The sequence below is a fragment of the Brachybacterium sp. GCM10030252 genome (assembly GCF_042666535.1).
In the GTDB taxonomy this organism is placed as follows: Bacteria; Actinomycetota; Actinomycetes; order Actinomycetales; family Dermabacteraceae; genus Brachybacterium.
The window spans coordinates 57,672-113,933 of sequence record NZ_JBHTDM010000008.1 but is presented as its reverse complement, the minus strand read 5'-3'; the positions used below and the strand labels follow the sequence as shown (position 1 = coordinate 113,933).

Below are 56,262 nucleotides of genomic sequence, written 5' to 3'. Positions count from 1 at the left end.
GACCACCGCGACGAAGTCGCCACGGGCGATGGTGAGATCGACGTTGCGCAGGGTGTCGCGATCGGTGCCGGGATAGCGAAAGGACAGGTCCTTCACGCGGATCACCGCATCGTCACGGTCGGTCGGGGTGGCGGTCTGCACAGGGGGCTCCTGGTCTCGGATCCGGATCAGTTCTCGGTGCCGGTGGGCCCGGGAGCGCCGGTGGGCGCGGGTGTGCCCGAGCGGCGGAACAGCAGCACGGAGACCGCCATCACGACCACGATCGCGGCCACCGAGACCCAGAGGAACCCGTTCCCGAAGCGGTCCAGGAAGTCCGGTTCCCAGGCACCGGCGCTGAGGTCGAACGCCTCGAGGAACGCGAAGCCGAAGGAGGCGATGCTCAGCAGCACCACCGCGCCGACGAACAGCGGGCCGCGCGGGGCGTCCCCGGGGATGGGCTCGCCGGGCACACGGGGCCGCAGTCCCATGAGCGGTTCGATCTTCCCGTACAGGGCGGGCACCAGCCACATGGCGGGGATCGCCCCGAACAGGATGCCGCTGATCACCACGTCGGTGACCAGACCGACGGTCTCGACGGCGATGATCGACTGCGGCAGCCCGGTGACGTACTCGGCGTCCTCGACCCCGATCCAGACCTTGGCCATGTCCACGACGGCGGAGAGCACCTTGTCGATGAGGATGATGCAGACGGCGCTGACGCCGACCTGTGCGCGGCTGCGCGGATTGCGGACGAGCGAGCCGCCGATGTAGATCGCGAGGAACATCTGCACGTATCCCTCGACCTCGGCGAGGCCGGAGAAGTCGCCCATGAGCAGGTCGGTGAACACGATCTCGCCGAGCGGGGCACCGAGCGCGGCCCAGAACGGGGACAGCAGCCCGGCCATCGCGACAGGGATGAACATCATGTTCGAGATCGACAGGTCGATGGGTCCGATCGTGATGTCGGGGATGATCTCGAGCAGGATGTTCGACAGCCCGAACAGGGACATCGACAGGACGAAGATCATGAGCTTCTGCGAAGTGCTCAGGTGGGCCGAGCGGATGCCGTCGACGGCGCCGCGCAGGGTTCCGCGGCGCTGATCCTGGTCGGGTTCCGGCAGCGGTGAGGGCGTCTGGGTGGTCATGAGAACTCCTGTCGATGCGTGCGGGGCGAACGGACGGGGCGGACGGGTCGGGTCGGGTCGGTGGAGCAGGCGCGGGCCGGGGTCAGGGACGGCCCGGGGCGAGTGCGGCGAGCACCTCGATCACCTGGTCCGGCGAGTCGAGGACGTGATCGGCGAGCCCCTCGGCGAGGGCGGCTTCCAGCGTCGCGTCGGAGTCCTTGCCGCCGCGGAGCAGGCAGACGGTGCCGATCCCGGCGTCTCGGCCGCCGCGCCCGTCGTTGAGTGCTTTGTCGCCGACATAGACCACGTCGGCGCGGTCGCTCGGGAGGGCTTCGAGGGCGGCTTCGAAGATCGCCCGGCCGGGCTTGCGCACGCCGATCTCGTCGGAGTAGGCGGCCGGACCGATGTGGGCGGAGATCCCGTAGTCCTCGAGGATCTCGCGGACGCCGCGGCCCGAGATGGTGTTCGAGACGATGCCGACGACGATTCCTCGCTGACGGCACCACTCGATCAGCGTGAGCGCGCCGGGACGCGGTGCCGGATGCGACTTGGCGCGGTGCAGCGCGAGGGACAGCTCGGCGGCCTCCAGGCGCAGGAGGGGGCGCAGCTGTTCGGGGAGGTCCTGCCCGATGAGGTCTGCCCAGAGCTCGGCCGGGTCGATCTCCTCGTGACGGTGTGCTGGATCCGGGGAGCTGTCCCGGCGACGCTTGTGGGCACGGTGGCGCTCCCAACCGGTCTCAAGGGCATCGAGGACGGTCGGCAGCTCGAGGTGGCACCCGGCTCCCCGGGCCAGCTCGACGATGCGTGAGCCGACGCCGGAGAAGCGCTCCGGATTCGGCGTGGAGGAGGTGATGACCCCGCCGTGGTCGAGCAGCAGCGCCGGACGGCGGCGTGGTGCGGGCGGCGGCGGTCCGGCCGGCGCCGGTGCGCCGTCGATCGGGGTGGAGGCGCGGCCCGTGCCCAGTGCGGTGCGCAGCGGGGCGATCAGTCCGCTCGGCTCCTCGACCACGAGGTCGGGGACGTCGAGGACGGGGAAGGGCGGGGTGTCGGTCCTGCGATCCCGCGTGATCATCACGGCGCCGACGCCGGCGCGGCGCCCCGCGGCGACATCGCGATCCAAGGTGTCGCCGACGTACCAGGCCGATCCGGGGTCGATACCGAGGGCCTCCGCGGCTCGCCGGATCATCCCGGGGTGCGGTTTGCGGATACCGACCTCGTCGGAATAGACCTGCACGCCGAAGGCGTCGGACAGGCCGAGCTGATCGAGGATGCGGCGGTGGGCCCGCCCGGAGTGGGCGTTCGAGACGATGCCCAGGCGCACCCCGCCACATCGCGCGGTCTCCAGCAGCGCGGGAATGCCCTCGCGCACGCGGTGATCGGCGACCAGGCCGGCCATCCGCTCCAGCAGCTCGCCGGCCTCGAGCCGCACCGCAGCCCGGATCGGTGCGGGAAGGTCGGCCAGCAGGAAGTCCCCGACGATCTCGGAGCTGGTCAGCTCCCGCGGTTCCAGCCGACGGGAGGCGGCGTCCTTCCACAGCGACAGCGCCCGTCGGCCCGCGCGAAGCGACTGCTCGACGCCTTCGGGATCGAGGTCGCAGCCCAGCGAGCGCGTGCGCTCCACGATCCAGCCGGCCAGCTCGCGAGCCCAGTGCGCCCGATGCGTCGTGGTCACGACCACTCCGCCGAAATCCAGCAGCAGCGCGCTCGGAGCGGCGAGTGCCCGGGCCCCCTCCGCGGGGGCATCGAGTGCTTCGGGGGCAGTGGTCACGGGTCTCCTCGGGAAGCTGGTCCGGTCTCGCAACGGCTGGGCGTCGCACCGGCTCGGGGTCTGGATGGCTCGGGCCCTCAGGGCCTCGGGGTCTCGGGGTCTCAGGGCCTCGGGGTCTCGGGGTCCCGGGGCCTCGGGGGCTCGGGGTCTCGGGGTCACAGAACCTTGGCGTCCCGGTCTTCTGGTGGGGCCTCTCCGACGCTACGGAGCGCTGACGCCGGGGTCATGAACACCAGGTGACGGGACTGCCACAGCTCGGGGACAAGCCCTGAAAGATTTCAGCTCTCCAGGTCGTGACCGGAATCTCGGCTGATAGACCGAGCAGGTGACGTCCTCAGCGCGCCCCACCCTCGCCACCGTCGCCCGCGCCGCCGGGGTGTCCTCCGCCTCCGCGTCGATGGCCCTGAACGATCGGCCCGGCGTCAGCGCGGAGACCCGGCGGCGGGTGCTCGCAGCGGCCCGCAGCCTGCGCTACGGCCGTCGTGGCCGCGGCACGGGCCTGATCGGAGTGCTCCCGACGGATCTCGGGAACCCGTACCACACCGACGTCATCGCCGGGATCGAGGAGCGCACCGACCACGAGGGCCTGGAGGTGGTGATCGCCCACGGTCGACGGGACACCGCTCATCTCGCACGGGGGCTGCGGCGCCTGCTGGACCTCGGGGTCGACGGCGTCATCGTGGTCTCGTCGTGGCTGGACCCTGCCGCCCTGGAGCAGGCGGCGCAGGTGGTTCCGGTCGTGGTGATCGGCCGCATGCAGGACCAGGTGCCCGGGGTCGACCACGTCCTGAATCACGACGAGGCCGGCGCTGCCCTTGCCGTGCACCATCTGGTGCAGTCGGGGCACCGGCGCATCGCGCACGTGACCCTGTCGGCCCGCCCCGGCCCCGCCCTGCGCCGGACCGGCTTCCTGACCGCCATGGAGCGCCATGGCCTGCGCGAGGGCGCCTCGGTGATCGGGCCGGTCCACCCGGATGGCGGCATCGACCTGCTGCTGCGGGCGATTCGCCGCGGCGCGGAGGGGGCAGCTACGGCCGTCTTCGCCGCCAATGACATCGCCGCAGTGCGCGTCCTGCATCGCGCCGCCGATCTGCGGGTCCCGGTGCCGGAGCGCCTGAGCGTGGCAGGCTACGACAGCTCGGCGGTCGCGCTGACCGTCAGACCGCATCTGACCAGCGTGAACCAGCCGCGGGCGGAGATGGGGCGGCTCGCGGCACAGATGATCCGCGAACGGCTCGCAAGGCGGACGACGGCGTCGTTCAGCCGTGTCGAGCCGACCCTGCGGGTGCGGGACTCCACCGGGCCCGCGCCCCGGTGAGGTCCGGGAGCGGGCGCCGATGTGACCTGTGCCCGCACGGTTCGCGCCCACCTGGGCTCTCGGGTACGCTGTCCACTGCTCTTCGTGAGCGCTGGAGGATTCGCCTAGCGGCCTATGGCGCACGCCTGGAACGCGTGTTGGGTTAACGCCCTCGGGGGTTCGAATCCCCCATCCTCCGCCGATAGAAAATGGCTCCTGGCCCAGGTCAGGAGCCATTTCCTTGTCCCGCTCGATGCCAGCGAGCCCGACCCGGCGGCCAGATCCGCGACCTTGTTGGTATGCGCGGGTCATTCCTACTCGGTCACGGATCCCGCTGCTGAGAGGGAGACGCTGCGGGAGACGCTGAGAGGGAGACGCAGAGATCCGCCGGGGACGCAGGGGGCTCTGCAAGCCCCCTAGAAGAGTGCGGGCTGCGGCGCGAGGTCGAGCGCCGACGGTGCCGCGGTCGCCCGCTGCGCCGCACCCGCGGCACGCCGCCGCTGCTCCGGCTGGTCCTCGTCCTCACGGGAGTTCAGACCGTGGCGGCGCAGCAGCGGCTCGATCCGTCGGGCGAGGTTCTTGCGGTACGACGCGGGCGCATACGAGGCGTGCTGGTAGAAGCGCCGATAGCCGGTGGCGAGTTCGGGGTGCTCCCGCTCGATCCACTCCAGGAACCACTCCTTGGCGCCCGGCCGCAGGTGCAGAGCGCCGTAGACCACCCGCGCGGCGCCGGCTTCCGCGATGCGCGCGAGCGCTTCGTCGAGCTGTGCATCGGAGTCGGTCAACCACGGCATGATCGGCATGAGGAACACCGAGACGCTGAAGCCGCGATCCGCCGCGGCCCGCACCGTCGCCAGGCGCGCGGCGGCCGAGGGCGTGCCGGGCTCGATGGCCTTCTGCAGCTCGTCGTCGAAGACGGCGATCGACATGGACAGGTCCACCGGGACCCGTTCGGCCGCCTCCGACAGCAGCGGCAGGTCTCGCCGCAGCAGGGTTCCCTTGGTCAGCACGGACAGGGGCGTGCCGCTGTCGGCGAGCGCGGAGATGATCCCGGGCATGAGTCCGTAGCGCCCCTCGGCCCGCTGGTAGGGGTCGGTGTTGGTGCCGAGCGCGACGTGGCTGCGGTTCCAGGTGCGCTTGCGGAGCTCGGCGCGCAGCACGTCGCCGACGTTGACCTTGACGATCACCTGCTGGTCGAAATCCGCTCCCGCATCGAGGTCGAGATAGCGGTGCGTGCTGCGGGCGAAGCAGTACACGCAGGCATGCGAGCAGCCGCGATAGGGATTGACCGTCCACTCGAAGGGCATCGAGCTCGCCGGCGGCACCCGGTTCAGCGCGGACTTCGCCGTCACCTCGTGGAAGGTGACGCCCTGGAACTCGGGAGTGCGGACGCTGCGCACGAGCCCGGAGAGGCCGACGAGAGCCGGAGCGTCCTCCTGACCGCTGGTCGTCTCGCCGCTGATCTCCTGCCCGCTCCACCGCATACCGAAAGTCGAACACCTGTTCGATGCGGTGTCAAGCGGCCGCGCCGCGACCGACTCCGCGTGAATCGTGACCCCGTCGAGATATCCGCACGGGCAGTTCCGGACGCCGCACGTCAGGGCGCCCGAGGATCGACGTCGCAGCCGGCGGAAGCCCGGGACCCGTCGGCCAGGACGCCGGCATCCCGTCCGCGGCGTCATCGCTTCACATATCCTGCGCACGGCGAGGACGTGACGGGGCAGGGGAGAGAGGCATGACGCACTCGGGACCAGGAGACCGACCCCCTCAGGGCGGATCGCACGGCTGGTATCAGCAGCGGACGTCGGGCCCCGCGGCTGGGGGCGGCCGGCGCGGCGGCCCGCCGTGGGCCGTGAGGGTGGTGGCCATGGGGTGCGTCGCCGCCCTCGCGCTCGTGCTCGGCGGCGGCGTCACCTACGTCGCGCTCAACCGCGGCGGAGAGGATCCCACCGCCGCGTCGACCACGTCGAGCCCGTCGGAGCCGGCGGAGGAGACACCGGAGACCCCCAGCGGCTCCGAGACCGAGGAGCCCGAGTTCACGGTGGTCTCACCGATCGACGTCCCGCCGGGTGACGTGGAGGAGCTCACGACCGTCATGGCCACCAGCCCTCTGACCGAGGGTTCCCTGCCCGACGTCGCCGACTGCGAGCTCCCGGCCACTCCGGTCGACCACGACACCGCCGAGCTCCAGGCGGTTCTCGATGCGGCCGCCGGGTGCCTGAACCAGGTCTGGGCCACCACCAGCTCGGACCGGGGCCTGCCGTGGGAGCCCCTGAGGGTCCAGGTCTAAACCTGGCCGGACATCCCCGCCTCCGAGTGCGAGTCGAGCAGTTTCGAGGAGGACTTCCCCCGCGTCTGCAGCCTCGATGCGACGGTCTACTGGCCGGCCGGCCATGGCCTGGGCGCCTCGCGGGATGACGCCGCGGACGTGCCCTCGGCGTACGTCTGGGACCTCTCGTACCTGATCATGATCTTCGTCGCGTGGAACAGCTCGCTCACCGCCTACTTCCTGGCGCTCTCGGAACAGATCTCCCCCGAGGATCCGCTCAGCTCGGAGGTGTGGCGCCGCTTCAACCTGCAGATGAGATGCCTGGCGGCGGCTTCGACCATGCAGCTGCCCTCGGCGGCGCGGCCGTCCGCCGAGCTGCGGGACCACCTGCTCGACGAGACGAACTGGGGCACCGGCGATCCGCCGCAGACCCTCGAACCCGCCTCTCGGGTGCGGTGGCTGACGGCGGGCTTCGAGTCCGACGGGGAGCTCTCGGCGTGCAACACCTGGAATGCTCCGGCCGAGGACGTCGCCCCGGCACCCTAGACGCCCGCCGGTTCCTGCGACCCTCGGCCGGACGACCCGGGCACTTGTGACCGCATCGGAACCTACGGCCGGAGCCTGCAGCGTCCCGCCCCGATATCCTGCGCCTGCAACGACGCTGTGCAGCCAAGGGGGAGAACGGATGTCGAGCGCAGGAACCGGCGGGAACGGGCAGGGACCGTACTACGGGGGGCACCACGGCGGCCCTCAGCAGGGAGGCGGGTTCCCGCCGCCCCAGCCCCACGCCCAGCAGCCACAGACTCCGTCCTTCGGTGCGGCCCCCGCGCAGCCCGGCATGGGTGGCCCCGCCGGCCCGGGCGGCCCCGGCGGCCCCGGCGGACCCGGCGGACCCGGCGGACCATCGCAGTTCGGCCGGTCCCCCTCCCCCAAACGCCCCTGGGGACTGATCGCCGTGGCCTTCGGCTGCATCGCTGTCCTGGTCCTCGTCCTCGGCGGCGGCGTGGCCTTCTACGCCTTCACCCGGGGAGGCGATGAGGAACGCACCGCCTCCCCGGCCACGACCGACAGTGAGCCGACGAGCGACCCGGCCACCGAGGAGGACACGGCGAGCGACTCCGCGACGCCGAGCGAGGAGACCGAGAGCACCGAGAGCGAGGTGCCGGCGGAGAACGCCCAGTTCGAGGTGATCAGTCCGCTCGACACTCCGCCCGAGGACGCCGAGACCCTCCGGCAGATCCTGATCGAGAACCCTCTGACCGAGGGCTCGCTCCCCGACGTCGGCACGTGCGAGCTGCCCGAGACACCGGTCGAGCACGACGTCGAGCAGCTGCAGTCACTGCTCGACGCCGCCTCAGGGTGCCTGAACCAGGTGTGGTCTCCTGCCAGCTCGGACCGCGGGCTCCCCTGGATCAGTCCCACGATCAAGGTCTTCACCTGGCCCGACGTCCCCTCTGACATGTCCTGCGACCCGGAGGACTTCACGGAGGACACCGCCCGGATGTGCAACCTCGACGGCGTGCTGTACTGGCCGATCGGGGCCGGAACCGGCGCCACCCTGAGCGACGCCGAGCACATCCCGCAGGCATACACGTGGGATCTCGCCTTCCAGTTCACCAATCCGCTGATGTGGAACAGCTCCGTGGGCCTCTACTACGCGGCCCTGAACGAGCAGCTCGCCGACGACCCCGATCAGCAGGCCGAGACGACCCGACGGTTCTTCCTCCAGCGGGAGTGCCTGGGGTCGGCCTCGACGATGCAGCTGCCCTCGAGCGCTCAGCTGGACTCCTCACTCCAAGAGGCGCTCGCCGATCCGGCCACCTGGAACGACGGCGGCGACCCCGATGCCATCGACCCCGAGTCGCGTGCGCACTGGATCCAGGTCGGCTTCGAGTCGGGCGGAGACCTGAGCGTGTGCAACACGTGGGACGCTCCCGCCGAGGACGTCAGCTGAGGAGTGACCGGCGCGTCCCCGTGTCACTCGGCCTGAGCGAACGTCAGCACTTTCTCGCTCAATGCCTCGGCCAGGATGCGGATCGCCTTGGGGCCTACGCCGTGGATCGCCAACAGGTCCGCCTCCGTGCGCCTGCTGACCTTCTCCAGTGAGTCGATTCCTGCCGCCTGCAGCTCGCGCGGCGCGGTCTTGCCCAGCGCGTCCGGCAGGTCGCCCACCGGTCGCACATCCGGTGTCGCCATGGCCCTTCCCCTTCTCCTGGACGTGTGACCGAGCGTCATGCGGCGCATGCCGCAGTGCCAGGGTGTCCGCCCTCCCCCGCACTCGGCCTCGCCCGTACGCTGACGTCATGACCGCCGACGATCGAGGTGCCTCCTCCGGTCCGACCTCCTCGCCCCACCCCGAGGACCCTGCTCTCTACACGGCCCGCACGGACAACATCCACGGCACAACGGGCGAGGTCCGCGTCCATGACGGCCCCACCGCCCACCGGGCCACGCTGCCCACCGGCGGACCGTCGACACCGCACCAGGGGTTCACCCCGGAGCAGTTCCTCGCGATGGCCTGGAGCACGTGCCTCGAGGAGACGCTGCGGGTGGTGCTCGCCGAACGAGAGCTCCCGCACCAGAGCAGCGTGAGCGTCGAGGTCGATCTGCATCGCGATCCGGCCGGCGGCTACCGATTCGCTCCCCGCGCCCTGGTGAGCATCCCGGACATGGCCGCCGACGAGGCCCGCACCATCGCCGACGCCGCGCACGCCCGGTGCCCCGTCTCCAAGCTCCTCACCGGCCAGGGCACGCCGCGCGTGGAGCTGGTGACGGCTGACGGCTGACGGCTGACGGCTGACGGCTGACGGCTGACGGCGAGGGTCGACGCCGCTGACCGGGGCCGCACGGGGGCCGTTCGTCCAGGTCGACCTGCGGAACCTCGCCCCGGCCGACGACGAGGACGGCATCGCGATGTCTACGACGACCCCGCCGCGCCCGGGCTGTCCTCAGCCCAGCGTCGCCGGAGCCTCCCAGTCCGTCCCGCGCACATGCTGGTCGAGGAAGCCGAGGAAGGTCTCGTACCAGACCTCGGCGTTGCCGCGGCCCATGATCCAGTGCCCCTCGTCGGGGAAGTAGAGGAAGCGGTGGCGGGTGCGCCCCTGTGCATCGCGCGGGGTGGCGGAGAACTCGTGCAGGTCGTACCAGAGGGCGTGGCCCTGGGCGATCGGCACCCGGTAGTCCTTGTCGCCGTGGATGACCAGCATCGGCACCACGATCTCGCCGACGCTGTCCTTGGGGTTGTAGCGCCGGTTCTGGTCGCGCATCGGCCGTTCCCAGCTCGCGTTGTCGGTGGTGTGACCCATCGATTCGGTGTCCCAGAGGGAGGCGTGGGTGACGATGCAGCGGAAACGGTCCCCGGTGTGCCCGGCCACCCAGTTGGCCATGTAGCCGCCGTACGAACCACCGGCGAACGCGGTGCGCTCGGCGTCGATGTCCTCGCGCGCCACGGCGCTATCGGTCAGGGCCATGATGTCGGTGAACGGCGCGCCGCCGAGCTCGTGCTGGCCGCGGTCGATCATCGCCTGCCCGTAGCCGGTGGAGATCGCCGGATCGGGCAGCAGCACGGCGTAGCCGGCGTCGACGAAGGGCCCCGGGTTCCAGCGGTAGGTCCAGGCGTTCCACGACCCCCACGGGCCGCCGTGGGCGAACACGACCAGCGGATGCGGGCCCTCCCCCGCCGGCAGGCGCAGCCAGGCCCGCAGATCGGTGCCGTCCTCCGCGGTGGCGGCCAGCCCCGTCAGCGAGCCGGTCTGCTCGATCGGATCGGCGGGATTCGGCAGCTCCTGCACGGTCCCGTCGGCCGGGTCGATGCGCACCGGGTGCGGGGCGACGGAGATCCCGGAGGCCGAGGCGACCACCGCGCCCCCGGCGACCGAGATCGAGGAGAAGGCCAGGTCCTGCTCGGGCCCGCCCGCCAGCCGCCGCGGTGCGGGGTCCTCGAGGCCGCCGATCCACACGGAGCCGCGGCCGTGGTCGTCGCTCGCGGCGACCAGGGTCGCCTCGTCCAGCCATACCGGGTCGACCCAGTGGTCGAGCTCGGGCCACACTGTCGAGGACGTTCCGTCGGCCAGGTCCAGCACCTCCACACTCGAGCTGAGGCTGGTTTCGCGGGTCCAGTTCCGGCCGCGTCCGATCAGGGCACGGGTCCCGTCGGGGCTGAACTCGCCCGGGCTGTACTCGGCCTCGGCCGTCGGCTCGCGCAGCAGCCGCGGTGGCTGGGCGCCGATCAGATCGAGCAGGTACAGGCTTTCGGCGGCCAGCAGATCGTCGCGGGAATCGGCCATGGCCACCAGGGCGCGCGTGCCCTCGCGGTCCACGGTCCAGTCCACGAGACGCCCGGGCGGCATGGTCACGTGGCGGAAGTGCAGCACCTGCGGGCCGACGGGGTCCTTCTCGGCCGCCCCGCCCGTGGGCGCCCCGTCCGCGGCTGCACCGTCCGCCGGTGCACCGTCCTGAGCGCTCGCGGGGCGAGTCGCCTCGGCCCAGGCGACGTCCTCCGGCAGCGCGGCGAGGGCGAGCACCGATCGGGCCGGGCCGAGATCGTGGTCCCAGTACCGGGTGGGGAAGCCGGCGTGGAGCCCAGCGGTCACCTTCGCCTCCTCGCGCTCGGCGGCCAGGCGGGCATGCTCGATCTCGTCGGACGCCTGCGAATGCACCTCGAGCTCGGCGACCAGCCGCGTCCCGGCGATCCTCAGTCCGCCGAAGCCGCCGGGGCGCGCTGCGACCTCGCGGGCCTCACCGCGAGCGGGCAGGGCCCACAGCTGGGCGTCGTCGGCCTCCTTGCCGTCCTCCCCGGTGCGCTTGGCGGTGAAGAAGGTGGTGCCGTCCTCCGCGGCGGCGACGGCGCCGACTGAGGCGGCGCCGCGCGTCAGCGGCACCAGGTGGTCACCCTCGATCTCCACCAGGGCGCTGCGGTACGCCGTGCCTGTGGTATCGAGCCTGGAGACCTTCGCGAGGATCCTGCCTCCGTCGGTCGTCTCCAGTCCGGCCAGCCGGGTCGCGTCCAACAGGGTTCGGGTGCTCGCTCGTGTCATGCCTCACCATCCTGCCAGAGGCGGCCGACGGGTCTTGCCCGCACCGCACAGGTAGTTTATTCTTGAACTATCTACAGGAGGCCGAGCCGGGACCGCCACGCACCGTTCCCTCCCGAGCCACGAGACGCGCTAGGAGCGATCATGCAGTTCGGAATCTTCACCATCGCCGACATCACTCCGGACCCCACCACCGGGAAGGTTCCCACCGAGCACGAGCGCCTGCAGCTCATGGTGGAGGAGGCCAAGCTCGCCGAGCAGGCGGGCCTGGACGTCTTCGCCCTCGGCGAGCACCACAACCCGCCGTTCGTGACCTCCTCCCCCACCACCACGCTGGCCTACATCGGCGCCCAGACCGAAAAGCTCATCCTCTCCACGGCGACCACGCTGATCACCACCAACGATCCGGTCAAGATCGCCGAGGACTACGCGATGCTGCAGCACCTCACGAACGGTCGCGTCGACCTGGTGATGGGCCGCGGCAACACCGGGCCCGTCTACCCGTGGTTCGGGCAGGACATCCGCAAGGGCATCGAGATCGCGATCGAGAACTACGATCTGCTGCGCCGGCTGTGGAGCGAGGACGTCGTGGACTGGGAGGGCCAGTTCCGCACCCCGCTGCAGCAGTTCACCTCCACTCCGCGCCCGCTGGACGGCGTGGCCCCCTTCGTGTGGCACGGCTCGATCCGCTCCCCGCAGATCGCCGAGCAGGCCGCGTACTACGGCGACGGCTTCCTGCACAACAACATCTTCTGGCCCATGAGCCACACCCAGCAGATGGTCCAGCTCTACCGTGAGCGCTACGAGCACTACGGTCACGGGACGGCCCGTCAGGCCTATGTGGGCCTCGGCGGCCAGGCGTTCATGCGCAAGAACTCCCAGGACGCGGTCAACGAGTTCCGCCCCTACTTCGACCACGCCCCCGTCTACGGCGGCGGCCCCTCGATGGAGGAGTTCACCCGCATGACCCCGCTGACGGTCGGCTCCCCCGAGCAGGTCGTCGAGCGGTACCTGACCATGGCCGACCACGTCGGCGACTACCAGCGCCAGATGTTCCTCATGGACCACGCCGGCCTGCCCCGCAAGACGGTCCTGGAGCAGATCGAGCTGCTGGGCACGGAGGTGGTCCCGGTGCTGCGCAAGGAGCTCGAGGCCCGCAAGCCGGCCGACGTCCCCGAGGCCCCCACCCACGCCGCGCAGGTCGCCGCCGCCGAGGCCGAGCGGGGCAGCTTCGATGACACCTACAAGTTCGAGACCGGTGACAACTGGACCGGCCTGCGCGCCGAGGACCAGCGGCCGTTCGACGCCCGCCGAGGCGCCTGACATGCTCTACTCGATGCTTCAGGGAGGATCCACCTCATGACCGGTCCCATTCGTCTCGTCGCCCTGTCCGCAGGGCTGTCCACGCCCAGTTCGACCCGCATGCTGGCCGACCAGCTCTCCCGCGAGGCGGCCTCCGCGCTCGGCCGGGACGGCGCCGAGGTCGACGTGCGCACCGTGGAGCTGCGCGAGTACGCCCACGACATCACCGACGCCATGCTCACCCGTTTCCCCGGTGAGCGGCTGTCCATGGTGATCGAGTCGGTGCGTGCGGCCGACGCGGTGATCGCCGTGACCCCCGTGTTCAACGTCGGCCCCTCGGGGCTGTTCAAGTCCTTCTTCGACGCGATCGACATCAACATCTGGAAGGCGAAGCCGGTGCTGCTGGGAGCGACCGCGGGGACCTCGCGGCACTCCCTGGCGATCGACTACGCGATCCGCCCGATGTTCGGCTACCTCAAGGCCGAAGTGGTGCCGACGGTCGTGTTCGCGGCCTCGGCCGACTTCGGGGCGGACGCCGACGCCCACGGTGACGAGCAGCCGCTGGCGGCGCGGGTGCGGCGGGCCTCTGCCGAGCTGGCCACCATGCTGCGTTCCGGGATCGAGGAGGCGGCCGGCGAGGCGGCCTCGGATCCGGCGGGCGCGACGGGTGCGGCGAGCGCGACGAGTGGGGCGGCCGACGAGACGCAGGGCCCGGCGCTGGACGCGGAGTTCTCCGACTTCGTCCCGATGGACAAGCTGCTCGGCGGGCGCTGAGGAACCCTCAGCGCGGCCACGGGCGGTGCACGCCGCGGGGTTCGTAGCCGAGGGAGCCGGCCGCGCCCAGCAGGTCGGCGAGGTACCAGGAGATGGCCAGCCACATCTCGGTGCCCTGCAGGCCGGGGCAGGCCGTGCCGCGGGCATCGGGGCGCTGGGCGAAGCCGAATCCTTCGCCAGGCCGCCAGGCTGCGACCAGCCGGGGCACCTGTCCTGCCGCCCACGCCGTGATCTCCTCGCCGCGGTGGGCGGTCTGCTGGCGGGCCAGCCACAGCGGATGGGCGATGTCCAGCACGTCGCAGGCCGTGGAGCGGCCCACCCCGAACCGGCGGTCGTCGCGCGCGTGGGCCAGGACCGTGTCGATCACCCGTTCCGGGTGCGGGATCGGGAGCCCGAACTGGGCGAACGTTCCGCGGCTGAGCCGGTAGAAGCCGTTGACCGGCTGACGCAGCCCGTCGGACGCCCGGGGCCGGCCCCACACCCCGGTGCTGCGGTCCACGGTCAGGTGCAGCCACCCGACGAGCGTCTCCAGATCGCCCGGCAGCTCGAACCACTCGCGGTTCCACGTCAGTGCTGTGCCGACCACGTCCACCCAGTCCCCCGCGCCCCAGGCGCGCTCGGTCCAGGGCTGCTGCTCGAGGGCGGCGATCAGGTCCGGGCCTCGCAGGGTGTCGACGATGCCGATCGGATGGGGGAATCGGGCACCGAGCAGATCGAGGGCGTACCCCGCGCTGAGCACGTGATACCGCGCTCCCCCGCCGAGGTCGGCCGCGGTGGGCTCGCCCAGCTCGTGGCCGAGTTCGGGGATGAGCCCCGTGCGCGGGTCCTGGCGCGCGGTGAGCCGCTGGATCACCTCCGGGCGGTCGAGCTGCCACAGCGCTGCGGGCTCCAGCAGCTCGGCGATCTCGACCGCGTCGCACAGGGCGCGCACGGTGGGCTCGGCGCCCGGAGTGTCGGTGAACGCCCGCTGGTCCTCATCCCAGCACCGCGCCAGAACGCTGGAGGCCTCCTGGCGGGCCCGGTCGGCGAACTCGCTCAGGTCCCGGGCCCCACGGCGCGCGGAGGACCGTCCGCCGGTCTCGCGGCGATCGCGGATGCGCCGTGCCGGGTTGCCGACCATGACCGACCACTCCGGCACGTCCCTGGTGACCACGGCGCCGGCTCCGATGACGCTGTGGGCGCCGATGCTCACCCCGTCGACGACGGCGACGTGGGAGCCGATGTAGACATCGTCCCCCACGGTGATCCCGCGGCTGACCAGCGGCTGCTTGCGCACCGGCTGATCGGGCGCGAACTGGTGGTCGAACCCGAGCAGCGAGGTGTGGGCACCGATGCGCACGCCCTCGCCGATGCTGACAGCGCCGCGCACCACCACGTACGCGTTGACGGTCGAGTGGGCGCCGATCCGGACGTCTCCGGTCACGTAGCTGAACGCCGCGAGGTAGGCCCCCTCCCCGAGAACCAGGGTCTCCGGGAAGCAGGCGGCCCACTGCGAGACGACACAGCCCTCGCCGAGCTCGGCGCCGTCAGCGGCAAGCTCGGCCAGACGCTCCCGCTGAGCCTGCTGTGCCGCGTCGTCGGCCTGGCGCCAGAAGGACCAGGCGTTGAAATCCGGTTCGGCGTCGCGGAGTCCGGGGCGGGCGGGCCGCTTGTTCTCGTCCATCGGAGCCTCGTTCGTCTCGGTGCTTCAGTGCGCGCAAGCGCTTGCCACCGTAGCGCAGTGGGGCCCGGCGTCTGCGCAGGAGCGGATACTATGCCGCTGGTACTGGCATGGGCCGGGACGCCCTGAGCAGCACCGCCGAAGGCCCTCCCGACCCGGCGGAAGGAGAGGCATGATCCGCTCCGGACTGTGCTCGGTCAGCTTTCGTGACCTCTCCGTCGGGCAGGTCGCCGACCTCGCCGCCGATGCGGGGCTGCACTGCATTGAATGGGGCAGCGACGTGCATGTCCCCGCCGGAGATGTGGCGGCGGCCCGCTCAGCACGGAAGGCGACCCGTGCGGCCGGGCTCGAGGTGGCCAGCTACGGATCCTATCTCCGCTGCGACGGCACAGCGGATTCCGTGGCCGAGGAGGCCGCCGCACTGCTCGACTCCGCCCGAGAACTCGGCGCACCGCGGGTCCGCATCTGGGCGGGCAGGCGGGGATCTCGTGAGACCTCACCCGAGCAGCGCCGGATGCTCGTCTCCCGGATCCGCGAGACGGCCGTCGCCGCTGCCGATGCTGACGTCGAGCTGGGCCTGGAGTGGCACGGCGGCACCCTGACCGACGAGATCGACTCGACGCTGCAGCTGCTGAACGAGGTGGATCATCCGGCCGTGCGCACGTACTGGCAGCCGCACCAAGACCAGCCGCGGGCGGCGGCGATCCGGGACCTGCGCACCTCCCTACCCCATGTCTCCACCCTGCATGTGTTCTCGTGGTGGCCCGCAGCACGCCGCCTGCCTCTCGCCGAACGCGCCGAGCTGTGGCGCGACGCGTTCGAAATCGTCCGGGTCCACGACCGCGACCACGACGCACTGCTCGAGTTCGTGCCCGGCGACGACCCGGCGTCGCTGGCCCGCGAGGCGGAGACGCTGCACGCCCTGCTGGTCCCGTCCCCTGGTGCGTCGTAGCTGGCCACGCTCTCGAGACGGCGGGTCATTCGGTGCATCGCGACGTGACGCCCGCGACCACGATTAGTGCCCGAGCGCCGGACATGAGACGCTTCGCGGCCGTATCCTGAACGCCCGGACAGCGTTTCCCCGACCCGCCCCTCCCGACAAGGAGCCCCGATGCCCGCAGTGCGTCTCAGCGACGTCGCCCAGGATGCCGGGGTCTCCCTGGCCACCGCCTCCCGCGTTCTCAACGGCTCCTCGCGCATCCCCGGCAAGGCGGTCGCGGAGAAGGTCGAGGCCTCCGCGGCGAAGCTCGGCTACGTGCCCAATGCGCAGGCGCAGGCCCTGGCGCGCTCCCGCTCCGGGCTGATCGGCCTGGTCGTCCACGACATCGCCGACCCCTACTTCGCGACCATCGCCCGCGAGATCCAGCAGCAGGCCTTCGCCTCCCAGAGCCAGGTGCTGCTGACGCAGACCGACCGCGAGATCGACACCGAGGTCAGAGCACTGCGGTCGCTGATCGCCCAGCAGGTCGATGCCCTGGTGCTGGTGGGTTCCCACCGCTACGGCAACGATTCCGACGCCGCGATCAGCACGCTGCTGGAGGGCTTCGCCCGCAACGAGGGCCGCGTGGTGGGCATGGGCCAGTCCCTCGGCGTGGGCCGCACCATCGTGCCGGACAACGCCGCGGCCGCTCACGAGCTCGCGACCTCCCTAGTGGTCGAAGGTCATCGCCGCTTCGCCGTCGTCCAGGGCATCGAGGGCATCCCCTCGGCCGGGGACCGCACCGGCGGGTTCGTCGCCGCCCTGACCGAGGCCGGCATCGAGCCGGAGCTGAACATCGGTGCCGGCCTGACCCGGGACGGCGGCCACCTCGCTGCCGAGCAGGTCCAGGAGCACCTGGAGGCGGCCTCCCCCGCCGAGGACCTGCCGCTGTGCCTGTTCGCCCCCGCCGACGTGATGGCCCTCGGTGCGCTCGGAGAACTGCGCCGGCGCGGGATCGACGTGCCGGGCCAGGTCGCCGTCGCCGGCTTCGGCGGCGTGCCCGACGGAGCCGACGCGAACCCCTCCCTGACCACCATCGCACTGCCGCTTCACGACATGGCACGCCAGGCCGTGGAGTGGGTCCTGGAACTGCCGGAGGATGCCGACGGGACGAACGGGACCGGCGCGGCCGGACGGAACGGTGCCGATAGCGCCGACGGACCGGCCAGCACCGCGGACGTCAGCGAGGTGCATGTGCGCGGTGACGTGCTGCTTCGGGAGTCCACCGCCCTGACCACCAGAGCCTGAGGGCGGCATCGGTCGGGTCCGGACCACCCCGGATCGCCGCCTCTCCGACGAATGCGCAACTGGTCGAGCGGATTCGCCATCGCAGCCAGGAATCGGGGCCGACGCGCGCGAACATCCTTGAGGCCCTGGAAGCTGATCGCCGGTGATCGTGGTGGACGCGTCGGCGATGATCGAAGCGCTCATCAGCGCCGACGCACCGGATGAGCTGACCCGAGCGGTCGCGACCCGGCCCCTGGGAGCCCCGCATCTGCTCGATATCGAGGTCCTCTCGACGCTGCGAGGCCTGGAACGCGGGCGGAAGCTCCTCCCGAAGGACTCGGACGCTCTCCGGGAGACGCACTTCGCGATGTCGATCGCCCGGTACGACGCTGCACCGCTCTCGGAGCGCATCTGGTCCCTCCGTCACCGGTGCGCGGCCTACGACGCCTCCTACCTCGCCTTGGCAGAGGGGCTCGACGCTCCGCTGCTCGCGTGCGACGAGCGCCTCCGTGCCGCCGATACGCCGGCCGAGCTGCAGATCTTTCCGGTCGCCGGCTGACTACTGGACCCCACGGAGAGGCCCGCTCGACCAGCGTGAATCGGCCCGAAGCGCCGTCGGATCGCTCCCCCGACTCCTCACTCAGCAGCGCTCGGCCCGCGTGACGAGGTGCCGGAACAGTGCCGAGACGTCCGGGGCGATCGTGGTGAGCGGTGGTCCGACTCGGCGGTACTCCAGCGGTCCGACGCGACGCATATCGACGCGCCTGGACGCTGGAGTACCGGCTGATCGGAATCGACGGTCAGCCGGCGGCCGTCATGCGTACGGCAGGACCAACTGCTCGAAGCGCTCGGCGACGGTGCGGATGGCCTCGGCGGCCGGGGTGGCCCACACGTCCACGTGGAAGATCTCCACTTCGATGTCGCCGTCATAGCCGGTCGCGGCGATCATGCGGGTGATGGCGGGAAAGTCGATGTAGCCATCGCCCATGTAGCCGCGGGAGAACAGCGGTTCGGCGGCCAGTGGCAGGTTCCAGTCGCACACCTGGTAGCTCAGCAGGCGGCCGGCGTCGGCGGCACGCTGGATGGCGCGCTCGAGGTAGGGATCCCACCACACGTGATAGGTGTCCACGACGACGCCGGCGGCGGGGCTGCCGGTGGCCTCGGCGATGTCCAGGGCCTGGTCGAGGGTGGAGACCACGGCGCGGTCGGCCGCGAACATCGGGTGGAGAGGTTCGATCGACAGCGTGACCCCGCGCTCCTCGGCGTAGGGGGCCAGGGCCGCGATGTTCTCGGCGACGCGGGCGCGGGCGCCGGCGATGTCCTTGTCCTCCTGGCTGATGCCGCCGACGACGAGCACCAGCGTGGGGGCGCCCAGAGCTGCGGTCTCGTCGATCGCGCGCCGGTTGTCCTCCAGCGCCGCGGCGCGGTCCGCCTCGGCGACGGCGGTGAGGAAGCCGCCGCGGCACACGGTGGACACGCGCAGGCCGGCGTCATCGACCCGGCGGCGCAGGGCCTCCAGTCCGACCTCGGCGACGTCCTGGCGCCACAGACCGACGGCTTCGATGCCGGCCGCAGCGGTGGCCTCGAGGAACTCCTGGATCGGCGTGGTGCGGCAGGTCCAGCGGTTGATGGACAGACGGGGCGTGCCGGTCGTCTCCGGGGCGGGTGTGTTCATGCGGCGGATCCTTCCGTGAGGCCGTCCGGTCCGTCGGCTCCCCCGGCGGCGGCCCCAGCAGCGCCGGCGCCAGCGGCGTCGGTCCCGGCGGCGCCGGCGCCGACAGCGTCAGCAGCGTCAGTCCGAGCCACCTCGTATCCGGCCAGGCGCAGCATGGCGTGCCAGCGCTCGGCGGCCAGCTGGGGGCGCTCGAGGTTGCCGGTGCTCGCGGCCAGTTCGATGGTGCGCGAGAGGTGGGGCAGGCTGCGGGCGGAGTGCATCCCGCCCACCATGGTGAAGGCGGGCTGGTGCCCGTTCAGCCAGGCGAGGAAGGCGACGCCGGTCTTGTAGTGGTAGGTGGGAGCGGAGAAGACGTGCCGGGCGAGCTCCTCGGCGGCGTCGAGGATGCGGCGGGCCTGATCCGGCTCTCCGGCATCCAGTGCCTGGACCGCTGCGGAGGCGGCGGGCGCGGTGACGGCGAACGCGCCGAGCAGGGCGTGGGAGAAGCTGCCCTCCGGCTGGTCGGTGCGCGCCGTCGTCCCGTCGGCCCCCTCCCCCACGATCAGGTGGGAGAAGTGGAAGTCGTCCCCGGTGAGCATCTGCACGCCGCGCGGCAGGCGCTCGCGCACGGCGACCTCCGCCTCGGCGTCCAGCAGGCTCATCTTCACGCCGCGGATCCGGGCCGGGTTCTCCTCGATGATCCGCAGCAGCGTCTCGGAGGCCTCGGCGGTGTCGCCGGAGCCGAAGTAGCCCGCCAGCTGCGGGTCGAAGGCGGTGCCCAGCCAGTGCAGCACGACGGGTTCGGTGGCGGTCTCGAGCACGCGGCGGTAGACCTCCTCGTAGTCCTCGGCCGACGTCGCGGCCCGGGCGAGGTGACGACTGGCCATGAGCACAGCGCCCGCGCCGGTGGCCTCGGTCGCGCTCAGCTGCTCGCGGTAGGCCTCGACGATCTGGTCCAGGCTCAGCTCAGGCTCGCTGCGGTGGTCGGTGGAGACACCGGCGACGACCAGGTCGCGCACCTGCGCGCCGTCCCGGAACAGGCCCGCGTACGCGGGATCGGCGAGGGCCTCGCGGGCGGCGTCGGCGGTGCGGGAGATCAGCTCGCGGGTGGCCGCGGCGTCCAGCCCCATGTTGCGCTGGGCGGTGTCCATGGCGTCGGCGACGCCGAGACCGCGCGACCACATGGTGCGGCGGAAGGCGATGGTCGCCTCCCAGTCGATGTCCGCCGGGGCGCCGGGGGTGTTGTCCCCGTGGACGATCGGGACCACGTGCACGGCGGCGAACACGGTGCGCGAGCGCAGCGGCGAGGTGGGCGCTGCGAAGGGGACCGCCTCCCCCAGCGGCATGGTGCGCAGACGGCCGTCCTCGTCGAGCAGGGTCAGATCGGTGCTCGTCATGGTGCTCAGACCTCCGTGAGCGGGTCGAGGGTGATGCGGCGGCCCTCGGCGGAGCTGGCGAGGCCGGTCTCGGCCAGGCGAACCCCGCGGGCGCCGGAGAGCAGGTCGAACGGATAGGGGCGGCCCTCGATGTAGTGGCGCAGGAAGTCCTCCCACTGCACCTTGAAGCCGTTGTCGAAGGTCTCGTTGTCGGGGACCTCGATCCAGTCGTCGAAGTAGTCGTGGCCGTCCTTGACGTCGGGATCCCAGACCGGCTTCGGGGTCGCCTCGCGCGGCTGGATGTGGGCGCTGTGCAGGCCCACGACGGCGGAGCCCTTGGTGCCGTCGACCTGGAACTCGACCAGCTCATCGCGGCGCACGCGCACGTCCCAGCTGGAGTTCATCTGCACCACGATGCCGTTCTCGAGGCGGAAGACGCCGTAGGCGGCGTCGTCGGCGGTGGCGGTGTACCGGGTGCCGTTCTCGTCCCAGCGGGCCGGGATGTGGGTGGCGGTCTGGGCGTAGACGTCGGCGATGCGGCCGAAGAGATTCTCGATGACGTAGTTCCAGTGCGGGAACATGTCCGCGACGATGCCGCCGCCGTCCTCGGCGCGGTAGTTCCAGGAGGGACGCTGGGCGGCCTGCCAGTCGCCCTCGTAGACCCAGTAGCCGAACTCGCCGCGCACGGAGAGGATCTCGCCGAAGAAGCCGGAATCGATCAGGCGGCGCAGCTTGAGCAGGCCGGGCAGGTAGAGCTTGTCGTGGACGACGCCGGAAACGGTGCCGGCCTCCTTCGCCAGGCGCGCCAGCTCGAGGGCGTCGGCGAAGGACTCCGCCGTGGGCTTCTCCGTGTAGATCGCCTTGCCGGCGGTGATGGCCTTCTTGAGGTTGGCCACGCGCAGGTTGGTCACCAGGGCGTCGAAGTAGACCTCGTAGTCCTCGTCGGCCAGGGCGGCCTCGACGTCCGTCGTCCACTGCGTCAGGCCGTGGCGCTTGGCCACGGCGGTCAGCTTCTCCTCGTTCCGGCCCACCAGCAGCAGCTCGGGCAGCAGCCGGTCGCCGCCGGTGAGCTCGACGCCGCCCTGGTCCTGGATGGCGAGCAGGGAGCGCACCAGATGCTGGCGATACCCCATGCGTCCCGTGGCCCCGTTGACGATGATCCCGATCCTGCGTGTGGCCATGTGGCGGCTCTCCTTCATGTGCGGCCGCGGCCGGCGCGGCGGCAGTCCGTGCTGGGCTGACTGAGAGGAACGGCCGCGATCCCGGCTGCTCGCGCGCCACGTCGCGCACGAGCTGCATCCGTCGTGAGCGACGGATGACGGTAACCGCTTTCCGTTCCGGGGGCTCAGTAGATCATGTCAGCGCCCGGGTTTCAAGCGCTTTCCCGTCGCGCCCGGCGCCGGACGTGCCCGCCCTCTCGCGCCCGCCCTCTCGCTCCCGCGTGGGCCCTCGACGCCATGGCTCCTCAGACATAGGATGTTTAGCGTTGCCGAGACGCGATGCCCAGCGCGCTGCCGCTGGGACCGCGACCCCCGATCCCGAGGAGAAACCTGTCATGACGCCGCCCGATACTCTCAACCGGCGTCACGCCGCAACGCGCTGGCTGGAGGCATTGCCTCTGGGAAATGGTCGGATCGGTGCCATGGTCTGGGGTGACCCCGAGGTGGCGCGTTTCAGTCTCAACGAGACCACCCTGTGGTCCGGCTCCCCCAGCACCACCCGGAACAGGTGCACCTCGCGCGAGGACGCGGCAGAGCTTCTGACGCGTGCCCGATCGCAGTTCGGATCCGGGCAGATCGTCGAGGCGCAGAACTCGATCGAGGAGCTCGGGGCCGCGTGGGCACAGGCCTATCAGCCCGTCGGGGATCTGCAGGTGCGCCTGTCCCGCGCGGACGGGACCCAGCAGCTCGTCGAGCGCACACTCGATCTCACACGGTTCGAGCACACCGCACGGACGCCCGACGGCGAGCACCGCACCTTCGTCAGCACCGCCGACGAGGTCCTGGTCCATGCCGCCCCCTGCCCCGACGGCGCCGACGTCGCGCTCAAGTTCACCTCCCCCCTGGTCGAGGAACGGCGCACCTCCGGGCCGGACGGCCTCACCCTCGTCCTCCGCGCCCCGTCGGACGGCGTGCCGACCCGCCACGGCGATGTCGCCGAGCTCGCGTGGGACGCCGAGGACGCGAGCCGAGCGGCCGTCGTCGTCCGCACCCGGCGCGAGAGGGGCCGCATCCTGGTCGTCTGCGCCATCGTCACCACGTGGCAGGGCATGGGCCGGCACCCCGACCGCCCCCTCGCCGACGCTCTCGCCGAGGCGACGGGCCAGGCCGACGCCGCGGTGGCGCGCGGTGAGCTCGACCTCCGCAGCCGCCACCTCGAGCGTCTCCCGCTCGGGGCCGGCGATGTCGAGCTGGAGCTCAGCGGCTCCGAGCATGCGGAGCTGCTCGCCACCACCTTCGCCCACGGCCGCTACCTGCTCGCCTCCTCCTCGCGTCCGGGCCTGCCGCCGGCGAACCTCCAGGGCATCTGGAATCCCCACGTCCTGGCGCCGTGGAACTCGAACTACACGGTCAACATCAATCTGGAGATGAACCACTGGGCGGCGGGCGTCGCGCACGTTCCCGGCGCAGCCGGGGCCCTGGAGGGCTACGTCGCAATGCTGCGCGAGAGCGGGAGCGAGACGGCCCGCCGTGTGTACGGCGCCGACGGCTGGACCGTCCACCACAACTCGGACCCGTGGGGCTACACCGATCCTGTGCGGGGCAATCCCAAGTGGTCCTCGTGGCCGATGGGCGGCCTCTGGCTCGAGCGCGAGCTCTCCTCGATCGCCGCCTTCGGCGGGGAGGAGCCGCGCTCGATCGCCGAGCGCCGCTTCCCCGCGCTGCGCGACGCAGCGGCCTTCGCTCTCGATCTGCTGTGGGAGACGGAGGGCGGGGAGCTGCTCACCTTCCCCTCGACCTCCCCGGAGAACGAATGGGTCGCACCCGGCGGCACCCCGGTCGGGCTCAGCGAGGGCACGGGCATGGACCGCTGGCTGGTGCGGGAGATCTTCGAGCTCCTCATCGCGGCATCCCGCCTGACCGGCCGCGGTGACGACGAGATCGTCCGCCGCGCCGGGGCGGCGCTGGACCGGGTGCCCGGGCCGCGGACGGGGGCCGACGGCCGCATCCTCGAATGGCACGCCGACGGGCTCGAGGAGGTCGAGCCCGAGCACCGGCACGTCTCCCACCTCGGCTTCCTCTACCCCGGCACCGATCCCGTGTCCGATCAGCTCTCCCGCGCCGCGGCCGCCTCGCTCGAGGCCCGCGGGGACGAGGCCACGGGGTGGTCGCTGGTGTGGAAGACCTGCCTGTGGGCACGCCTTCGCCGCCCGGACCGGGTTCAGGCCCTGCTGGAGCTGTACCTGCGCCCGGCCGAGACCGCCGACGGCGTCGAGCGCAGCGGCCTGTACCCGAACCTCTTCTCCGCCCATCCGCCGTTCCAGATCGACGGCAACATCGGGATCGTCGCCGCTCTCGCCGAATGCCTGCTCCAGAGCCACCGTGGCGAGATCGAGCTGCTGCCTGCGCTGCCACCGATCATGACCGACGGGTCGGTCCGCGGCCTACGGGCGCGGCCCGGCATCGAGGTCGACATGACCTGGGCCGACGCCGACGTCACCGCGCTGCACCTGCGCGCGGTGGGTCCGGGGGCGCTGGGCACCCACTCGGTGCGTCGTGGAGAGACACTGCTCGACGTGGAGCTCAGGGATGAACGGCCCGTGGAGATCGACCTCTCCCGGCTGATCTGAGGGCGCCGCCCCATCGGGCACACTGACCGTATGAGCCCGACGGACGATCATCGCGAACTGCTGCACATCGGAGCGGTCGCCGAGCGCACCGAGCTGAGCCTGCGCACGCTGCGCCACTACGACGAGATCGGCCTGGTCACCCCCTCGGAGCGCACCGAGGGCGGGTTCCGGCTCTACTCCGAGCAGGACGTCGAACGCATCCTGCTCATCCGACGGATGAAACCGCTGGACTTCAGCCTCGAGCAGATGCGCGAGCTGCTCGATGTCGCCGACGCGGCCGACGGGCCGGGCGCCCCCGCCGAGGCCCTCCGCACACTGCGCGAGTTCGAGCAGATCGCGATCGAGCGCCGCAGCGCTCTGGAGAAGAAGGTGGCGATGGCCGACGAGTTCCTGGCGCGTCTGCGCGAGATCGCCGGCCCCGAGGAGAGCGGGACCGCCCTGGACGCGACGGATCGGTAGACCGTCGCTGCCACCCCTCGACCCCGTACCTGTGACCCATCGCGCAACGCCCGCCGGGTGCGAGAACCACTGAACCTCCCGTAACGTGAGGGTTGGTCGTCGGCCCTCGGACTCGTCCGCTTCCTCGGGCCTCCCTCCCATCTCCTCTCCCCAAGGATGCTTCGTGACGTCAGTCAGCCCTGCCCTCGGCGGCGCTCCCGCCCCCGCGCATTCCCAGCAGCGCCCGATGGGCGTCCTCGAGGCGCTCCGTGACCCCCGCCGCCTGAAGACCGAGGTGCTCGGCGGCCTCGTCGTCGCCCTCGCCCTGATTCCCGAGGCGATCGGGTTCTCGCTGGCCGCAGGCGTCGATCCGGCCGTCGGCCTGTACGCCTCGGTCACCATGGCGATCTCCATCGCGATCGTCGGCGGCCGCCCGGCCATGATCAGCGCCGCCACCGGCGCAGTCGCCCTGGTGGTCGCCCCGGTCATGCACCAGACGGGCGACCTGAACTACCTGGTCGCCACGGTGCTGCTGGCCGGCGTGCTGCAGGTGGTCCTCGGCGCGCTGGGCGTGGCCAAGCTGATGCGGTTCATCCCCCGCTCGGTGATGACCGGCTTCGTCAACGCCCTGGCCATCCTCATCTTCATGGCGCAGATCCCGCACCTGTACGGCCAGGGCGTGGGTCCGCTGGTCTACGCACTGGTGGCCGTCGGCATCGTGATGTTGGTGGTGCTGCCGAAGATCACCACCGCGATCCCCGCCCCGCTGATCACCATCCTCGTCATCAGCGCCGTCGTGTTCTTCTCGGGCTGGAGCGTGCCGACCGTGGGCGACGAGGGCGAGCTGCCCGACTCCCTGCCCAGCCTGTTCATCCCCGACGTCCCCCTCACCCTCGAGACGCTGCAGCTGATCGGCCCCTACGCGCTGGGCATGGCGCTGGTGGGGCTGCTGGAATCGCTGATGACGGCGAAGTTCGTCGACGACATCACCGACACCCACTCGAACAAGACCCGCGAGGCCTGGGGCCAGGGCGTTGCCAACATCGTCACCGGCTTCTTCGGCGGCATGGGCGGCTGCGCCATGATCGGCCAGACCATGATCAACGTGAAGCAGTCCGGCTCGCGCACCCGGATCTCCACCTTCCTCGCCGGCCTGTTCCTGCTGATCCTGCTGGTGGCCCTCGGCGACATCGTCGGTCTGATCCCGATGGGCGCCCTGGTGGCGGTCATGATCATGGTCTGCGTGGCCACGTTCGACTGGCACAGCATCCGCCCCTCGACGCTGCGGCTGATGCCCGTGCCGGAGACCCTGGTCATGGTGATCACCGTGGTCGCCACGGTCGCCACCCACAACCTCGCCGTCGGCGTCATCCTCGGCACCCTGGCCGCGATGGTCCTCTTCGCCCGGCGGGTGGCGCACCTGGTGCGCATCGAGCCGGTGTGGGAGAGCGACATCGACGACGACGGCGCCCCGGAGATCCGCCGCTACCGCGTGGTGGGCGAGCTGTTCTTCGCCTCCAGCAACGATCTGGTCTATCAGTTCGACTATGCGGGCGATCCGGACGTCGTGATCATCGACCTCACCGACGCCGACGTGTGGGACGCCTCGACCGTGGCGGCGCTGGATGCCGTGCAGTCGAAGTACACCGACCGCGGCAAGGAGGCCCGCATCATCGGGCTGGACGGCGCGAGCCAGGAGCGCCTGGAGCGCCTGTCCGGGAAGCTCGGCGACGCGGTCTGAGGCTCAGGCCAGTCGCTCGGCCAACAGCTCCACGGACCGCTCCCCGCGGAAGGCGTGGCCGCCGTCGGTGACGACGAGCTCGGGAGGCGCGGCGTCGAGCGCCTGCCACACCGGGGGCAGCTGCGCGAACGAGGCGCGCGTCGCCTCGATCGGGAAGATCGGGTCGTGCTCACCCGCCTCCAGCACCAGGGGCCGGGGCGCGACGAGGGCGGCGATGTCCGCCATCTCCAGCTCCGGCAGCAGGCCGGGGATGATGTTGCAGGGGCAGTGCCGGATCGAGCACAGGCTCGCCTCGAACGAGGAGAAATAGCTCGCGACCAGGGCGCCGGCGACCGTCGGGTCCACCGCCGCCAGCAGCAGCGAGACGGCCCCGCCTCCGGAGCCGCCCGCGACGGCCACCCGCTGCGGGTCCACCCCGGGCACCTCGCGCAGCGCCTGCACGGCGGCGCGGGCGTCAGCCACACGGTGGCCCATCACCGGCCGGCCGTGCAGCAGGTGGCGGGCGGCATCGATGCCGCACGAGTTCTCGGTGTCCTCATAGGGTTCGGCACCGTCCGGGCGGGGGACGCGGCGCCGTCCGAAGCTGATCATCTCCGGGCACAGCACCGTCAGCCCGGCGCGCACCAGCTTGTGGGCGAGGCCGTCGTGGTACTCGTCGGCCGGATCAGTGCTGACCAGGTCGTCGATGCCGCGGCCGTGGCCGGCCACCAGCACGACGGCGGCGCCCGTCGCCACCTCCGGAGCGGGGCGGAGGAGGAAGGCGGGGATCACATCGCCGTCGGCCGTGCGGATCCGGACGTCCTGGGGTTCCGTGCCGCTCGCAGCGGGGAGATCGTCCAGATGCGGCGTTGCGGCGGGGGCCGACGTCTCGGGGGATGCCGCATCCCCCGTCGCGCCGTCGCCCGCCGCGCCGTCGGCCGTGCTGCCGGCGCGGGCGCTGCGCCGGCCCTGGCGGTCCTCGAAGTGATCGGCCAGTCCCAGCAGGAAGCGCAGACGGCGGCGGGCGGTGGCGGCCTCGGCCGTCGCGGTGGTCTCCACGGCGGCCTCGGCCACGGAGTCGGCTCCGGTCAGGGGCGGTTCCATGTCGTCGTCCTTCGCTGGGGTGGGATGCGGCGGTGCGTCAGCGGCTCGCGACGGCGCGGTCGAGCCGGCTCGAGATGTCCGCGAGGACGTCGTCGACGGGCTGCTCGGCCAGCTCCTTCATGAACGGCTCGACCTTCACCGGCCCGGTGTAGCCGGCAGCATGGACGGCGCCCATGAATCCGGCCAGGTCGATGACGTCCGTCTGGTACGGCAGGCGACGGTCCAGGTCCTGCTGCTGGTTGCGCTCGCGATCGCTGCGGGCATCGTTGATATCGACCGAGACGAGGTCGGCGTCGGTGAGGCCGACCAGGTCCTCGGCGCTCTCGCCGGCGGTGTACCAGTGGTAGCTGTCCAGGATCAGGCCGACGTTGCCCGCGCCGGATTCGGCGATCAGCTCCCGTGCCTCGCGCAGCGAGTGGATGAAGGGGAAGCGTTCGGTGGACCAGAACGTCTTCGGGCCGATGTACTCCAGGCCGATGCGGATCCCCGCCTCGGCCAGGAGCTCGGCGACCAGGGCGAGACGGCCGGCGAAGAGCCGCCAGTTCTCGCGGTAGGTGCGCTCGTCGTGCATCGGGCGGATCCAGGTCCCCACCCGGGTGACCCCGGCCGCCTTCAGCAGCTCGAGCGCGGCGGGCAGATCGGCGAGGGATCGGCGGAACTCCTCGGCGGGAGCGTCGAGGCCGATCGGCAGGCCGGTCATCCCCCACTCGAGGCCGCGCTCGCGCACCGCCGCGGCGTGCTCGGCCACAGCTGCGGTGCTGCCGAGCGACCGGAAGTAGCCGAGATCCGGGTCGACACCGCCGAAGCCGTGCTTCGCGGCGAGGTCGACGGCGGACGGATGGTCCAGGGAGAGGCCGAGCGCGCCGGCCGAGAGATTCGAGAACATCCCGAAAGCCTATGCGGAATCGCGGGTCTGACCGTGATCCACGGCACGGAGTCCACGTCGTGGGACCGCGCGCTCGGCAATGGCCGCTACTCGCGCCGTGGGGCGTTCCCGCGGGAACGGCCCGTCGGCCGACAGACGTTCCCGCGGGAGGGTCCGCACGCCCCAGCAGCGTTCCCGCGGGAACGCTGCTGGGGCGTGCGACGCAGCCGGACGGAGGTCAGCAGCCTCCGTGAAGACGGCCCGGCGCAGGACCGAACTCGGGACCGGCCCAGGCATCGACCACACCGGCCACGTGCTGGACCTTGTGCTCGCAGGCCCGCAGCGTCGGCTCCCAGCTGGTGTCCTCGGCGAGTTGTTCGTCCTCATCGGCGTTGGCGTTGTACTCGGCCAGCAGGTCCACCTGACGATGGTTGACGAGGTTGCCCTCGGTGACGATGACCTCGCCGCGCAGGAAGGACAGGAGCTGCCCCGGTTGCGTGTCACCGGTGATGTCGAAGGCGTTCGCCTCGACCCACAGATGCGATTCGTGGCCGACCCCGAGTGAGTAGCCGTAGTCGACGGTCTGGTCGTCAGTGATGACGTAGTGGTTGTTGTAGACGTCGACCTGTCCCCAGCGGGCGCGCGGTGCCCGCTGGCCCACGCCCTCGTAGAGGTTGTGGTGGAAGGTGACCCGGAGCTTGCCCGGGTCCCCACGGTCGGCGCTGTCGGTCGACCCGACCAGGGTCAGCTTGTCGTGATCGGAGAAGCTGTTCCAGCTGACGGTGACCAGGTCCGAGCCGTTGGTGACGTCAAGAGCACCGTCGTGCCGCTGGAAGGTCTGTCCGAAGTACGTCGGCAGCTTGTCGTCGGTCATCGGCTCGTCGGTGAACGCGTTGTGGTCGACCCAGATGTTGGTTGCGCCGTCGACGATCCGCACGCTGTCGTACTCGCTGTTCCAAGCACCTTCGTCGCCGTCGGTGGGATCCCACGAGGGGAAGCAGTCATAGGTGTCGGCGAGCACGAGGTTGCGGATGATGACATTGTGGACCCCGCTCACGGTGAGGTTCGCGCCGGTCAGCCCGGCGCCCTCCTCGGCGCCGATCAGCGTCGTGTTCGAGGGAATGCGGATGTCGACCAGGGCGCGCTGCTTCTGCTCGGCGGCCTCGCGGGCCTCCTCCATCTCACCGTCGGGCTTACGGTCACGGCCCCAGGTCTCGGGGTCGTAGGCCTCGAGGTATTCCTCCAGGATGTACCCGGTGCCCTCGGCGATCTCCTCGCAGGTGAGGGGATCACCGTTCTCGTCGGCGTTGACCTCGATGGTGCCGTGGACCCGGATGATCGCGGGCTCGTCTCCGGTGTCGGCGAGAGCGTTGACGAGCTCGGTCCGGGTGGAGACGTCGTACACGTGCTCCTCGTTCGCCTCGGCGCCGCCGGTGGTGCCGCCGCCGGCGCTGGCCCAGCCGTCGTCATCGGGAAGGACCTGCCGGTCGGTGATGGCCGGATCGCGCGGGTGCGTATCGCGCGGGCCGTGAGTACCGCCGGGGCCGGCCACGGCGGTGGAGGGAATCATCAGCATCAGGGCGGCCGACGCGGTCACGAGTGCGCGGGCCGTGCGCCGGCTTCGGGTGGATGTGGCCATCATGATCTTCCTTGATCTGTTGTGTCGGCGGCTGGTCTTCCCTGGTCAGAGGCGCGGATCCGATATCTCCCAGGGGCCGCCCGTGAGCTGGACGTCCTCGAGCCGGAGCGTGTCGTCGATCGAGCGCAGCGGATAGGCGGCGCGGTCGCCCCCGGTGTCGTCCTCGTAGGTGTTCTCCAGCGTGAGGGCGGCGAGCACGACGTCCCGGGCGAACACGGTGACGGTCGCCCAGTCCGTGGCAGGTTTGTCGTAGGTGACCACGACGTCGGCGGGATCACCGGAGGCACCGCGGATCTCCAGGCCGTCGCACCCCGGCCAGACGGAGATCACCTCGCGATAGATCGCGGGGTGGACGATGATCTCCACGGGGTGGGGGCTGCGCCACGCGGCCCCCACGGCGGCATGGATGGAGGAGACGTCACCGGTCCCGTCCTGGGAGACATGCAGGCGCCGCGGCGTGCGCTCCGTGCGCCCATGGGGGCCTGCATTCCGGGTGAGCAGGTCGCGCACCTGATCGACAGGGTCGAGGTCGTAGTCGTAGTGGTCGGCGGGGTCGACGTCGATGCCCGTGTCCTCCCAGTCGCCCCAGGAGTCGGTGCGCTCGTTGCCGTTCTGCGCGACCCGGGACTGCTCGTCACTGGTGCCGATCGGGTTGCGGACGGCGTCGAACACGCTGTGCTCGATGCGCAGCTCGGTGGCACCGCGGGAGGCCATGCCGTACGAGCTGGCGCCCGCGAGCCAGCAGTTGTACACGTGCCCGATCCTCACCTGATCGATGCTGCCGTTGCGCTGGTGGACGTTGGAGAACCGGTTGTGGTGCAGCGTCAGCGTGGTGACGAGGTTGTCGGTCCAGCCCACGCCGAGCGTCTTGTTGTGGTCGCGGAAGAGGGACCAGGACACGGTCACGTCGGTCGAGTCCTTGCGGATGTCGACCTGACCGTCGCCGAGCCGGGCGAACTCGCAGTGATCGATCCAGACATGGTGCGAGGTATCCACACGGATGCCGTCGTTGTCGTTGGTCTCGAACTTGCCGTCCCAGTCCCCCGCGACGAAGGAGTCCCGGACGGTGAGGTTGCGGATGATGACGTTGGAGACCTCGAGCAGCCGCAGCCCGCCCCCGACGATCTCGGCCCCGCGGCCGACGCCGAGGATGCTCGTGTTCGCGGAGACGTCCGTGATGGTTCCGCTGGGGAACTCGATCGTCCCGCTCACCAGCACCACCGTCGGCTCGTCGGCCGCGATGGCTTCGGCGAGCGCATCCGCCGTGGTGACGGTGACGACGCGACCGCCGAGTCCGCCCGTGGTGCCCTCCGGCAGCTCGGGGGAGGGCACGGAGGCGAATCCCGTCGGCCGCGGCGACCAGACGCGACCGCCGCCGGCACCGGACCTGCCGGTGGGGACCCGCATCAGGGCCAGCACGCCATCCGGCGTGGTCGCGGTGGGCCGGGCGAGAGCGGGAGCGGTGCCGGCGAGCACGGCGGCGGCGCCCACGGAGGCACCGGCCAGGGCAGGGAGGCTGCGGCGGGGAACGGACGGCATGATCATCCTTTATCGGTGGGGTGCGGCTCAGCCCTTGACCGAGCCGATGAGCGCGCCCTTGACGAAGAAGCGCTGGATGAAGGGGTACAGCAGCAGCATCGGCATCGTGGCCACGGTGATGACGGCCATCTTCACCGACTGCGCCGGAGGCACCACGCTCACCGAGGAGGCGTCCGCGTTGACACCGCTGGCGACGATGACGATCTGGCGCAGCAGCACCTGGATCGGCCACTTCGAGGAGTCGTTGATGTACAGGATCGCGTGCATGTACGTGTTCCAGTAGGTCACGGCGTAGAACAGGCCGATGGTGGCGATCGAGGCGATGGACAGCGGCAGCACGATGCGCGCGAACACTCCCAGCTCGGAGCAGCCGTCGATCCGCGCCGCCTCCTCGAGGCTGTCGGGGATGCCCTGGAAGAAGTTCCGCATGATCACGAAGTTGAACGCGTTGACGGTCACCGGAAGGATCAGCGACCACAGCGAGTCCAGCAGCCCCAGCGAGGAGACCACGATGAAGGTGGGGATCATGCCGCCGCTGAACAGCATGGTGAACACGACCAGGAAGTTGATGGTTCGGCGCCCCAACAGGTACGGCTTGGCCAGGGCATAGGCCATCAGCGCCGTGACCACCAGGCTGAGCAGCGTGCCCGCTGTGGTCACGAACACCGACACTCCCATCGCACGGAAGATCGTCGGGGTCGAGAGGATGTAGCGGTAGGCATCGAGGGTGACCTCCCGCGGGATCAGCAGGAAGTTGGTCGTGGCCAGCTCACCGGGGCTCGCGAAGGAGCTGCCGATGACGTGGACGAACGGGATCAGGCAGATCAGGGAGAAGCCGCTGAGGATGATCACGTTGATCACCCGGAATATCTGCTCCCCCGTGCTGAGGCGGCGCAGGCGCGGCCGGCCGTTTCGGCGTGGCGGGCGCGTGGCCAGGACTGCCTTGCTCCCCGCGTCGGTGGGCGGGCTGGGTGGTGCGGTGGTCATGAAGGGCTTCCATCCGTGAGCGGGCGCAGGGCGAAAAGGGCGGCGGTCGCGAAGAAGACGAACGCGAGCGGGAACAGGATCAGCTGGCTCCCCAGCAGCAGGACCAGCCCCGCGGCGAAGAACCACCAGCCGGTGGTGCGGCGGGTGGGCAGCCGACGGGCGAGGAAGAGCCCGGCCGTCGACAGCAGCAGCACCACGATCAGGGTCGCGCCGAACCAGGCTCCGAGGACGCGAGCCGCCTCGAACGCCTCCTGCGGGCCCATGCCGTGATCCGCGCCGAGCAGGGAGGGCATGACGTCGCGCTCGAAGGTCGCGGCATCCACCCCGTTCATGACCAGGCAGAAGCCGCCGAGGCAGAGAATCGCCAGCGCCATCCCGACACCTGCGATCCACATCTCGGCGGTGCGACGGCGGAGCCGGCGGGACTCATGCAGAACCGTCATCGCTCCCCCTGACCTCCAGCTCGAGACCCTCGCAGGCGTGTGTGGACACCGCGGCCCCGTCGGCGCCGGCCACCCGGACCCGGCTGAGCTCGCCGCCCCGCACGAACCCGAGCTCGATGCCGGATCGGGTCCGGGCCTCCACGGCGAGCGCCATCTCGGGCGCTCCCGGCCGCGGATCGGCGGCGAAGGTGACGTCGAGGTCGTCGAGGGTGACGTTCTCGAGGGGCGCCTCGGGCAGTCCGAAGAGGTGACCCGCCGAGGCGTGGACGTTCCTCGCGGTGACATGTGCGAGATGGAGCCCGCGGATCCGCGGGGTGCCCCCGTCGACGGCGCGCGCGGAGCGGTCCCCCACGTGGGGCTCCTTGCCCTCCGGCCCGCAGAAGTAGAAGGGGTTCACCGTGATCGGGCACAGCACGTCGTCCATGACCACGTTGGTCACCCGCACGTCCTCGATCACTCCCCCGCGCACTCGGCGGGTCTTCAGACGGATCCCACGATCGGTGCCCTGGAACACGCAGTTGCTGATCACGACGTTGCGGACGTCGCCGCTCATCTCGCTGCCGATCACCACCCCGCCGTGACCGCGGATCATGGTGCAGTTGCTGATGACGATGTTCTCGCAGGCGACGCGGTCCGGCGTGTGCTCGGTGCCGGCCTTGATCGCGATGCAGTCGTCGCCCACATCGATGTGGCAGTCGCTGATGCGCACGTTGCGGCAGGACTCCGGATCGATCCCGTCGGTGTTCGGCGAGTCCGCAGGGTTGCTGATCCGGATGCCGCTGATGGTGACGTCGTCGCACAGGGCGGGGTGGAGCGTCCAGGCCGGGGAGTTGCGCAGGGAGACGTCCCGGATCGTGACCCGTTCGCAGCCGTGCAGGCCGATCAGGGTCGGGCGCGGATGCTCGAGGTCGCCGCGCCGCTGCCGGAACGTCTCCCACCAGGTCGCGCCGCCCCCGTCGACGGTTCCCAGGCCCGTGATCGAGACGTCCCTCTCCCCGTGCGCGAACAGGCACGGGGAGTGGACGAGGCCTGCCGTGCCTTCCCAGCGCGCCTCGACGGCCGGGTACAGCGCGGGATCCGGGACGAACTGCAGCAGCGCGCCGGCCTCGAGGTGCAGATCGATGCCCGAGCGGAGCCGGATCGCTCCGGTGCGGTGGGTGCCCGGGGGCACGCGCACCTGACCGCCCCCACGGGCCGCCGCCCGGTCGATGGCGTGCTGCAGCCATGTGGTCGCCAGCTCGGCGACGGGCGGTTCGGAGATGTCCAGGGTCGACACGAAGGGACCTTTCCCGATCGGTGGAAGGAGCGGAGGGGAGCGCGGCGGAGGCGAACCGTCAGCCGTTGACGGCGTCGTAGGCCTCGGTGTACTCGGCGATGATGTCGTCCAGGCCCTGGGAGCGCACGGCCTCGATGGCGGCCTCGTAGTCGCTCATGGAGGTCTGGCCGATCATGAAGGTGTTGTAGGCGTCGTTGAGCGCCTGCTCGATGGTCGCCCACTGGTTGTCGTACGTCGGGGACGTCAGCGACTGCGCCGGGTTGGTGATGGCGTACTCGGCGTTCTCGTCCATCATCTCGTTCGCCTGGTTCACGTACTCGTCGGACGACTTGTAGATCTCCACCAGGTCCGACGGGCGTGAGCCGTTGTAGGGCTGGACCTGCTGCTCCCACAGGGGCTGATCGATGATGGTCACCACCCCGTCGTCATCCATCTCGTAGTGCGTGCCCTCGATGCCGTTGGTCATGAGCTGGAAGGCGGGCTCCTCGAGCAGCTCGTCGATGAGGGTCAGCCCGCGGGCGAGGTCCTCCTCGGAGGTGAGCGACTGGGTCGAGAAGCACATCAGGCCGCCCATGCCCCCGCCGGTGTCCGAGACGATCCGCCGCGGCACGTCCGCATAGGTGATGTCGTTGATGAGCGTCCACGACACCTCGGTGTCGGGGTTGATCGACTCGGCGAGCGCCACGTAGTTCTTGGCCTCGAACAGCCCGGTGACGACGATGCCGCCCTTGTCCTGCGCGATCGCCTGCTGCTGGTTCTGCTTCTGCATCGTGATGAACTCCTGGTTCACGCCGCCGGCCTCGTAGACCTCGCGGTACCACTGCATGGCCTCCTTCCAGGGGTCGGTGGTGCAGGCGGGGACGATGTTGCCGGCGTCGTCCAGCTGGAACTTGTCGCCCGCGCCGAAGTAGCCGGCGAGCGATCGGAAGCCGACCAGGAAGCTCTCCTGACGGTCGATGAACCCGGTGGCCGCGGCGCCGGTGCCGGTCGGGTCGTCCTCGGCGAAGGCCTTCGCGACCTCGCCGAGCTCCTCGATGGTGTGGGGCACCTCGAGGCCGAGGCGGTCCAGCCAGTCCTGCCGCACCAGCACGCCGTAGCGGGCGAGCGGCTTCTGGAACGGCACGCCGTACAGCGCACCGTCCAGCCGTGCCCCCTCGAGGGTGTCCGGGTTGATCTGGCTGAGGTTCGGATAGTCGGCGAGGAACTCCTCGACCTCCCAGAACAGTCCGGAGCTGAGTGCGTCCCGGATCGACGGCATCGCCAGCTGGTTCAGGGACGTGATGTCGGCGACCGAGCCCGAGGCCAGGGCCGCGTTGACCTTCTCCTCCTTGGAGGCGTCCGGAACCCACTGGAACTGGAAATCGGTCCCCGTGTGCTCGGTCAGCGCGGTCATCACCGGGCCGTCCGCCTGCGGCGTGGACGGGGTGTGCAGCATCGACATCCAGGTCAGCGAGCCGCCACCGGCGCCGGCCGAGCCGCCGCCGCTGCTTCCGCAGGAGGACAGGGCGAGGGCGCCGGTGGCGGCCAGAGGTGCGGAGGACAGGAGAGTTCTGCGAGTGATCATGCCGGGGTTCCTTTCGGGAGAGACGACGACCGCTCGGCGGTCTTCGTCGGGCGAGGCGGGGACGCGTCGGTGCGCTCCGCCGGGTGCGCTGGCACGCGCAGCACGGGGTGGGGGTCGGCCTCCGAGGAGATCTCGAGATCACGGAGGATCCGCCGGCAGACGGCGGCGAAGACGAGGGCGGGCAGGGCGATTCCGAACATCACCAGCAGCGGCGCGGCGAAGCGCAGCATCAGGCCGTAGCCGACCAGCACGGTGGTGGTGGCGATGATGGTCCAGTGCAGCGAGCCCACCCCCAGCAGCAGGGCGCTGCTGAGCTGTGCACGGATGCCGGTCACGTCGAGGGCGGCCATCACGAAGAACACGTAGGCGCCGAGGATCCACAGCACGGCGGCTGCCGCGAGGTTCGCCGCCCTCAGGTACCAGTCCGAGAGGCTCAGCAGGTTGACCAGGATGACGGCGCCGGCGAGCAGGAGGACCGCCCCCATCACCACGGGGTGCCACCGCAGCTCCCGGGCGTACCGGAAGAAGGTCGGGGCCACCGGCGGGGTGGTGCCGTCCCGCAGCCAGTGATGGAGATACTTGGCCAGCGCGTAGCTCGCCGGACCGAAACCCACGAGACCGAGACCGGCCACGGTCACCGCGATCCACAGGATGTTCAGCCAGGCCAGGCGCCAGAGCCCGGAGAGCCGGCGGTTCAGGGCCACGAACTGCTCGAAACCGAACATCAGTACACCCCTTCCTCGCCGATCCGCTTCGCCAGCGAGTTCACGCCCATCACGAGCACGAGCCCCACGAGGCCCTTGAACAGGCCCACTGCGGTCGCGAAGCTGAGCTGGCCGTTCTGGATGCCGGCGGTGTAGACGAAGGTGTCGAAGATTTCGCCGACCTCACGGTTCATCGAGTTCAGCAGCAGGAACATGTGCTCGAACCCGAGTTCGAGGAAGTCACCGATCGAGAGGATGAACAGCACGATGATCGTGGGCCGGATGGCAGGCAGGGTGACGTGCCAGGTCTGCTTCCACCGGTTGGCGCCGTCGATCTCGGCGGCCTCGTAGAGCGTCATGTCGACCGCGGTCAGGGCGGCCAGGTAGACGATCGTCCCCCAGCCCGCCGTGCGCCAGACGTGCTGGAACACGTACATCGGGCGCAGCCATTCGGGATCGGTGAGGAAGGCGACGGGCTGCCCGCCCAGCGAGGTGATGAGGTTGTTGATGGCCCCGCCGTCGGTCGTGAGCAGCACGTAGAACAGCGACACCACGATCACCCACGACATGAAGTGGGGGATGTAGATGATCGTCTGCACGCTCCGCTTGAAGAAGCGTCCGCGCAGTTCGTTCATCAGCAGCGCGAGGATGATCGGCACCGGGAACGAGATGAGCATGAGCAGCCCCGACAGCACCAGGGTGTTGCGCAGCAGCATGAAGAACGTGTCCTGCGTGAACAGGCGGACGAAGTGCTCGAAGCCGACCCAGGGGCTGCTGAGGATCCCCAGGAACGGCTGGTAGTCCTGGAACGCGATGATCAGACCGCCCATCGGCAGGTACTTGAACACCAGGAAGTAGACGATTCCGGGCAGTGCCATCAGGTAGAGCACCCGGTGGCGCCAGAGCATCGCGGCCAGCGATCTCTTGCGCGCCTGTACGGCCGCCTTTCCCGCAGGGGGCTCAGGCACGGTTGCGGCGAGCACAGGAGACGAGATCCTGGGGTCGCGTACGGGGTCAGCCGCCATTGGCCATCCTTGTTCGTCGTCGAAGCACGGGCGGGGAACAGTCGTGTGAAACCGGTTCCCCGCGGTCTCCCCAGTGTGAGTGGCGATCTCCCGGCTGTCAACGCTGCGGGCGAACAAGATTCTGGGCAGCCTGCCGCCCCGGCTCCATCTCTACTGGTCACGGCGTCGCCCGGCCACGCGACCTCAAGGGCCTCACCGCGGCCGGCCACCTGATAGTGTGCGCGCAGCAGGCTGTGTAACCGGTTCCCCGCAGGTCGCGCGGAAGCGCCCGCACGAATCGGACCAGCGCCCTGAGCAGGCCGTGCGGAGGAGTCACGTTGGAACACCGATCGAACCCTGTCCTCGATGCGGATTGGCCAGACCCGGACGTCATCCGCGTCGGCGGCGACTACTGGATGATCGCCTCCAGCTTCAATCGAGCCCCGGGACTGCCCGTGCTGCGCTCGTCGAACCTCGTCGACTGGGAGCACGTGACCAATGCGCTGCCGGCGCTGGTCCCGCTCGAGCACTATGCGCTCCCGCGGCGCGGCAGCGGCGTCTGGGCTCCCAGCATCCGGGAGCACGACGGCACCTTCTTCATCGTCTACCCCGACCCCGACCACGGGATCTTCGTGATCGACGCGCCGCATCCCGCGGGTCCGTGGAGCGAGCCCCGGCTCCTGCTCGCCGGGCACGGATTGATCGACCCGTGCCCCCTGTGGGACGACGAGGGCCGCGCGCATCTGGTGCACGGCTGGGCGCGGTCGCGCGCCGGGATCAAGAATCGCCTCTCGCTGCTGGAGGTGACCCCGGACCTCACGGCCCCGCTGACCGCATCCGAGGTGCTCATCGACGGCGCCGAGATCCCCGGCATGCTCACCCTGGAGGGCCCCAAGGCGTACGTCCACGACGGCTGGTACTGGATCTACGCCCCGGCGGGAGGGGTCGCCGACGGGTACCAGGTCGTCTTCCGCTCCCGCGACCTCCGCGGCCCCTACGAGTACCGCGTGGTGCTGGAGCAGGACGACACGCCGGTCAATGGTCCCCACCAGGGCGCATTGGTCGACGACGAGCAGGGCTGCTGGTGGTTCGTCCACTTCCAGGACCGCGACGTCTTCGGCCGTGTCACCCACGTCCAGCCGGTCCGTTTCGACGCCGAGGGGTGGCCCCACATGGGTGAGCCCGTCGACGCGACCCGCGGCCGTCCGGTCGCCGTCGTCCCCGAGGTCGGCGCCGTGGGCGGCAGCGGTCCGGTCACGGGCTACACGGAGCCGCGGCGTTCCGATGACTTCACCTCGCGCGAGCTCGCTCCGCGCTGGCACTGGCAGGCCAACCCCCGGGCCGACCGGTGGCGCACCGGGGACGGGCGACTGGACCTGGCCTTCGCGCCGAGTCCCCGCGCCGATCTCCGGCAGCTCGGTGACGTGCTCGGCCAGCAGCTTCCGGGGCAGCCGAGCAGCTGGGAGGTGGAGCTCCACCTTCCTGCTGCACCCCCGCGCCGCGATGCCGCCCCCGAGCGGGCGGGGATCGTAGTGCTCGGGCTGAGCTACGCGTGGGTCGGACTGGTTCGGGACGGGGACGGCATAGCCCTCGTCCACGGCACGATGCCGCAGGACGCGGCCGACGAGACGATCCACCGCGCCCGGCTGCTCACGGCGGACCCGACCGCCGAGGCCTCGATACGCCTGCATCTGACCTGCGATCAGGCAGGTCGCATAGCGCTGGGGGCATCGCCGGGCCGAGCGGCCCCGGCCGGTCGCCCTGCGGGGGCGGCACCTCCCCAGTGGCTGCTGACCGGATGGCAGAGTACGAAGGGACGGTGGATCGGCGCGGAGGTCGGCCTGTTCGCCGCGGCCGGGAGCATGGTGGACCATGTCCTGGACGACCGGAGGGCGAGTTTCAGCCCGGTGACCGTGCACTGCGAAGGATGTGACATCTGATGCCCCGAGGCGGAGGTGGGCCGACCATCACCCAGGTGGCGGAGGCGGCCGGGGTCTCCCGCGCCACGGTGTCGCGCGTCCTCAACGGCCGCACCAGCGTCGATCCGTCGATCGGCCTCCGTGTGAAGGAGGCGGCGCAGAAGCTGCAGTACCGTCCGAACCTCACTGCCCGCAATCTCTCGACCGGGCGCACCCTGACGGTGGCGCTGGTGGTCCCGGACCTCGGCAACCCCATGTTCCAGGCGATCCTGCGCGGTCTCTCCCGCAGCGCGGAGGCCGACGGATACAGCGTGCTGGTCGCGGAGGCCTCCTCACCGGAGCGGGAGGAGTCGATCGCCCGCGAGGCACGCCGCCGTTGCGACGCGGTGGTGCTGGTCTCGCCCCGCATGGACGACCTCGTCCTCGACGAGCTCGTCAGCACCATCGCTCCCGTGGTTCTCGTCAACCGTCGCACCACCGCGGGCCGCGCCACCACCATCAGCATCGACTATGCGGGAGGCATGACGCAGCTGGTCCGTCATCTCGAGGCGTTCGGGCACCGGGATCTGCTGTACGTGGCCGGCCCGCCCCGCAGCGCGGCCAACCGTGCACGTCTGACCGCTCTGAACAGCCTCGTCGACGCCTCCCCGGGGACGACGCTCCGCTCCATCCACGGCGGCTCGACCATGTCCGACGGGTACGAGGTGGCCGAGCAGGTGCTCGAATCCGGGGCCACCGCTGTGCTGGGGTTCAACGACCTCACGGCCTTCGGCATCCTGGCGCGCCTGAACGAGTTCGGCGTCAACGTGCCCGGAGACCTCTCGGTCACCGGTTTCGACGGCATCGAGCTGTCCCGCTTCGCCGTGCCGCGTCTGACCACCGTCGGCCAGGAGCAGCTGGATCCGGGCGCGGTCGCCTGGACCCGGCTGCGCGACCACATCGAGAGCCCGGGCGCCGACGAGACCGTCGGCGATGTCCTGCTCGAGCCGCAGCTGATCGTCGGCGACAGCACGGGGCGCGTGCCGCCGTCGAGAGTGCCCGTTCCCGACCATGCCGATGCACTGTCGGGGGCATACGATGCCGACCTCGCGAAGAAGCCGCTGGGCTGGGTGCGGGAAGGTCGGGACTGGACCCTTCTGCACGGGGGGACGCTGCTGACCGCCGCCGTGACGGGGGCGTCCATGGCCCCCGTCCACAGCCCGCGCCCTCACCTGCACCCCGTGCGCTCTCTGCACGGACGAGCGCTGACGGTCACGAATCCGGTCGATCATCGGCATCATTTCGGTCTGTCGCTCGCCCTGCCCGACGTCAACGGCACCACGTACTGGGGAGGGCGCACCTTTGTCGAGGGCCGTGGCTCGACCCTGCTGGCGAACCAGGGTGTCCAGGAGATCCGCGGGACGGAGACCGCGGAGACCGGGCGCGATCTGCGCTCGGAGGTCAGGTGGCTCGATCATGATGGCCGCGACGTCCTGCTCGAACGGCGACGCCTCCGGGCGTTCGTCCTGCCCGAGCACTATGGGTGGGGCCTTGCCTGGCGCAGCCGCCTGTACGCGGACACCGCCGACGTGCGCCTGACGAGCCCCGCGAACCGGGGCCGGCTGGGGGCGGGGTACGGGGGCCTGTTCTGGCGTCTGCCCGACGCGGACGAGACCCGCATCCTGGTCGAGGACGGTCACGGGGAGTCGATCGCCCATGGGTCGACGAGTCCGTTCCTGGTCGTCCAGCGACGCCACGGCAACGAGTGGACCAGTCTCGTGCTCGTGCAGGACATCCAGACGCAGAGTCGTGTCGACCCGTGGTTCGTGCGCGCATCGGACTACGTAGGAATCGGCACGAGCCTCGCCTGGTCCGCTCCGCGGGACATACCCCGCGGCGCCCACCTCGACGTCCGGGTGCACGCGGCCGTGTTCGACCACCCGGTGACGGCCGATGAGGTGCCCGCGATCGTCGGGGCCATGCCTGTCAGCGACGACGAGTTCCCCGCCTCGAGCGGCGACTCCTGATCGGCGGGCGGCGTGCCGCGAGTGATGTGCCGCGACAAGACGTCGACGACCTCGCCCGGAGGCGTTCCCGCGGGAACGCCTCCGCACGGCCACGAGCGTCCTCCGCGCACCGTCGCGCCGACCCGATGAACGTTCCCGCGGGAACGTGTCTCGGCGTCAGACGTTCCCGCGGGAACGTCTGACGCCGAAGGGTCCGCTCGGCGATCGGGCCTGGAGGAGATCAGCCGGCCGCAGCCTCCCATCGCGGATCGCGGCCCAGGAAGGCGAAGAGCTTCTCCTGCTCGGTCGCCTCCTGCGGCACGGGCTGCTGCTGCCCGAACTGGCCGCTGGATCGCAGCATCTCCTCCATGGCACTCATCCCGGCCAGCGCCTCGTGGACCATGTCGGGATCGAGCGCGTCGTCCTGGCCCGATGAGCGAGCCAGGTCCCAGGTGTGGAAGAAGACGTCCCCGGTGAAGACCGAGTCGACGACGTCCGGGACCGGCCTGTCCTGGCCGGTGTGCGGATTCGAGTGCAGGTGCTGCGCGGCAGCCGGGTCCTCGAACAGCTCACGGACCTGCCTATCGAGATGGTTCCAGGCGCCGACGGGGTCGTCGTCCGCCGACGGCCCGGCCGAGAAGCGGACATCCGAGCCCCCGTGGATCATGGCCGGCAGCCACGTGACGAGATGGTCGACGACATCCCGGGCACGCCATTCCGCGACGGGCGTGGGTGCGTCCCAGTCCTTCACCCCGCCGACCGTCTCGGTGAACCGGTCGGAGATGGCGCGGTACTTCGCGTCGGGCGGGAGCTGGGGCAGCGGGGTGCTCACGCTGTCTGCTCCGCCGCAGGAGACTGTGCTCCCGCCGGCACGGAACCGGCCTCGAGGAGCTCGTCGAGCTTCGCGTAGCCCTCGTTGATGCCGACTTCCATGCCGGATTCCAGCATTTGACCGCGCGCCTCGAAGGAGTCGGTCAGCGACTGGCTGTGCATGCGGGTCCAGCCGTCCCCCAGGTCCTCGAATCGCATCGTCTCCAGCGAGACCCCCTCGGGCCAGCCGTCGAAGGTGAAGGTCTGGACGATGCGATTCTCGGAGACCTCGTGGAAGCAGCCGTGGAAGGAGTACTCCTCCTCACCCCGGATGTTGGTGAAGGCCCAGGAGCCGCCGGTGCGGGCGTCCCAGTGGTCGATGCGGGTCGAGAGGTCCTTGGGCCCGACCCACTGGGCGTAGAGGTCCGGGTCGGTGTGAGCGCGGACGATCTGCTCCGGAGTAGCAGGGAAGTCCCGGGTGATGCGGATCAGGGGGACGTCGGGGTCGGCTTCGATGGCGGCAGTGGTCAGACGGTCGGTGACGTTCATGGCGATGTCTCCTGAGAATCGGTGAGGCCTGTGTCAGGGGTTCCTGCGTGCTCGAGGACCTCGTCGAGGCGGGACATGCGTGCCTCGGCGGCCCTGCGATGTCGGTCGATCCATGTGGTCAGCTCCCCCAGCGTCTCGGCGTCGAGATGCACGGGGCGGCGTTGGGCATCGCGCCGGCGGGTGACGAGGCCGGCCGATTCGAGGACCGCGAGGTGTTTGCTCACGGCCTGCAGCGACATGTCATAGGGGGCGGCGAGCTCGCCCACGGTGGCGTCACCGAGAGTGAGTCGGGAGACGAGGTCGCGGCGGGTGGGGTCGGCGAGAGCGGCGAAGGCCCGCGAGAGAGTGTCGTCGTCCATACCTCCCTTTCTCAACTTCCTGGTTGACAACGGAGACGCTACGCCGACTCCGCGGCGTCGTCAACCCTTCGGTTGAATACAGATCGGGTGCGGCCGACCGCCGGAGAAGCCCGGCCGTCAGCGCGGTCAGGCGCTGGCCGAAGCGCCCTGATCAGCGGCCCCAGCGAGCCACTCCGCGAGCGCCGTGGCGACCGGCTCGGTCGCCTCGATCGGCGCGAGATGCCCGACATCCGGCAGCACGGCCAGCGGCGGCTCTCCCGGCAGCGCCTCCTGCAACCGGGACGCCTGCTCGACCGGGATCCACGGGTCCTGCTCGCCCCAGCCGATCCTCACGGGGCAGCGCACCTGGTGGAGCCGTTCCACGAGGGGCTCGGTGTGCTCGGGGCTCAGCGCTGCGATCTGGCGGTAGAACCCGGCCTGCCCCTCCCCCTCGATCCAGGGAGAGACCAGCAACTCCGACTGCTCCGCGGTCAGCGTGCGGTGCGCGGCGCCGCTGATGTACTCGCGCACCAGGGCGGCGTGGAGCGCGGGCGGCAGGGCGCTGAAGACGTCGGCGTGCTCGGCGACGAGCCGGAAGAACGGCGAGCCCCACGGGTCGAGTGTCACGACGTCCCACAGCGCCAGCGAGGCGAACTGGCTGCCGCCACGCAGGTGGGCGCCGAGGGCGACTGCGCCGCCGATGTCGTGGGCGATCACGTGGGGGCTCTCCAACTGCCAGTGCTCGAGCAGCCGCGCGAACCGCTCACTCTGGGTCACGAGGTCGAGCGGGACGTCGGCCTCCTTGCCGGAGCGGCCGTAACCGGGCATGTCCCACAGGTGCACGCGGAAGGTCACACTCAGGGCCCGGGCCACCGGTGCCCACACCTGGGCCGACCACGGGGTGCCATGGCAGAACAGGACGTCACCGCGGGAGGCGCTGCCATCCGCTCCGAATTCGTAGGTGGCGATCCGGACCCCACCGAGGTCGATGGGGACAGGCTCGGGCAGCGAAGGAGTCGGCGCAGCAGGCGCGGACGGCGATGCGGTCACACGCGAGAACCTACTCGATCCGGCCCTGAACTTCCGGCCCCGGCTTCGTGCATCCGATCCGGTCCGGAAATCGCGACCGAACCTACGCTCGGTCAGACCGTCTGAATACGGGGTCGAGGACTGCGGCAACCTTGGCCATCTGGGCGTCAAGGTAAGGCTCGCTGACGTCCTCGAGGCGTTCCTTGCGTCTCCAGGCAGCCCACTTCACCTGGCCGATGGCCCCGTACCCTGCGATGACAGGTGCAATCGGGCCGAGGGCAATTTTGCGATACCGGGCCACGGCCTGGGCTGATTCCCGAAGCAGGTCCTCATCAACACCGTGCTTCTCGCTCAGCTGGACGATGTCGATGTAGTCGCGCCACCGGGTGCTCGCGGTCCCCCGCTCCAGAATGGTCACGCCTTTTTCGGCCACGGTGGTCTCCGGCGCGTAGCCCAGCATCTCTATGTCGTGACCGAGCACCCGAGGAACCTTAACCGGCCGCGGCAGCGGCACGATCGGGTCGCCCGTGGAGATGTCCCAGACCACGACGAGCATTTGAGGCCCGACACGACAGTTGACCCGCACCCGCATGCCGGGATACTCGGCGTCGTCGCGAATCTCCTGGATGCTGACCGTGTCCACGTCGAACCAGACACCATCCGCGACATCGACTGCCGCCACGTGACGCACAACGTCCACGATGTGCTCGGGCGTGACAGAGACATTGACCGCTTCAGAGTCCACGTCCTTCGTGGGGCGGCGTACGCCGTAGACGGCAAGCAGAATGCCGCCCTTCAAGATGAAGTTGTCCCGGTGATCCGTGCGGGCGAGCCGCTCAAGGAACGATTCAAGCACGTGACGGGTGAGGTACTCGGCCGTGGGAGTGGGCTTACCGGCCTTGGCGCCGTCCGATCGGGCTCGGTTCTGAAGCTGCCGAAAGACGGCCTCGCCTGTGCTCACGCGAGGATGTCCAGTGCGTGAAGAATCGGCCCCTCGGCCCTGGGGAGCCTGGACGCGATCTCCATGAGATCGGCCGGCCTGCCACCCCTGCGCAGCCATTCGCGAAGGGCGTCTCTGCCGAGCTCGTATCCGACGTCGCCGCGAAGGCGGAAGGCATCGGCGATGCACCGCTCGGGCGAGTAGATGCCGATGCGTTGGGCCGTTCTCGGGACCGCGATGTCAGCGCGGCCGAGGGTGAATGTGTCCTTGGCGAACAGGTGCCAGTTGATTGCCGCCTCGGTGGCAGGGATGCGGGCTCCGCGCGGGATGGCGACGTCGAGCGCATCAGGAATCGCGTCAGTGAGGTCGTGGAAAGCGAGCGCCGAAGTCAGGCAGATCGTCGCGTCTCGACGACGGGTGGCAGCCTCGATCCAGTCCCAGTCCGCGGCTGGCGCGTCGGCCGGCCGGTAGATGCCCCGAGCAATGCGCTCATACCGCCCCGACTGGGCCGCGCGGTAGAGGTTGCTCCGGGACATGCCCCCACGCCACGCGTGCTTCGGACGCAGCGTCTCTGCCCCCATGGCTCTCACCTCCTGAAACAGACCGTATGCAGGTAACCGTACCTGTATACGCTTTGTTTCACCATAGCCAAGCCAGGCGCGAGCAACCCAGATACGGGCTCGCCCTCGACCCGACCGCAGCGGCACCATTCAGGCCCTGGCGGTCGCGGGACCCAGCCGGGACCGCTCGTGCGCCGAGAAGTACCACGTCAGCGGCACCTCTTGCGTCGCGGCGGCTGAGCGGGGGTGCGGCGGCTGCGTGAGGGTACGACGGCTGAGCGAGGGCGCAGCGTTCGTGGGGCGCCGCGGCCAGGCGCCAGCCCACCCGCGGCCCGCCCTCAACCCAGCTGCAGCTGCACCGTCGCGAAGGAGTGCGGCGGGAGCTCGACCTCGAGGCCGCGCTCGTGCTCGCGCACCGTCGTCAGCTCCACCGGAGCCACCGCGTCGGGCTGTTCCGGGGTGTTGTGCGCGGCAGAGCACGCTCCGGTGAGCACCCGCGCCGAATGCCCGGCGACCTCGCGGCCGCGCAGGTCCAGCACGAGCGCGCGGCCCTCCGAGGCATCCAGGTTCGACAGCGAGATCAGCGCCGACTCCCCCGTCGTCGACGCCGAGGCGGAGATCGACGGCAGGGTGCGGCCCTCGATCTCGCGCGGCTCCTCGGGCAGCAGCACGTGGGCGTCCAGCGCCGCGGCGTCCTGGTGACCGGCGTTCATCTCGAACACGTGATACGTCGGCGTGAGCACCAGCGCGCCGGAGTCCGGGTCGGTGAGGACCATCGCCTGCAGCACGTTGACGGTCTGGGCGATGTTGGCCATGACCAGGCGGTCCGCGTGGCGGTGGAAGCCGTCGAAGTGGAGCGAGGCGACCAGGGCGTCACGCACGGTGTTCTGCTGGTACAGGAAGCCGGGGTTGGTGCCGGGCTCCACGTTCCACCAGGTGCCCCATTCGTCCAGGACGAGGCCCACCTGCTTGTGCGGGTCGTAGTGGTCCATGACGGTGGAGTGGCGGGCGACGAGCTCCTCGGTGCGGGCGGCGCGGGCGAGGGTCAGGTACCACTCGTCCTCGGTGAACTCGGTGGCGCTGCCCTTGTCCTGCCACGGCCCGGACATCGTGTAGTGGTGCAGGGAGATCGCCTGGAAGGGCTTGGGCTTGGTCTCGCGGCCCTTGAGGGTGCCGATGGCCTTCATCAGCGCCTCGGTCCAGCCGTAGTCGTCATCGCTGGCGCCGGCCGCGATGCGCGTGACCTCGTTGCCCGCGTGATCGCGCACGTAGGTCGAGTACTGGCGGGCCAGGGCGGCGTAGTCCTCGGCGCGCATGTTGCCGCCGCAGCCCCAGGCCTCGTTGCCGATCCCGAAGTACGGCACCTTCCACGGTTCCTCACGCCCGTTCTGTCGGCGCAGGGAGGCCATCGGGGAGTCGTCGGCACGGGTGAGGTACTCGATCCACTCGCTCATCTCGGCCACGGTGCCGGAGCCGACGTTGCCGTTGACGTAGGCCTCGGTGCCCAGCAGCTCGACGAGGTCCATGAACTCGTGGGTGCCGAAGGAGTTGTCCTCGACCACGTCGCCCCAGTGGGAGTTGACCATGCGGGGGCGCTGCTCGCGCGGGCCGATGCCGTCCTTCCAGTGGTACTCGTCGGCGAAGCAGCCGCCGGGCCAGCGCAGGTTGGGGATCCGCAGGGCGCGCAGGGCGTCGACCACGTCGTGGCGGATGCCGCGGGTGTTGGGGATCTCGGAGTCCTCGCCGACGAAGAAGCCGCCGTAGATGCAGCGGCCGAGGTGCTCGGCGAAGTGGCCGTAGAGATGGCGGGAGATGGTGGCGCCGGGCAGGTCGAGGTCGACGACCACGCGCGCGGGCCCGTCGGTCCGCCTGCTGGAGGGGCCGGTCGATCCGGTGGTACCGGTGCCGGGGCTGGGGGCGCTCAGCGCCGAGGCCAGGCCGGTGGTGACAGTGCGGGCAGGGTTGCTCATCGGAGTTCTCCTTGCTCAGGCGCCGGTGCGGCTCAGGCGGATGATCGACCACGAGATCGCGGGCAGCTCACCGGTCAGACGGCCGTCGGCGAGCGCGATCGACTCGTTCTTCTGCGGGGTGACGGTGTCGGGGGCATCGGCCGTGTTCGCCACGTACGGGTCCTCGTGGTGGAGGGTGAGGGCCTCGACGAGCTCGAGCCCGGCGAAGGCGGTGAGGTCCACGCCCAGGTCGAGCGGCCCCGAGGCGTCGCGATTGACGACGAAGACGGTGAGGTCCCCGGTCTCCTCGTCCCAGGTCGCGACCGCGTCGCCCGAGGTGCTGGTGCCGAAGCGCTGGTTCTCGAACGTCGGCGACTGGAGCCGCACGTCGAGCACCTCGCCCTTGGCGTGGCGGGACGTGAGCGAGAACGGATGGAAGATGGTCTGCTTCCACACGCGCCCGCCGGGCTCGGTCATGATCGGGGCGATCACGTTGACCAGCTGGGCGAGGGACGCGGAGGCGACGCGGTCGCTGTGGCGCAGCAGGGAGATCAGCAGGTTGCCGAACACCACGGCGTCCATCGCGGAGTAGACGTCCTCCAGCAGCACGGGGGCGACGGGCCAGTCGTCGCCGCTCGGCGGGCGGGACTCGGCGCGGTGCTGGTACCAGATGTTCCACTCGTCGAAGCTGACCATGATGCGCTTGTCGCGCTTCAGCTTCGCGCGCACATGGTCGGCGGTGGCGACGACGGAGTCGATGAAGTAGTCCATGTCGTCGGCCGAGGCGAGGAAGGAGGCCTGGTCGCCGTCCTTCTCCGAGTAGTACGCGTGGGCGGAGATCATGTCCACGAAGTCGTAGGCCTCGGTCAGCACGGTGTTCTCCCAGGCCCCGAAAGTGGGCATCTGCGAGTTCGAGGAGCCGCAGGCGATCAGCTCGAGGTCCGGGTCCTCCTGACGCATGGCACGGGCTGCCTCGGTGGCCACCCGGGCGTACTCCTCGGCGGTCTTGTGGCCCGTCTGCCAGGGGCCGTCCATCTCGTTGCCCAGGCACCACATGCGGATGCCGTGCGGCTGGGGCGACCCGTTGGCGGCGCGCTGATCGGAGAGCTCGATGCCCTGCGGGGCGTTGGCATACTGCAGCACGTCCAGGGCCTCCTCGACCCCGCGGGTGCCGAGGTTCACGGCGTACATCGGTTCGACCTCGGCCTTCTTCGCCCAGGCCATGAACTCGTCCAGGCCGACGGTGTTGGGCTCGGTGGAGTGCCAGGCGAGGTCGTGGCGGGCGGGTCGCTGCTCGAGGGGCCCGACCCCGTCCTCCCACTTGTAGCCGGAGACGAAGTTGCCGCCGGGGTAGCGCACCGAGCTGACGCCGAGCTCACGGGTGAGCTCGAGGACGTCGGTGCGGAAGCCGTCCTCGTCGGCCGAGGGATGATCGGGCTCGTGGATGCCGGTGTAGACGCAGCGGCCCAGGTGCTCGACGAACGCACCGAAGGTGCGACGGCGCACGGGCGCGACGCGGAAGGCGGGGTTGACGGTGAGGGTCAGCGCAGGAGACATCGGTGTCAGGATCCTTCTGGGGAGTGGGCGCCGGTTCGCGCGACAGTGCGACGGGACACGATGCGATGACCAGGTGCGACGATCAGGTGCGACAGCCAGGTTTACATCGTTGCAAACACCTTTTCACAGCGAGAGGACCGCGTCAACGGGGTCTCACGGGCGGGTCGGGCTGATCGCCCGACCCCACCGCTGCGCGCCCTGCAGCCGCCGCGGCCCGGTTCGGTGCGAGAATCATAGGTATGCCCACGCACTCCTCGACCGGCCGCCAGCGCCCTCCGTCGCTGCGCGATGTCGCCGAGCTCGCGGGGGTCTCGATCAAGACCGTCTCGAACGTGGTCAACGACTACCCGCATGTGCGCGAGTCGACCCGGGAGAGCGTCCGCGAGGCGATCCTGCAGGTGGGCTACCGCCCCCAGGTCGCGGCGCAGCAGCTGCGCACCGGGGCCAGCAAGATGGTCACCCTGGCGGTGCCGTCGCTGAACTTCTCCTATTTCTCCGATCTCGCCCAGGAGTTCATCGAGGAGGCCCAACTGCGCGGCCAGACGATCGTGCTCCACTCCACCTCGGGGGGCCGCGAGGCCGAGCGCACGGTGCTGGAGGGCTTCAAACGCATCTTCGGCGATGGCGTGATCTTCAATCCGCTGGTGCTCGAGGAGGAGCTCTTCGCGCGGATGAAGCACACCAGTCAGCCCACCGTGTTCATCGGCGAGCACCTGCCCGAGACCCTCCCGCAGGGCAGCGACTACGTGCGCATCGACAACGCGGCCGCCGCCTTCGACGCGACCACGCATCTGCTCGAGAGCGGCCGGCGCTCCCTGGCCTTCCTGGGTGCGATCGACACCGAGCAGGGTCACCAGCCCCACAGCTCCGGCTCACTGCGCCGGGACGGCTTCCTCTCCGCGATCCACGAATACGGACTCCCGCCCGAGGCCGCCACGGTGCAGGTGGTCGACGACTGGCGGCGCAGCGACGGCTACGAGGGAGCCACGGCGCTGCTGGAGGCGCACCCCGAGATCGACGGCATCGTGTGCGGCAACGACGATCTGGCGATCGGCGTGCTCGCGCTGCTGCGGCGCCTGGGCCGACGGGTTCCCGAGGACGTCGCGGTGACGGGGTACGACGACACGCCCGACGCACCGTTCACCTTCCCCTCGCTCACCACAATCTCCCCGGACAAGCACGCACTGGCCGCGACCGTCCTGGATCTGCTGACCGAGCGGATCCAGGGCTTCGACGGGCCACCCCGCGTCGTGGACATCCCGTACTCGCTGGTCGTCCGCGAGTCCACCACGAAGGTGACCGGCGCGCCCGGCGCCTCCGGGGCGGTCCATGCCCCGAGAGCGGCCGATGCCTCCGCACCCACGTCCGGCCCCACGCCCACACCAGATATCGAGGAGCGCTCCCGGTGACCATCCCGACCCCGTACGAGGACCTGCTGCGCGAGGTCCTGGAGACCGGCAGCCCCAAGGGCGACCGCACCGGCACCGGGACCCGCAGCCTGTTCGGCCGCCAGCTCCGCTACGACCTCTCGGCGGGTTTCCCGCTGATCACCACCAAGCGCGTCCACTTCCGCTCGCTCGCGCTCGAGCTGCTGTGGTTCCTGCGCGGGGACACCAATGTGCGCTGGCTGCAGGAGCGCGGGGTGAGCATCTGGGACGAGTGGGCCGACGAGAACGGCGAGCTGGGCCCGGTCTACGGCGCGCAGTGGCGCTCCTGGCCCACCCCCGAGGGCGGCGTGATCGACCAGATCAGTGACGTCGTCCAGCAGATCCGCACCAATCCTGAGTCGCGGCGACTGATCGTGACCGCCTGGAATCCGGCCGACATCCCGGCGATGGCGCTGGCGCCCTGCCATGCCCTGTTCCAGTTCGAGGTTCACGACGGCAGGCTCTCCTGTCAGCTCTACCAGCGCAGCGCCGACCTGTTCCTCGGGGTCCCCTTCAACATCGCCAGCTACGCGCTGCTGACGCACATGGTCGCCCAGCAGACCGATCTCGAGGTCGGTGACTTCGTGTGGACCGGCGGGGACTGCCACGTCTACGACAACCACATCGAGCAGGTCACCAAGCAGCTCGCCCGCGAGCCCTACCCCTACCCGAGCCTGCGGATCACCCGCCGCCCGGACTCGATCCTCGACTACGTGCTCGAGGACTTCGAGGTGGCGGGCTACGAGCACCACCCGGGCATCAAAGCGCCGGTCGCGGTCTGATGGGTCCGGCCGACGAGACCGCATCCGGCGCCTCAGCCCGGTCCGGTGCCCCTGCCGGCAGCGGTGGCCCCGTCCGCCCGCGCATCGGGATGATCTGGGCGCAGGCGCGCAGTGGCGTGATCGGTGCGGACGGCACGATGCCGTGGCATCTGCCCGAGGACCTCACCCACTTCAAGCGCACCACCCAGGGCTGCCCCGTGGTCATGGGCCGACGGACCTGGCAGTCCTTCCCGCCCCGATTCCGCCCCCTGCCGGGCCGTACCAACATCGTCATCACCCGCGACGACGACTTCGCCGAGGACGGTGCGGTACGCGCGCGGGACCTGCCGGAAGGGCTGCGCCTCGCGGAGGAGTCGCTGGCCGCGCAGGACGGGACGATCTGGGTGATCGGCGGCGGCGGGGTCTACCGGGAGACGATGGACGACGCGGATCTGCTCTCCGTCACCGAGATCGACCTCGACGTCGACGGGGACACCACCGCCCCCGAGGTCCCCAGCGCCTTCCGGCAGACGTCGGCCGATCCGGAGTCCGGGTGGCACGAAGCGGCCAACGGCCTGCGCTACCGCATCCTCACCTACGAACGCTGAGCCCGAGGCCCCGCTCCACCGCTAGTCTCCCCCGACTCTTGTCCCGACGGTTCGTTGCCCCGCGCTCTCGTCCCGGCGGTGCGCTGTCCCAGACCTCGCCTTCGCCGCCCGGACCCTTGTCTTCACCGTTTGCAACGTTGTAGGTTCGAGGGGCCGAATCGGATCTCGACGAAGGAGTTGAGCATGTCCACCGTGTCCCGCCGCGGCCTGCTGACCGCGACCGCCACCCTCTCCGCCGGCGGAGCCCTCGCTCTCTCTCCCGGCCCCGCCGGCGCCCGCCCGCCCGAGCCGGACATCCCGCCCGACCCCGAGTTCACCGAGGTCTCCGTCCACGACCCCTCCGTGATCCTCACCAGCGCCGGCTACTACGTCTTCGGCTCGCACCTGGCTGCCGCCCGCACCGACGACCTTCTGCACTGGGAGAGCGTCGCGGATCTCGTGACGCCCGAGAACCCGCTGTTCGAGGACGTCACGGTGGAACTCGCCGAGGCCTTCGAGTGGGCGAACACCGACACGCTCTGGGCCGCCGACGTCAGCGAGACGCCCGACGGGCGGTTCCGCATGTACTACTGCGCCTGCGAGGGCTCCTCCCCGCGCTCGGCCATGGGCACGGCGATCGCGGACCACATCGAGGGGCCGTACGTCGACGAGGGCATCTTCCTGCGCTCGGGCATGTGGGACCAGCCCAGCGAGGACGGCCGGATCTACGACGCCCGGATCCACCCCAATGCGATCGACCCGCACGCCTTCGTCGACGCCGACGGCCGCCACCGCCTGGTCTACGGCTCCTACTCCGGCGGAATCTTTCTGCTCGATCTCGACCCGGCCACTGGACGGCCGACGCCGGGTCAGGGCTACGGCATCCACCTCATGGGTGGCAACCACGCCCGCATCGAGGCGCCGTACATCCTGCACTCCCCGCGCACCGGCTACTACTACCTGATGGTGACCTTCGGAGGGCTCGATGCCGACGGCGGCTACAACGTGCGCGTGGGCCGCTCCCGCACCGTCGAGGGCCCCTACCTCGACCCGATGGGCCAGGATCTGCGTGAGGCAAAGGCCGATCCCGACCTGCCCCTCTTCGACGACGCCTCGATCGAGCCCTATGCCGCGAAGCTGATGGGTAACCACCGCTATGCCGACGCCGACGAAGACGGCCCCACCAGCGGCTACGTCTCCCCCGGTCACGTTTCGGCCTGGACAGATCCTGAGGGGAAGGACGCGTTCCTGTTCTTCCACAGCCGCTTCCCCGGCACCGGTGAGCTGCACCAGGTCCGCGTCCACCGGCTCCACTTCACGCGCGAGGGCTGGCCCGTGGTCGCACCCCACCGGCACGCCGGCGAACCGGACCCGACAGCGAAGGCGGCCCGGCTGCACCGCCACGACCTCAAGGGCACGTGGCAGTTCCTCGACCACGGCCGCGCGATCAGTCCCGACATCGTCGCCTCCGAACCGATCGAGCTCCATCGCGATGGCAGCATCACCGGCGCGGTCTCGGGGCGCTGGCGCCTGGAGGCCGGCCATCGTGCGTCGCTCACGGTCGACGGTCAGGAGTTCGACGGGGTCTTCACCCTCGGGTGGCGCGAGAGCGCCGGCGCCTGGACGCCGACGTTCAGCGTCCTGGGGGCCGACGGTCGCGCGCTGTGGGGCACCCGCGAGGTCTAGGCGCCGCGGTCGACCAAGGCGATCTGGTCCGCGCAGCACGCGCGGCGCGATATACGCAGTACGCAGTACAGCGAACCGGTTCCACCGATACGTCTCAGGAACGAGACGTATCGGTGGAACCGGTGTGCGTGCCACTCACGAGCATCGGGCGGGACGCACCGACCAGGACGAGAGCATCTGCCGGAGGTGCGAAACGGTCTCGGCAGGCATGTCGACAGCCGAGGCGTACTCCGTCAGGTCCCCGTGATGCCGGTCGTCGCGATCCCCCGGATGATCTGGCGCTGGAAGAACATGAACACCACGATCAGCGGCAGCGCGGCGAGCACTGCCTGGGCCATGTTCTGTGCGTACTGGATTCCGTATGCACTGATCACCGTCTGCAGGCCCGTCGGCAGCGTCATCAGGTTCGAGTCGTTGATGACGATGAACGGCCACAGGAAGTTGTTCCAGGCGCCGATGAACACGAAGATCGCGACCGCCCCGAGGATTGGTCGCGACAACGGCAGCACGATGCTCCAGAAGATCCGGAACCGGCTCGCGCCATCCACCAGAGCGGCCTCCTCGAGTTCGAACGGGATCTGGTCGAAGAACTTCTTGAGGATGAACACCATCGGCGCCGCGACCACCTGCGGCAGGATGATCCCCCAGTAGGTGTCCACCAGGTCCATCGTGAGCATCAGTTGGAACAGCGGCACGATGAGGATCTGCGCCGGGATCATGATGGAGGCGATGATCAGCGCGATGATCATCTGCCGACCGATGAACCGCATCCTCGACAGCGCGTACCCGGCCAGTGCAGAGATGGTCAGCGTGATGATGGTGACCAGCGCTGAGGTGAGCAGGCTGTTCCACGCCCAGCGAGGAACGAGACCCTCGGAGAGCACATTGATGTAGGCCTGCAGCGTGAAACCGTTCTCGGGGACGATCGTCACGGGCATGGCGGCCGCTTCGGCCTCCGTCTTGAAGGAGGTCAGCGTCGCCCACAGCACCGGGACCAGCCAAGACAGCGCCAGAACCACGAGGATCGCGAAGGCGACGAGACGGGCCGGCGTGGGGCCGCGGCGACGACGCGCCGCACCTTTGAAGGCCGGAGCGCTCACGTCGGGTGCGACGGCGGACAGGGACTCGCTGGTGGGGGTGGCGGCGGTCATGCCTTCACGCTCCGTCGGGACGAGATCACCATGTAGGCGATCGAGATGACGATGATCATGATGAAGAAGAGGTAGGAGACCGCCGAGGCATACCCCAAGCGATACCCGGTGAAGCCGACCTCGTAGATGTACAGCAGGATCGGGCGGGTGGAGCCACCCGGGCCGCCGCCGGTCATCTGGAAGATCTGGTCGAAGACCTTCAGGGAGGCCAGCAGCTGTAGCACGAGCACCAGCACCGTGGTGGGCGCGAGCTGGGGCAAGGTGATCGAGAAGAACTTCCGGAAGCCTCCGGCCCCGTCCAGGGAGGCCGCCTCATAGAGCTGGTCGGGGATGTTCTGCAGCGCCGCCAGGTAGAGCAGGAAGTTGAAGCCGATCGTCCACCACACCGTGGTGATGACTACGGCGATCATCGCCGTGTTCGGGTCCTGCAGCCAGGCGGGACCGGTCACCCCGAACCACCCCAGGAAAGTATTGATCAGCCCGAGCTGCGGGTTGTACATCCACACCCAGAACTGCGAGACGACCGTGGAGGCCAGCAGGAACGGCAGGAAGAACGAGAGCCGCCAGAACCACTGCCCGGGAAGCCCGAGGTTCACCAGGACAGCCATCAGCATGGCGATGACCACGAGCGGGATGGTCGAGAGGACGGTGAACCACACGGTGTTGCCCAGGGAGCGCCATACCTCCGGATCCCCGAGCGCTTCCTCCCAGTTCGCCAGGCCCACGAATTCGGTGTTGGTGCCCGCGAGGCTGGTGCCGGTGAAGCTCATCCACAGGCCATTGGCCATGGGCCAGATGAGGAACAGCACGAAGGCAATGAGGAACGGAGCGCAGTAGAGCCAGCCGCGCAGATTCTCGATGCGCCGGCGCTTCTGGCGACCGGCTCGTATGGGCTCAGCGCCATCGGGTGCGACGGGCGGGGCGCTCCCGCCTGGAGGAGCGGAGAGGGCGTCGGTGGTCATCGGTCGTCTCCTTTGACGGACGGTCGGCAGATCACGAGGGCGGAACGGGCGGGCGGACGCCAGGACCGGGCTGGTGCGGTAGCCGCACGAGCCGATCAGGCATCGCGGGATCACATCGGCGGGGTCTTCTGCAGCAGCGAGTTGATGCGGGCGACGAACGCATTCCATCCGTCGATCGGTTCGGTGCGTCGGGCCCAGACGTTCTGCATGTCGTTGCCGAAGTAGGTATGGAAATCGCTGCCGGAGCCGGTGAACCATGCCGGCGGGTCGTAGACGAGGTGATCGACCGCGTCGGCGTAGTGCGACTGGGGCACCAGGTCTCCGTACGCAGGGTCCTCCAGGATCGGGCTGTAGGCAGGGATGTGCCCGGCGCCCGCCCACGTCAAAGAGTGCTTGAGCAGGTAGGCGACCACCGCGTGGACGTTGCGACGACGTTCCTCGTCCGGCCGCGCCTGATGGGGCAGCACGAAGGCGTGGGAATCGGCATAGGCCGCAGGTCGACCCAGGACCGGTGGAACGATCGTGATGTCGAAGGGC

50 protein-coding genes and 1 tRNA gene (2 of these 51 running past the window's edge) are annotated in these 56,262 nt (G+C 70.3%); 20 read left to right on the top strand and 31 right to left on the bottom strand.

The window, feature by feature from the left end; genetic code table 11:
* The 3 genes from ACFQRJ_RS08300 to ACFQRJ_RS08290 all read right to left on the bottom strand — a co-directional run.
* On the bottom strand, nt 1-141 hold the 5' portion of the coding sequence (locus ACFQRJ_RS08300) for an ABC transporter ATP-binding protein (protein WP_377018527.1). The gene continues 1,680 nt to the left of window position 1, outside the view; only the first 141 of its 1,821 coding nucleotides appear in the window; it begins with the start codon at nt 139-141; its stop codon lies off the left edge, out of view.
* A gap of 26 nt (nt 142-167) precedes the next feature.
* Nucleotides 168-1,124, bottom strand: coding sequence for a cell division protein FtsQ (locus ACFQRJ_RS08295; RefSeq protein WP_377018526.1), 957 nt, complete (start codon nt 1,122-1,124; stop codon nt 168-170).
* Between the two features lie 82 nt (nt 1,125-1,206).
* A complete protein-coding gene (locus ACFQRJ_RS08290; protein WP_377018524.1) occupies nt 1,207-2,871 on the bottom strand; it encodes an HAD family hydrolase in 1,665 nt (554 codons plus the stop codon).
* A gap of 325 nt (nt 2,872-3,196) precedes the next feature.
* Here ACFQRJ_RS08290 and ACFQRJ_RS08285 point away from each other — a divergent pair, with 325 nt between their 5' ends.
* Together ACFQRJ_RS08285 and ACFQRJ_RS08280 are read left to right on the top strand one after the other, a co-directional pair.
* Nucleotides 3,197-4,189 carry a LacI family DNA-binding transcriptional regulator gene (locus ACFQRJ_RS08285; protein WP_377018522.1) on the top strand — a complete coding sequence of 331 codons (993 nt, stop codon included), beginning with the start codon at nt 3,197-3,199 and terminating at the stop codon, nt 4,187-4,189.
* Between the two features lie 93 nt (nt 4,190-4,282).
* Nucleotides 4,283-4,367: transfer RNA gene (locus ACFQRJ_RS08280), tRNA-Ser, on the top strand.
* 217 nt (nt 4,368-4,584) lie between these two features.
* Here the strand turns inward: ACFQRJ_RS08280 and ACFQRJ_RS08275 are convergent.
* The gene (locus tag ACFQRJ_RS08275; protein ID WP_377018521.1) at nt 4,585-5,652 is read right to left on the bottom strand and encodes an Rv2578c family radical SAM protein; all 1,068 of its coding nucleotides are present in this window, start codon (nt 5,650-5,652) and stop codon (nt 4,585-4,587) included.
* A 383-nt stretch (nt 5,653-6,035) separates the two neighbouring features.
* Here ACFQRJ_RS08275 and ACFQRJ_RS08270 point away from each other — a divergent pair, with 383 nt between their 5' ends.
* The 3 genes from ACFQRJ_RS08270 (at nt 6,036) to ACFQRJ_RS08260 (ending at nt 8,391) form a co-directional block, all read left to right on the top strand.
* On the top strand, nt 6,036-6,458 hold the full coding sequence (locus ACFQRJ_RS08270; RefSeq protein WP_377018520.1) for a hypothetical protein: 423 nt from the start codon (nt 6,036-6,038) through the stop codon (nt 6,456-6,458).
* 138 nt (nt 6,459-6,596) lie between these two features.
* Nucleotides 6,597-6,983 carry a hypothetical protein gene (locus tag ACFQRJ_RS08265; RefSeq protein WP_377018519.1) on the top strand — a complete coding sequence of 129 codons (387 nt, stop codon included), beginning with the start codon at nt 6,597-6,599 and terminating at the stop codon, nt 6,981-6,983.
* 139 nt (nt 6,984-7,122) lie between these two features.
* On the top strand, nt 7,123-8,391 hold the full coding sequence (locus ACFQRJ_RS08260; protein ID WP_377018518.1) for a hypothetical protein: 1,269 nt from the start codon (nt 7,123-7,125) through the stop codon (nt 8,389-8,391).
* A 23-nt stretch (nt 8,392-8,414) separates the two neighbouring features.
* Here ACFQRJ_RS08260 and ACFQRJ_RS08255 read toward each other — a convergent pair whose 3' ends face one another.
* A complete protein-coding gene (locus tag ACFQRJ_RS08255) occupies nt 8,415-8,633 on the bottom strand; it encodes a helix-hairpin-helix domain-containing protein (protein ID WP_377018517.1) in 219 nt (72 codons plus the stop codon).
* 107 nt (nt 8,634-8,740) lie between these two features.
* On the opposite strand from ACFQRJ_RS08255, the gene ACFQRJ_RS08250 reads away from it, so the two are divergent.
* On the top strand, nt 8,741-9,223 hold the full coding sequence (locus ACFQRJ_RS08250) for an OsmC family protein (RefSeq protein WP_377018516.1): 483 nt from the start codon (nt 8,741-8,743) through the stop codon (nt 9,221-9,223).
* A 162-nt stretch (nt 9,224-9,385) separates the two neighbouring features.
* On the opposite strand, the gene ACFQRJ_RS08245 is transcribed toward ACFQRJ_RS08250, so the two are convergent.
* Nucleotides 9,386-11,473, bottom strand: coding sequence for an alpha/beta fold hydrolase (locus tag ACFQRJ_RS08245; RefSeq protein WP_377018515.1), 2,088 nt, complete (start codon nt 11,471-11,473; stop codon nt 9,386-9,388).
* Nucleotides 11,474-11,614: 141 nt separating this feature from the next.
* Between ACFQRJ_RS08245 and ACFQRJ_RS08240 the strand changes: the two genes are divergently transcribed.
* Together ACFQRJ_RS08240 and ACFQRJ_RS08235 are read left to right on the top strand one after the other, a co-directional pair.
* Nucleotides 11,615-12,793: an LLM class flavin-dependent oxidoreductase gene (locus tag ACFQRJ_RS08240; RefSeq protein ID WP_377018514.1), complete on the top strand. Its 1,179-nt coding sequence runs from the start codon at nt 11,615-11,617 to the stop codon at nt 12,791-12,793.
* A 36-nt stretch (nt 12,794-12,829) separates the two neighbouring features.
* Nucleotides 12,830-13,546, top strand: coding sequence for a CE1759 family FMN reductase (locus ACFQRJ_RS08235; RefSeq protein ID WP_377018513.1), 717 nt, complete (start codon nt 12,830-12,832; stop codon nt 13,544-13,546).
* A 7-nt stretch (nt 13,547-13,553) separates the two neighbouring features.
* On the opposite strand, the gene ACFQRJ_RS08230 is transcribed toward ACFQRJ_RS08235, so the two are convergent.
* A complete protein-coding gene (locus ACFQRJ_RS08230; protein WP_377018512.1) occupies nt 13,554-15,209 on the bottom strand; it encodes an acyltransferase in 1,656 nt (551 codons plus the stop codon).
* Between the two features lie 169 nt (nt 15,210-15,378).
* On the opposite strand from ACFQRJ_RS08230, the gene ACFQRJ_RS08225 reads away from it, so the two are divergent.
* The 3 genes from ACFQRJ_RS08225 to ACFQRJ_RS08215 all read left to right on the top strand — a co-directional run bounded on the left by ACFQRJ_RS08225 (nt 15,379) and on the right by ACFQRJ_RS08215 (nt 17,971).
* Nucleotides 15,379-16,158, top strand: coding sequence for a sugar phosphate isomerase/epimerase family protein (locus tag ACFQRJ_RS08225; RefSeq protein WP_377018511.1), 780 nt, complete (start codon nt 15,379-15,381; stop codon nt 16,156-16,158).
* 159 nt (nt 16,159-16,317) lie between these two features.
* A complete protein-coding gene (locus ACFQRJ_RS08220) occupies nt 16,318-17,433 on the top strand; it encodes a LacI family DNA-binding transcriptional regulator (protein WP_377018510.1) in 1,116 nt (371 codons plus the stop codon).
* Nucleotides 17,434-17,575: 142 nt separating this feature from the next.
* The gene (locus ACFQRJ_RS08215) at nt 17,576-17,971 is read left to right on the top strand and encodes a type II toxin-antitoxin system VapC family toxin (RefSeq protein WP_377018509.1); all 396 of its coding nucleotides are present in this window, start codon (nt 17,576-17,578) and stop codon (nt 17,969-17,971) included.
* A gap of 255 nt (nt 17,972-18,226) precedes the next feature.
* Here ACFQRJ_RS08215 and ACFQRJ_RS08210 read toward each other — a convergent pair whose 3' ends face one another.
* From ACFQRJ_RS08210 to ACFQRJ_RS08200, 3 genes are read right to left on the bottom strand one after another with little or no spacing between them, the layout of a single operon-like run.
* Nucleotides 18,227-19,087 carry a sugar phosphate isomerase/epimerase family protein gene (locus tag ACFQRJ_RS08210; RefSeq protein ID WP_377018508.1) on the bottom strand — a complete coding sequence of 287 codons (861 nt, stop codon included), beginning with the start codon at nt 19,085-19,087 and terminating at the stop codon, nt 18,227-18,229.
* The gene (locus tag ACFQRJ_RS08205; RefSeq protein ID WP_377018507.1) at nt 19,084-20,463 is read right to left on the bottom strand and encodes a DUF993 family protein; all 1,380 of its coding nucleotides are present in this window, start codon (nt 20,461-20,463) and stop codon (nt 19,084-19,086) included. The genes ACFQRJ_RS08210 and ACFQRJ_RS08205 overlap by 4 nt, the downstream gene beginning before the upstream one ends.
* Before the next feature lie 5 nt (nt 20,464-20,468).
* Nucleotides 20,469-21,623, bottom strand: coding sequence for a Gfo/Idh/MocA family protein (locus tag ACFQRJ_RS08200; RefSeq protein WP_377018506.1), 1,155 nt, complete (start codon nt 21,621-21,623; stop codon nt 20,469-20,471).
* Nucleotides 21,624-21,997: 374 nt separating this feature from the next.
* Between ACFQRJ_RS08200 and ACFQRJ_RS08195 the strand changes: the two genes are divergently transcribed.
* The 3 genes from ACFQRJ_RS08195 (at nt 21,998) to ACFQRJ_RS08185 (ending at nt 26,411) form a co-directional block, all read left to right on the top strand.
* A complete protein-coding gene (locus tag ACFQRJ_RS08195; RefSeq protein ID WP_377018505.1) occupies nt 21,998-24,232 on the top strand; it encodes a glycoside hydrolase N-terminal domain-containing protein in 2,235 nt (744 codons plus the stop codon).
* Between the two features lie 30 nt (nt 24,233-24,262).
* On the top strand, nt 24,263-24,691 hold the full coding sequence (locus ACFQRJ_RS08190) for a MerR family transcriptional regulator (RefSeq protein ID WP_377018504.1): 429 nt from the start codon (nt 24,263-24,265) through the stop codon (nt 24,689-24,691).
* Nucleotides 24,692-24,917: 226 nt separating this feature from the next.
* Entirely contained in the window at nt 24,918-26,411 is a 1,494-nt protein-coding gene (locus ACFQRJ_RS08185) for a SulP family inorganic anion transporter (RefSeq protein ID WP_377018612.1), read from the top strand.
* 3 nt (nt 26,412-26,414) lie between these two features.
* On the opposite strand, the gene ACFQRJ_RS08180 is transcribed toward ACFQRJ_RS08185, so the two are convergent.
* From ACFQRJ_RS08180 to ACFQRJ_RS08135, 10 genes are all read right to left on the bottom strand, one after another.
* A complete protein-coding gene (locus ACFQRJ_RS08180) occupies nt 26,415-27,494 on the bottom strand; it encodes an alpha/beta hydrolase family protein (protein WP_377018503.1) in 1,080 nt (359 codons plus the stop codon).
* 37 nt (nt 27,495-27,531) lie between these two features.
* A complete protein-coding gene (locus ACFQRJ_RS08175) occupies nt 27,532-28,380 on the bottom strand; it encodes a sugar phosphate isomerase/epimerase family protein (RefSeq protein ID WP_377018502.1) in 849 nt (282 codons plus the stop codon).
* Nucleotides 28,381-28,597: 217 nt separating this feature from the next.
* The gene (locus ACFQRJ_RS08170) at nt 28,598-29,998 is read right to left on the bottom strand and encodes a polysaccharide lyase family 1 protein (protein WP_377018501.1); all 1,401 of its coding nucleotides are present in this window, start codon (nt 29,996-29,998) and stop codon (nt 28,598-28,600) included.
* Nucleotides 29,999-30,043: 45 nt separating this feature from the next.
* On the bottom strand, nt 30,044-31,537 hold the full coding sequence (locus ACFQRJ_RS08165) for a right-handed parallel beta-helix repeat-containing protein (protein WP_377018500.1): 1,494 nt from the start codon (nt 31,535-31,537) through the stop codon (nt 30,044-30,046).
* A gap of 27 nt (nt 31,538-31,564) precedes the next feature.
* Nucleotides 31,565-32,524, bottom strand: a complete 960-nt coding sequence (locus ACFQRJ_RS08160; RefSeq protein ID WP_377018499.1) for a carbohydrate ABC transporter permease — start codon at nt 32,522-32,524, stop codon at nt 31,565-31,567.
* On the bottom strand, nt 32,521-32,967 hold the full coding sequence (locus tag ACFQRJ_RS08155; protein WP_377018497.1) for a hypothetical protein: 447 nt from the start codon (nt 32,965-32,967) through the stop codon (nt 32,521-32,523). Before ACFQRJ_RS08155 ends, ACFQRJ_RS08160 begins: the two co-directional genes overlap by 4 nt.
* Nucleotides 32,951-34,243: a glycoside hydrolase family 28 protein gene (locus ACFQRJ_RS08150; protein WP_377018496.1), complete on the bottom strand. Its 1,293-nt coding sequence runs from the start codon at nt 34,241-34,243 to the stop codon at nt 32,951-32,953. Before ACFQRJ_RS08150 ends, ACFQRJ_RS08155 begins: the two co-directional genes overlap by 17 nt.
* Nucleotides 34,244-34,301: 58 nt before the next feature.
* Complete coding sequence (locus ACFQRJ_RS08145) at nt 34,302-35,807, bottom strand: extracellular solute-binding protein (RefSeq protein WP_377018495.1); 1,506 nt, start codon at nt 35,805-35,807, stop codon at nt 34,302-34,304.
* The gene (locus tag ACFQRJ_RS08140) at nt 35,804-36,532 is read right to left on the bottom strand and encodes a YesL family protein (RefSeq protein ID WP_377018494.1); all 729 of its coding nucleotides are present in this window, start codon (nt 36,530-36,532) and stop codon (nt 35,804-35,806) included. The genes ACFQRJ_RS08145 and ACFQRJ_RS08140 overlap by 4 nt, the downstream gene beginning before the upstream one ends.
* Entirely contained in the window at nt 36,532-37,479 is a 948-nt protein-coding gene (locus ACFQRJ_RS08135) for an ABC transporter permease (protein ID WP_377018493.1), read from the bottom strand. Before ACFQRJ_RS08135 ends, ACFQRJ_RS08140 begins: the two co-directional genes overlap by 1 nt.
* 374 nt (nt 37,480-37,853) lie before the next feature.
* Between ACFQRJ_RS08135 and ACFQRJ_RS08130 the strand changes: the two genes are divergently transcribed.
* Both ACFQRJ_RS08130 and ACFQRJ_RS08125 read left to right on the top strand, forming a co-directional pair.
* Nucleotides 37,854-39,455, top strand: coding sequence for a family 43 glycosylhydrolase (locus ACFQRJ_RS08130; RefSeq protein WP_377018492.1), 1,602 nt, complete (start codon nt 37,854-37,856; stop codon nt 39,453-39,455).
* Complete coding sequence (locus ACFQRJ_RS08125; RefSeq protein ID WP_377018491.1) at nt 39,455-41,440, top strand: DUF6807 family protein; 1,986 nt, start codon at nt 39,455-39,457, stop codon at nt 41,438-41,440. Before ACFQRJ_RS08130 ends, ACFQRJ_RS08125 begins: the two co-directional genes overlap by 1 nt.
* 220 nt (nt 41,441-41,660) lie before the next feature.
* Here ACFQRJ_RS08125 and ACFQRJ_RS08120 read toward each other — a convergent pair whose 3' ends face one another.
* From ACFQRJ_RS08120 to ACFQRJ_RS08085, 8 genes are all read right to left on the bottom strand, one after another.
* Nucleotides 41,661-42,251 (bottom strand): TIGR03086 family metal-binding protein, encoded by a 591-nt coding sequence (locus tag ACFQRJ_RS08120; protein ID WP_377018490.1) that lies wholly within the window; start codon nt 42,249-42,251, stop codon nt 41,661-41,663.
* Nucleotides 42,248-42,778 (bottom strand): SRPBCC family protein, encoded by a 531-nt coding sequence (locus tag ACFQRJ_RS08115; RefSeq protein WP_377018489.1) that lies wholly within the window; start codon nt 42,776-42,778, stop codon nt 42,248-42,250. The genes ACFQRJ_RS08120 and ACFQRJ_RS08115 overlap by 4 nt, the downstream gene beginning before the upstream one ends.
* Complete coding sequence (locus ACFQRJ_RS08110; RefSeq protein WP_377018488.1) at nt 42,775-43,137, bottom strand: ArsR/SmtB family transcription factor; 363 nt, start codon at nt 43,135-43,137, stop codon at nt 42,775-42,777. The genes ACFQRJ_RS08115 and ACFQRJ_RS08110 overlap by 4 nt, the downstream gene beginning before the upstream one ends.
* A 126-nt stretch (nt 43,138-43,263) precedes the next feature.
* The gene (locus ACFQRJ_RS08105) at nt 43,264-44,166 is read right to left on the bottom strand and encodes an alpha/beta fold hydrolase (protein ID WP_377018487.1); all 903 of its coding nucleotides are present in this window, start codon (nt 44,164-44,166) and stop codon (nt 43,264-43,266) included.
* An 82-nt stretch (nt 44,167-44,248) separates the two neighbouring features.
* Nucleotides 44,249-45,106, bottom strand: a complete 858-nt coding sequence (locus ACFQRJ_RS08100; protein WP_377018486.1) for a nucleotidyl transferase AbiEii/AbiGii toxin family protein — start codon at nt 45,104-45,106, stop codon at nt 44,249-44,251.
* Nucleotides 45,103-45,621 carry a type IV toxin-antitoxin system AbiEi family antitoxin domain-containing protein gene (locus tag ACFQRJ_RS08095; RefSeq protein WP_377018485.1) on the bottom strand — a complete coding sequence of 173 codons (519 nt, stop codon included), beginning with the start codon at nt 45,619-45,621 and terminating at the stop codon, nt 45,103-45,105. Before ACFQRJ_RS08095 ends, ACFQRJ_RS08100 begins: the two co-directional genes overlap by 4 nt.
* A 362-nt stretch (nt 45,622-45,983) precedes the next feature.
* Nucleotides 45,984-47,615 (bottom strand): alpha-N-arabinofuranosidase, encoded by a 1,632-nt coding sequence (locus tag ACFQRJ_RS08090; protein ID WP_377018483.1) that lies wholly within the window; start codon nt 47,613-47,615, stop codon nt 45,984-45,986.
* Between the two features lie 15 nt (nt 47,616-47,630).
* Nucleotides 47,631-49,151, bottom strand: coding sequence for an alpha-N-arabinofuranosidase (locus ACFQRJ_RS08085; RefSeq protein ID WP_377018482.1), 1,521 nt, complete (start codon nt 49,149-49,151; stop codon nt 47,631-47,633).
* 239 nt (nt 49,152-49,390) lie between these two features.
* On the opposite strand from ACFQRJ_RS08085, the gene ACFQRJ_RS08080 reads away from it, so the two are divergent.
* From ACFQRJ_RS08080 to ACFQRJ_RS08065, 4 genes are all read left to right on the top strand, one after another.
* Nucleotides 49,391-50,560: a LacI family DNA-binding transcriptional regulator gene (locus ACFQRJ_RS08080; RefSeq protein WP_377018481.1), complete on the top strand. Its 1,170-nt coding sequence runs from the start codon at nt 49,391-49,393 to the stop codon at nt 50,558-50,560.
* Nucleotides 50,557-51,360 (top strand): thymidylate synthase, encoded by an 804-nt coding sequence (locus ACFQRJ_RS08075; RefSeq protein WP_377018480.1) that lies wholly within the window; start codon nt 50,557-50,559, stop codon nt 51,358-51,360. The genes ACFQRJ_RS08080 and ACFQRJ_RS08075 overlap by 4 nt, the downstream gene beginning before the upstream one ends.
* Entirely contained in the window at nt 51,360-51,947 is a 588-nt protein-coding gene (locus ACFQRJ_RS08070; protein WP_377018479.1) for a dihydrofolate reductase, read from the top strand. The genes ACFQRJ_RS08075 and ACFQRJ_RS08070 overlap by 1 nt, the downstream gene beginning before the upstream one ends.
* A gap of 183 nt (nt 51,948-52,130) precedes the next feature.
* A complete protein-coding gene (locus ACFQRJ_RS08065) occupies nt 52,131-53,612 on the top strand; it encodes a glycoside hydrolase family 43 protein (protein ID WP_377018478.1) in 1,482 nt (493 codons plus the stop codon).
* 233 nt (nt 53,613-53,845) lie between these two features.
* Here the strand turns inward: ACFQRJ_RS08065 and ACFQRJ_RS08060 are convergent, their stop codons facing one another.
* From ACFQRJ_RS08060 to ACFQRJ_RS08050, 3 genes are all read right to left on the bottom strand, one after another.
* On the bottom strand, nt 53,846-54,763 hold the full coding sequence (locus ACFQRJ_RS08060; RefSeq protein ID WP_377018477.1) for a carbohydrate ABC transporter permease: 918 nt from the start codon (nt 54,761-54,763) through the stop codon (nt 53,846-53,848).
* Entirely contained in the window at nt 54,760-55,725 is a 966-nt protein-coding gene (locus ACFQRJ_RS08055) for a carbohydrate ABC transporter permease (RefSeq protein ID WP_377018475.1), read from the bottom strand. The genes ACFQRJ_RS08060 and ACFQRJ_RS08055 overlap by 4 nt, the downstream gene beginning before the upstream one ends.
* Before the next feature lie 110 nt (nt 55,726-55,835).
* A protein-coding gene (locus tag ACFQRJ_RS08050; protein ID WP_377018474.1) for an extracellular solute-binding protein crosses the window boundary here: on the bottom strand, nt 55,836-56,262 show its final stretch. The gene runs 911 nt beyond the window's last position; 427 of the gene's 1,338 nt are visible here — the last part of the coding sequence; its start codon lies beyond the right edge, outside the window — the gene reads right to left on this strand; the stop codon is at nt 55,836-55,838.

Coding starts and splice junctions, on each gene's coding strand:
- ACFQRJ_RS08295 (WP_377018526.1), bottom strand. CDS start 1,124: ATGACCACCCAGACGCCCTCACCGCTGCCGGAACCCGACCAGGATCAG.
- ACFQRJ_RS08275 (WP_377018521.1), bottom strand. CDS start 5,652: ATGCGGTGGAGCGGGCAGGAGATCAGCGGCGAGACGACCAGCGGTCAG.
- ACFQRJ_RS08270 (WP_377018520.1), top strand. CDS start 6,036: ATGGGGTGCGTCGCCGCCCTCGCGCTCGTGCTCGGCGGCGGCGTCACC.
- ACFQRJ_RS08260 (WP_377018518.1), top strand. CDS start 7,123: ATGTCGAGCGCAGGAACCGGCGGGAACGGGCAGGGACCGTACTACGGG.
- ACFQRJ_RS08255 (WP_377018517.1), bottom strand. CDS start 8,633: ATGGCGACACCGGATGTGCGACCGGTGGGCGACCTGCCGGACGCGCTG.
- ACFQRJ_RS08250 (WP_377018516.1), top strand. CDS start 8,741: ATGACCGCCGACGATCGAGGTGCCTCCTCCGGTCCGACCTCCTCGCCC.
- ACFQRJ_RS08245 (WP_377018515.1), bottom strand. CDS start 11,473: ATGACACGAGCGAGCACCCGAACCCTGTTGGACGCGACCCGGCTGGCC.
- ACFQRJ_RS08240 (WP_377018514.1), top strand. CDS start 11,615: ATGCAGTTCGGAATCTTCACCATCGCCGACATCACTCCGGACCCCACC.
- ACFQRJ_RS08235 (WP_377018513.1), top strand. CDS start 12,830: ATGACCGGTCCCATTCGTCTCGTCGCCCTGTCCGCAGGGCTGTCCACG.
- ACFQRJ_RS08230 (WP_377018512.1), bottom strand. CDS start 15,209: ATGGACGAGAACAAGCGGCCCGCCCGCCCCGGACTCCGCGACGCCGAA.
- ACFQRJ_RS08225 (WP_377018511.1), top strand. CDS start 15,379: ATGATCCGCTCCGGACTGTGCTCGGTCAGCTTTCGTGACCTCTCCGTC.
- ACFQRJ_RS08220 (WP_377018510.1), top strand. CDS start 16,318: ATGCCCGCAGTGCGTCTCAGCGACGTCGCCCAGGATGCCGGGGTCTCC.
- ACFQRJ_RS08210 (WP_377018508.1), bottom strand. CDS start 19,087: ATGAACACACCCGCCCCGGAGACGACCGGCACGCCCCGTCTGTCCATC.
- ACFQRJ_RS08205 (WP_377018507.1), bottom strand. CDS start 20,463: ATGACGAGCACCGATCTGACCCTGCTCGACGAGGACGGCCGTCTGCGC.
- ACFQRJ_RS08200 (WP_377018506.1), bottom strand. CDS start 21,623: ATGGCCACACGCAGGATCGGGATCATCGTCAACGGGGCCACGGGACGC.
- ACFQRJ_RS08195 (WP_377018505.1), top strand. CDS start 21,998: ATGACGCCGCCCGATACTCTCAACCGGCGTCACGCCGCAACGCGCTGG.
- ACFQRJ_RS08190 (WP_377018504.1), top strand. CDS start 24,263: ATGAGCCCGACGGACGATCATCGCGAACTGCTGCACATCGGAGCGGTC.
- ACFQRJ_RS08185 (WP_377018612.1), top strand. CDS start 24,918: ATGGGCGTCCTCGAGGCGCTCCGTGACCCCCGCCGCCTGAAGACCGAG.
- ACFQRJ_RS08180 (WP_377018503.1), bottom strand. CDS start 27,494: ATGGAACCGCCCCTGACCGGAGCCGACTCCGTGGCCGAGGCCGCCGTG.
- ACFQRJ_RS08175 (WP_377018502.1), bottom strand. CDS start 28,380: ATGTTCTCGAATCTCTCGGCCGGCGCGCTCGGCCTCTCCCTGGACCAT.
- ACFQRJ_RS08170 (WP_377018501.1), bottom strand. CDS start 29,998: ATGGCCACATCCACCCGAAGCCGGCGCACGGCCCGCGCACTCGTGACC.
- ACFQRJ_RS08165 (WP_377018500.1), bottom strand. CDS start 31,537: ATGCCGTCCGTTCCCCGCCGCAGCCTCCCTGCCCTGGCCGGTGCCTCC.
- ACFQRJ_RS08160 (WP_377018499.1), bottom strand. CDS start 32,524: ATGACCACCGCACCACCCAGCCCGCCCACCGACGCGGGGAGCAAGGCA.
- ACFQRJ_RS08155 (WP_377018497.1), bottom strand. CDS start 32,967: ATGACGGTTCTGCATGAGTCCCGCCGGCTCCGCCGTCGCACCGCCGAG.
- ACFQRJ_RS08145 (WP_377018495.1), bottom strand. CDS start 35,807: ATGATCACTCGCAGAACTCTCCTGTCCTCCGCACCTCTGGCCGCCACC.
- ACFQRJ_RS08140 (WP_377018494.1), bottom strand. CDS start 36,532: ATGTTCGGTTTCGAGCAGTTCGTGGCCCTGAACCGCCGGCTCTCCGGG.
- ACFQRJ_RS08125 (WP_377018491.1), top strand. CDS start 39,455: ATGCCCCGAGGCGGAGGTGGGCCGACCATCACCCAGGTGGCGGAGGCG.
- ACFQRJ_RS08115 (WP_377018489.1), bottom strand. CDS start 42,778: ATGAACGTCACCGACCGTCTGACCACTGCCGCCATCGAAGCCGACCCC.
- ACFQRJ_RS08110 (WP_377018488.1), bottom strand. CDS start 43,137: ATGGACGACGACACTCTCTCGCGGGCCTTCGCCGCTCTCGCCGACCCC.
- ACFQRJ_RS08095 (WP_377018485.1), bottom strand. CDS start 45,621: ATGTCCCGGAGCAACCTCTACCGCGCGGCCCAGTCGGGGCGGTATGAG.
- ACFQRJ_RS08090 (WP_377018483.1), bottom strand. CDS start 47,615: ATGAGCAACCCTGCCCGCACTGTCACCACCGGCCTGGCCTCGGCGCTG.
- ACFQRJ_RS08085 (WP_377018482.1), bottom strand. CDS start 49,151: ATGTCTCCTGCGCTGACCCTCACCGTCAACCCCGCCTTCCGCGTCGCG.
- ACFQRJ_RS08080 (WP_377018481.1), top strand. CDS start 49,391: ATGCCCACGCACTCCTCGACCGGCCGCCAGCGCCCTCCGTCGCTGCGC.
- ACFQRJ_RS08070 (WP_377018479.1), top strand. CDS start 51,360: ATGGGTCCGGCCGACGAGACCGCATCCGGCGCCTCAGCCCGGTCCGGT.
- ACFQRJ_RS08065 (WP_377018478.1), top strand. CDS start 52,131: ATGTCCACCGTGTCCCGCCGCGGCCTGCTGACCGCGACCGCCACCCTC.
- ACFQRJ_RS08060 (WP_377018477.1), bottom strand. CDS start 54,763: ATGACCGCCGCCACCCCCACCAGCGAGTCCCTGTCCGCCGTCGCACCC.
- ACFQRJ_RS08055 (WP_377018475.1), bottom strand. CDS start 55,725: ATGACCACCGACGCCCTCTCCGCTCCTCCAGGCGGGAGCGCCCCGCCC.